General features: G+C 71.0%; 58 protein-coding genes, 2 tRNA genes and 1 pseudogene (1 of these 61 cut by a window edge). 21 read left to right on the top strand and 40 right to left on the bottom strand.

All coding sequences use genetic code 11. The features are described from left to right. Positions 1–98: 98 nt before the first annotated feature. Entirely contained in the window at positions 99–626 is a 528-nt protein-coding gene (locus tag ACFSDF_RS09135) for a Clp protease N-terminal domain-containing protein (RefSeq protein WP_167001686.1), read from the bottom strand. Position 627: 1 nt separating this feature from the next. Beyond that, the gene (locus tag ACFSDF_RS09130) at positions 628–840 is read right to left on the bottom strand and encodes an RNA polymerase subunit sigma-70 (protein WP_167001684.1); all 213 of its coding nucleotides are present in this window, start codon (positions 838–840) and stop codon (positions 628–630) included. Positions 841–954: 114 nt separating this feature from the next. Between ACFSDF_RS09130 and ACFSDF_RS09125 the strand changes: the two genes are divergently transcribed. After that, complete coding sequence (locus tag ACFSDF_RS09125) at positions 955–1,449, top strand: MarR family winged helix-turn-helix transcriptional regulator (RefSeq protein ID WP_167001682.1); 495 nt, start codon at positions 955–957, stop codon at positions 1,447–1,449. Positions 1,450–1,498: 49 nt separating this feature from the next. On the opposite strand, the gene ACFSDF_RS09120 is transcribed toward ACFSDF_RS09125, so the two are convergent. The 11 genes from ACFSDF_RS09120 to rsmI all read right to left on the bottom strand — a co-directional run bounded on the left by ACFSDF_RS09120 (position 1,499) and on the right by rsmI (position 15,345). Next, positions 1,499–3,592 (bottom strand): MMPL family transporter, encoded by a 2,094-nt coding sequence (locus tag ACFSDF_RS09120; RefSeq protein ID WP_167248934.1) that lies wholly within the window; start codon positions 3,590–3,592, stop codon positions 1,499–1,501. 43 nt (positions 3,593–3,635) lie between these two features. After that, positions 3,636–5,393, bottom strand: a complete 1,758-nt coding sequence (locus ACFSDF_RS09115) for an ABC-F family ATP-binding cassette domain-containing protein (protein WP_167001678.1) — start codon at positions 5,391–5,393, stop codon at positions 3,636–3,638. Positions 5,394–5,456: 63 nt separating this feature from the next. After that, a complete protein-coding gene (locus tag ACFSDF_RS09110) occupies positions 5,457–6,374 on the bottom strand; it encodes a 4-(cytidine 5'-diphospho)-2-C-methyl-D-erythritol kinase (protein WP_377157197.1) in 918 nt (305 codons plus the stop codon). A 9-nt stretch (positions 6,375–6,383) separates the two neighbouring features. Continuing rightward, a complete protein-coding gene (gene rsmA, locus ACFSDF_RS09105) occupies positions 6,384–7,241 on the bottom strand; it encodes a 16S rRNA (adenine(1518)-N(6)/adenine(1519)-N(6))-dimethyltransferase RsmA (RefSeq protein ID WP_208322819.1) in 858 nt (285 codons plus the stop codon). Between the two features lie 8 nt (positions 7,242–7,249). After that, on the bottom strand, positions 7,250–8,356 hold the full coding sequence (locus tag ACFSDF_RS09100) for a resuscitation-promoting factor (protein ID WP_167248940.1): 1,107 nt from the start codon (positions 8,354–8,356) through the stop codon (positions 7,250–7,252). Between the two features lie 156 nt (positions 8,357–8,512). Continuing rightward, on the bottom strand, positions 8,513–9,358 hold the full coding sequence (locus tag ACFSDF_RS09095; RefSeq protein ID WP_208322269.1) for a TatD family hydrolase: 846 nt from the start codon (positions 9,356–9,358) through the stop codon (positions 8,513–8,515). Beyond that, the gene (gene metG / locus ACFSDF_RS09090) at positions 9,355–11,205 is read right to left on the bottom strand and encodes a methionine--tRNA ligase (RefSeq protein WP_377157194.1); all 1,851 of its coding nucleotides are present in this window, start codon (positions 11,203–11,205) and stop codon (positions 9,355–9,357) included. Before metG ends, ACFSDF_RS09095 begins: the two co-directional genes overlap by 4 nt. Before the next feature lie 23 nt (positions 11,206–11,228). Beyond that, positions 11,229–12,407 carry a hypothetical protein gene (locus ACFSDF_RS09085; protein ID WP_167001667.1) on the bottom strand — a complete coding sequence of 393 codons (1,179 nt, stop codon included), beginning with the start codon at positions 12,405–12,407 and terminating at the stop codon, positions 11,229–11,231. Then, a complete protein-coding gene (locus ACFSDF_RS09080; protein WP_377157192.1) occupies positions 12,404–13,231 on the bottom strand; it encodes a hypothetical protein in 828 nt (275 codons plus the stop codon). Before ACFSDF_RS09080 ends, ACFSDF_RS09085 begins: the two co-directional genes overlap by 4 nt. After that, positions 13,224–14,408 (bottom strand): hypothetical protein, encoded by a 1,185-nt coding sequence (locus tag ACFSDF_RS09075; protein WP_167001663.1) that lies wholly within the window; start codon positions 14,406–14,408, stop codon positions 13,224–13,226. The genes ACFSDF_RS09080 and ACFSDF_RS09075 overlap by 8 nt, the downstream gene beginning before the upstream one ends. A 112-nt stretch (positions 14,409–14,520) precedes the next feature. Beyond that, positions 14,521–15,345: a 16S rRNA (cytidine(1402)-2'-O)-methyltransferase gene (rsmI, locus tag ACFSDF_RS09070; RefSeq protein ID WP_167001660.1), complete on the bottom strand. Its 825-nt coding sequence runs from the start codon at positions 15,343–15,345 to the stop codon at positions 14,521–14,523. A 76-nt stretch (positions 15,346–15,421) separates the two neighbouring features. Here rsmI and ACFSDF_RS09065 point away from each other — a divergent pair, with 76 nt between their 5' ends. From ACFSDF_RS09065 to ACFSDF_RS09055, 3 genes are read left to right on the top strand one after another with little or no spacing between them, the layout of a single operon-like run. Then, on the top strand, positions 15,422–17,098 hold the full coding sequence (locus tag ACFSDF_RS09065; protein ID WP_377157190.1) for a dolichyl-phosphate-mannose--protein mannosyltransferase: 1,677 nt from the start codon (positions 15,422–15,424) through the stop codon (positions 17,096–17,098). 28 nt (positions 17,099–17,126) lie between these two features. After that, on the top strand, positions 17,127–17,372 hold the full coding sequence (locus ACFSDF_RS09060; protein WP_167001656.1) for a ribbon-helix-helix domain-containing protein: 246 nt from the start codon (positions 17,127–17,129) through the stop codon (positions 17,370–17,372). A gap of 1 nt (position 17,373) precedes the next feature. Further along, a complete protein-coding gene (locus tag ACFSDF_RS09055; RefSeq protein ID WP_377157188.1) occupies positions 17,374–17,715 on the top strand; it encodes a type II toxin-antitoxin system PemK/MazF family toxin in 342 nt (113 codons plus the stop codon). A gap of 2 nt (positions 17,716–17,717) precedes the next feature. On the opposite strand, the gene ACFSDF_RS09050 is transcribed toward ACFSDF_RS09055, so the two are convergent. After that, positions 17,718–18,965: an RNA polymerase sigma factor gene (locus ACFSDF_RS09050; protein WP_377157186.1), complete on the bottom strand. Its 1,248-nt coding sequence runs from the start codon at positions 18,963–18,965 to the stop codon at positions 17,718–17,720. After that, positions 18,950–19,327: a YciI family protein gene (locus ACFSDF_RS09045; RefSeq protein ID WP_377157183.1), complete on the bottom strand. Its 378-nt coding sequence runs from the start codon at positions 19,325–19,327 to the stop codon at positions 18,950–18,952. The genes ACFSDF_RS09050 and ACFSDF_RS09045 overlap by 16 nt, the downstream gene beginning before the upstream one ends. 224 nt (positions 19,328–19,551) lie before the next feature. Here ACFSDF_RS09045 and ACFSDF_RS09040 point away from each other — a divergent pair, with 224 nt between their 5' ends. Further along, positions 19,552–19,683: a hypothetical protein gene (locus ACFSDF_RS09040; RefSeq protein WP_255490693.1), complete on the top strand. Its 132-nt coding sequence runs from the start codon at positions 19,552–19,554 to the stop codon at positions 19,681–19,683. Between the two features lie 317 nt (positions 19,684–20,000). Here ACFSDF_RS09040 and ACFSDF_RS09035 read toward each other — a convergent pair whose 3' ends face one another. Continuing rightward, positions 20,001–20,831 carry an aldo/keto reductase gene (locus tag ACFSDF_RS09035; protein WP_167001650.1) on the bottom strand — a complete coding sequence of 277 codons (831 nt, stop codon included), beginning with the start codon at positions 20,829–20,831 and terminating at the stop codon, positions 20,001–20,003. 149 nt (positions 20,832–20,980) lie between these two features. Here ACFSDF_RS09035 and ACFSDF_RS09030 point away from each other — a divergent pair, with 149 nt between their 5' ends. Both ACFSDF_RS09030 and ACFSDF_RS09025 read left to right on the top strand, forming a co-directional pair. Further along, positions 20,981–21,553 (top strand): RNA polymerase sigma factor, encoded by a 573-nt coding sequence (locus ACFSDF_RS09030; RefSeq protein WP_167001648.1) that lies wholly within the window; start codon positions 20,981–20,983, stop codon positions 21,551–21,553. Then, entirely contained in the window at positions 21,550–22,542 is a 993-nt protein-coding gene (locus ACFSDF_RS09025; RefSeq protein WP_377157180.1) for a DUF4349 domain-containing protein, read from the top strand. The genes ACFSDF_RS09030 and ACFSDF_RS09025 overlap by 4 nt, the downstream gene beginning before the upstream one ends. Before the next feature lie 99 nt (positions 22,543–22,641). On the opposite strand, the gene ACFSDF_RS09020 is transcribed toward ACFSDF_RS09025, so the two are convergent. The 7 genes from ACFSDF_RS09020 to ACFSDF_RS08990 all read right to left on the bottom strand — a co-directional run bounded on the left by ACFSDF_RS09020 (position 22,642) and on the right by ACFSDF_RS08990 (position 27,960). Beyond that, a tRNA-Ala gene (locus ACFSDF_RS09020) sits at positions 22,642–22,714 on the bottom strand. A 63-nt stretch (positions 22,715–22,777) separates the two neighbouring features. Continuing rightward, positions 22,778–23,686 (bottom strand): divisome protein SepX/GlpR, encoded by a 909-nt coding sequence (gene sepX, locus ACFSDF_RS09015; protein ID WP_377157178.1) that lies wholly within the window; start codon positions 23,684–23,686, stop codon positions 22,778–22,780. Between the two features lie 88 nt (positions 23,687–23,774). Next, a complete protein-coding gene (locus ACFSDF_RS09010) occupies positions 23,775–24,344 on the bottom strand; it encodes a GNAT family N-acetyltransferase (RefSeq protein WP_377157176.1) in 570 nt (189 codons plus the stop codon). Between the two features lie 35 nt (positions 24,345–24,379). Continuing rightward, positions 24,380–24,877, bottom strand: coding sequence for a MogA/MoaB family molybdenum cofactor biosynthesis protein (locus tag ACFSDF_RS09005; protein ID WP_377157174.1), 498 nt, complete (start codon positions 24,875–24,877; stop codon positions 24,380–24,382). Next, on the bottom strand, positions 24,874–25,344 hold the full coding sequence (gene moaC / locus ACFSDF_RS09000; RefSeq protein WP_167001641.1) for a cyclic pyranopterin monophosphate synthase MoaC: 471 nt from the start codon (positions 25,342–25,344) through the stop codon (positions 24,874–24,876). The genes ACFSDF_RS09005 and moaC overlap by 4 nt, the downstream gene beginning before the upstream one ends. Beyond that, positions 25,344–26,564: a molybdotransferase-like divisome protein Glp gene (gene glp / locus ACFSDF_RS08995; RefSeq protein ID WP_167001639.1), complete on the bottom strand. Its 1,221-nt coding sequence runs from the start codon at positions 26,562–26,564 to the stop codon at positions 25,344–25,346. Before glp ends, moaC begins: the two co-directional genes overlap by 1 nt. 10 nt (positions 26,565–26,574) lie before the next feature. Beyond that, positions 26,575–27,960, bottom strand: a complete 1,386-nt coding sequence (locus ACFSDF_RS08990) for a UTP--glucose-1-phosphate uridylyltransferase (protein ID WP_167248954.1) — start codon at positions 27,958–27,960, stop codon at positions 26,575–26,577. A 30-nt stretch (positions 27,961–27,990) separates the two neighbouring features. On the opposite strand from ACFSDF_RS08990, the gene ACFSDF_RS08985 reads away from it, so the two are divergent. Next, the gene (locus ACFSDF_RS08985; RefSeq protein WP_167001635.1) at positions 27,991–28,563 is read left to right on the top strand and encodes a 5-formyltetrahydrofolate cyclo-ligase; all 573 of its coding nucleotides are present in this window, start codon (positions 27,991–27,993) and stop codon (positions 28,561–28,563) included. 98 nt (positions 28,564–28,661) lie between these two features. Here ACFSDF_RS08985 and ACFSDF_RS08980 read toward each other — a convergent pair whose 3' ends face one another. Genes ACFSDF_RS08980 through ACFSDF_RS08970 form a run of 3 tightly spaced genes read right to left on the bottom strand, consistent with a single transcriptional unit; the run spans position 28,662 to position 33,677 of the window. Then, positions 28,662–31,235: a penicillin acylase family protein gene (locus ACFSDF_RS08980; RefSeq protein WP_167001633.1), complete on the bottom strand. Its 2,574-nt coding sequence runs from the start codon at positions 31,233–31,235 to the stop codon at positions 28,662–28,664. A gap of 49 nt (positions 31,236–31,284) precedes the next feature. After that, positions 31,285–32,331, bottom strand: coding sequence for a hemolysin family protein (locus ACFSDF_RS08975; protein WP_167001631.1), 1,047 nt, complete (start codon positions 32,329–32,331; stop codon positions 31,285–31,287). Beyond that, complete coding sequence (locus ACFSDF_RS08970) at positions 32,328–33,677, bottom strand: hemolysin family protein (protein WP_167001629.1); 1,350 nt, start codon at positions 33,675–33,677, stop codon at positions 32,328–32,330. Before ACFSDF_RS08970 ends, ACFSDF_RS08975 begins: the two co-directional genes overlap by 4 nt. A 146-nt stretch (positions 33,678–33,823) precedes the next feature. Here ACFSDF_RS08970 and ACFSDF_RS08965 point away from each other — a divergent pair, with 146 nt between their 5' ends. The 3 genes from ACFSDF_RS08965 (at position 33,824) to mscL (ending at position 35,403) form a co-directional block, all read left to right on the top strand. Continuing rightward, on the top strand, positions 33,824–34,129 hold the full coding sequence (locus ACFSDF_RS08965; protein WP_167001627.1) for an FmdB family zinc ribbon protein: 306 nt from the start codon (positions 33,824–33,826) through the stop codon (positions 34,127–34,129). A gap of 140 nt (positions 34,130–34,269) precedes the next feature. Beyond that, positions 34,270–34,893 (top strand): SAF domain-containing protein, encoded by a 624-nt coding sequence (locus ACFSDF_RS08960; RefSeq protein WP_167001625.1) that lies wholly within the window; start codon positions 34,270–34,272, stop codon positions 34,891–34,893. Between the two features lie 90 nt (positions 34,894–34,983). Next, positions 34,984–35,403, top strand: coding sequence for a large conductance mechanosensitive channel protein MscL (gene mscL, locus ACFSDF_RS08955; protein ID WP_243842884.1), 420 nt, complete (start codon positions 34,984–34,986; stop codon positions 35,401–35,403). A 9-nt stretch (positions 35,404–35,412) separates the two neighbouring features. Here the strand turns inward: mscL and ACFSDF_RS08950 are convergent, their stop codons facing one another. The 5 genes from ACFSDF_RS08950 to ACFSDF_RS08930 all read right to left on the bottom strand — a co-directional run bounded on the left by ACFSDF_RS08950 (position 35,413) and on the right by ACFSDF_RS08930 (position 39,060). Then, positions 35,413–35,613, bottom strand: a complete 201-nt coding sequence (locus tag ACFSDF_RS08950; RefSeq protein ID WP_167001623.1) for a hypothetical protein — start codon at positions 35,611–35,613, stop codon at positions 35,413–35,415. Next, on the bottom strand, positions 35,606–36,508 hold the full coding sequence (locus tag ACFSDF_RS08945) for an NAD-dependent epimerase/dehydratase family protein (protein ID WP_377157168.1): 903 nt from the start codon (positions 36,506–36,508) through the stop codon (positions 35,606–35,608). Before ACFSDF_RS08945 ends, ACFSDF_RS08950 begins: the two co-directional genes overlap by 8 nt. Before the next feature lie 117 nt (positions 36,509–36,625). Further along, positions 36,626–37,699, bottom strand: coding sequence for an L-glyceraldehyde 3-phosphate reductase (gene mgrA / locus ACFSDF_RS08940; RefSeq protein WP_377157166.1), 1,074 nt, complete (start codon positions 37,697–37,699; stop codon positions 36,626–36,628). Between the two features lie 14 nt (positions 37,700–37,713). Beyond that, the gene (locus ACFSDF_RS08935; protein WP_167001617.1) at positions 37,714–38,517 is read right to left on the bottom strand and encodes an HAD-IIA family hydrolase; all 804 of its coding nucleotides are present in this window, start codon (positions 38,515–38,517) and stop codon (positions 37,714–37,716) included. An 84-nt stretch (positions 38,518–38,601) separates the two neighbouring features. Continuing rightward, entirely contained in the window at positions 38,602–39,060 is a 459-nt protein-coding gene (locus tag ACFSDF_RS08930) for a DinB family protein (protein WP_377157164.1), read from the bottom strand. Between the two features lie 442 nt (positions 39,061–39,502). Here ACFSDF_RS08930 and ACFSDF_RS08925 point away from each other — a divergent pair, with 442 nt between their 5' ends. Then, a complete protein-coding gene (locus tag ACFSDF_RS08925; RefSeq protein ID WP_167001614.1) occupies positions 39,503–40,537 on the top strand; it encodes an LLM class flavin-dependent oxidoreductase in 1,035 nt (344 codons plus the stop codon). Then, the gene (locus tag ACFSDF_RS08920; protein ID WP_167001613.1) at positions 40,537–41,028 is read left to right on the top strand and encodes a GNAT family N-acetyltransferase; all 492 of its coding nucleotides are present in this window, start codon (positions 40,537–40,539) and stop codon (positions 41,026–41,028) included. Before ACFSDF_RS08925 ends, ACFSDF_RS08920 begins: the two co-directional genes overlap by 1 nt. 5 nt (positions 41,029–41,033) lie before the next feature. On the opposite strand, the gene ACFSDF_RS08915 is transcribed toward ACFSDF_RS08920, so the two are convergent. Next, a complete protein-coding gene (locus ACFSDF_RS08915) occupies positions 41,034–41,621 on the bottom strand; it encodes a TetR/AcrR family transcriptional regulator (RefSeq protein WP_167001612.1) in 588 nt (195 codons plus the stop codon). A gap of 97 nt (positions 41,622–41,718) precedes the next feature. Here ACFSDF_RS08915 and ACFSDF_RS08910 point away from each other — a divergent pair, with 97 nt between their 5' ends. Further along, positions 41,719–42,735 carry a hypothetical protein gene (locus ACFSDF_RS08910; protein ID WP_167001611.1) on the top strand — a complete coding sequence of 339 codons (1,017 nt, stop codon included), beginning with the start codon at positions 41,719–41,721 and terminating at the stop codon, positions 42,733–42,735. Between the two features lie 2 nt (positions 42,736–42,737). Here the strand turns inward: ACFSDF_RS08910 and ACFSDF_RS08905 are convergent. Both ACFSDF_RS08905 and ACFSDF_RS08900 read right to left on the bottom strand, forming a co-directional pair. After that, a tRNA-Arg gene (locus ACFSDF_RS08905) sits at positions 42,738–42,810 on the bottom strand. Between the two features lie 27 nt (positions 42,811–42,837). Continuing rightward, the gene (locus ACFSDF_RS08900; protein WP_167001610.1) at positions 42,838–43,404 is read right to left on the bottom strand and encodes a protein-L-isoaspartate O-methyltransferase family protein; all 567 of its coding nucleotides are present in this window, start codon (positions 43,402–43,404) and stop codon (positions 42,838–42,840) included. A 21-nt stretch (positions 43,405–43,425) separates the two neighbouring features. Between ACFSDF_RS08900 and ACFSDF_RS08895 the strand changes: the two genes are divergently transcribed. Next, a complete protein-coding gene (locus ACFSDF_RS08895) occupies positions 43,426–43,770 on the top strand; it encodes a hypothetical protein (RefSeq protein ID WP_167001609.1) in 345 nt (114 codons plus the stop codon). A gap of 11 nt (positions 43,771–43,781) precedes the next feature. On the opposite strand, the gene ACFSDF_RS08890 is transcribed toward ACFSDF_RS08895, so the two are convergent. From ACFSDF_RS08890 to ACFSDF_RS08880, 3 genes are all read right to left on the bottom strand, one after another. Beyond that, complete coding sequence (locus ACFSDF_RS08890) at positions 43,782–44,318, bottom strand: PGPGW domain-containing protein (RefSeq protein WP_167001608.1); 537 nt, start codon at positions 44,316–44,318, stop codon at positions 43,782–43,784. A 50-nt stretch (positions 44,319–44,368) separates the two neighbouring features. Continuing rightward, on the bottom strand, positions 44,369–46,732 hold the full coding sequence (locus tag ACFSDF_RS08885; protein WP_167248965.1) for a putative bifunctional diguanylate cyclase/phosphodiesterase: 2,364 nt from the start codon (positions 46,730–46,732) through the stop codon (positions 44,369–44,371). Positions 46,733–46,847: 115 nt separating this feature from the next. Further along, the gene (locus ACFSDF_RS08880) at positions 46,848–47,549 is read right to left on the bottom strand and encodes a metal-dependent transcriptional regulator (RefSeq protein WP_167001606.1); all 702 of its coding nucleotides are present in this window, start codon (positions 47,547–47,549) and stop codon (positions 46,848–46,850) included. Here ACFSDF_RS08880 and ACFSDF_RS08875 point away from each other — a divergent pair. The 3 genes and pseudogenes from ACFSDF_RS08875 (at position 47,506) to ACFSDF_RS08865 (ending at position 50,383) form a co-directional block, all read left to right on the top strand. Continuing rightward, a pseudogene (locus ACFSDF_RS08875) lies at positions 47,506–47,897 on the top strand (FAD-binding domain-containing protein). The gene ACFSDF_RS08880 and the pseudogene ACFSDF_RS08875 overlap by 44 nt on opposite strands. Positions 47,898–47,940: 43 nt before the next feature. Next, the gene (locus tag ACFSDF_RS08870; RefSeq protein WP_167248967.1) at positions 47,941–48,666 is read left to right on the top strand and encodes a hypothetical protein; all 726 of its coding nucleotides are present in this window, start codon (positions 47,941–47,943) and stop codon (positions 48,664–48,666) included. A gap of 76 nt (positions 48,667–48,742) precedes the next feature. Continuing rightward, on the top strand, positions 48,743–50,383 hold the full coding sequence (locus ACFSDF_RS08865) for a glycoside hydrolase family 13 protein (protein WP_377157158.1): 1,641 nt from the start codon (positions 48,743–48,745) through the stop codon (positions 50,381–50,383). A 78-nt stretch (positions 50,384–50,461) separates the two neighbouring features. Here the strand turns inward: ACFSDF_RS08865 and ACFSDF_RS08860 are convergent, their stop codons facing one another. Next, positions 50,462–50,911 carry a hypothetical protein gene (locus ACFSDF_RS08860; protein ID WP_377157156.1) on the bottom strand — a complete coding sequence of 150 codons (450 nt, stop codon included), beginning with the start codon at positions 50,909–50,911 and terminating at the stop codon, positions 50,462–50,464. Between the two features lie 280 nt (positions 50,912–51,191). Here ACFSDF_RS08860 and ACFSDF_RS08855 point away from each other — a divergent pair, with 280 nt between their 5' ends. After that, complete coding sequence (locus tag ACFSDF_RS08855; protein ID WP_167001603.1) at positions 51,192–51,776, top strand: PadR family transcriptional regulator; 585 nt, start codon at positions 51,192–51,194, stop codon at positions 51,774–51,776. An 11-nt stretch (positions 51,777–51,787) separates the two neighbouring features. Here the strand turns inward: ACFSDF_RS08855 and ACFSDF_RS08850 are convergent, their stop codons facing one another. After that, positions 51,788–53,053: an MFS transporter gene (locus ACFSDF_RS08850; RefSeq protein WP_377157153.1), complete on the bottom strand. Its 1,266-nt coding sequence runs from the start codon at positions 53,051–53,053 to the stop codon at positions 51,788–51,790. Positions 53,054–53,407: 354 nt separating this feature from the next. On the opposite strand from ACFSDF_RS08850, the gene map reads away from it, so the two are divergent. Continuing rightward, positions 53,408–54,175 carry a type I methionyl aminopeptidase gene (gene map, locus ACFSDF_RS08845; protein WP_167001601.1) on the top strand — a complete coding sequence of 256 codons (768 nt, stop codon included), beginning with the start codon at positions 53,408–53,410 and terminating at the stop codon, positions 54,173–54,175. Between the two features lie 8 nt (positions 54,176–54,183). On the opposite strand, the gene pdxH is transcribed toward map, so the two are convergent. Further along, entirely contained in the window at positions 54,184–54,825 is a 642-nt protein-coding gene (gene pdxH, locus ACFSDF_RS08840) for a pyridoxamine 5'-phosphate oxidase (protein ID WP_167002367.1), read from the bottom strand. A gap of 52 nt (positions 54,826–54,877) precedes the next feature. Between pdxH and ACFSDF_RS08835 the strand changes: the two genes are divergently transcribed. After that, positions 54,878–55,430: the start of a citrate synthase 2 gene (locus ACFSDF_RS08835; protein ID WP_167001600.1), read on the top strand. The gene runs 566 nt beyond the window's last position; only the first 553 of its 1,119 coding nucleotides appear in the window; its start codon is at positions 54,878–54,880; its stop codon lies beyond the right edge, outside the window.

Genomic DNA, 55,430 nt, shown 5'->3' with positions numbered 1-55,430 from the left:
GGCTCAACGTCCACCGACACGCAGCGGATGAACGCCCACGCACCGCCGCACCGCGCCGGGTGGACGCCTAGGCGCCGCCGTACGGAGGCTGTGGACGCTCAGGCGCCGCCGGACACGAGGCGTACGACATCGGCCCGCAGCGCGGCGGGATCGTCACAGACCGCGGCGATCACGGTGGCCGTTCGGACGTCGTCCACCGCGAGCACGCCCGCAAGCAGCTGCGAGGCACCGATCTCCCGCCCGGGACCCGCGGCGGTGACACGGAGTGCCTGCTCCAACACGGCCTTGCTCTGGCGCGTGAAACGCAGATGCCCATGACCGCGCCCCGCCCGCTCGAGGGCACCCGCTCCGAACGTCGTCTCTGCCCGCTCGCGGACCGCGTCGACGTCGACCCCCAGCGCCGCGAGGGCCTCGGCGTCCAGCGCACCGGCGCCGCTGCGCGCGATCTCCGCCCGCAGCGCCTCGTACGTGACGCCGTGCCGCGCCAGCGCGCCGTCAGCCGGCTCCTGCTTCGCGAGTGCGCCCAGCACGTGCACCGGCTCGATGCGCCTGTCCCCCACGTCGTGCGCCTCCACCTGGGCATCGACGACCGCGGAGCGCGCCGTCGACGTGAACTTCTCGAACATGTCAGTCCTTCCCGTGCCGCTCGTGGCCACCGTGCTTCTTGTGCGCCGCCTGCCGGCTGACCCCGAGAGCATCGGCGACCTGCTGCCACGACCAGCCGAGCGAGCGGGCCCGCTCGACCTGGAGGCGCTCGAGCCGCTCGGCGAGGTCGCGCAACGCCCGTACGGCTCGGAGGCCGACCGCCGGGTCGTCATCAGTGGCTTCCTTCAGATCCATGCGTCAACATTAGTTGACACCATCGCGCTCGTCAACCTTTATTGACATCGTGCAGCCTGTGACCCGCGCGACGAAACATCTCGATGTCGAGAATCTCGACGGTACGCTGGCGGCATGCGAGACGAGGTCGATCGACTGGTCGCTGCCTGGCGGCGCGAGCGCCCGGACCTCGACGTCGATCCGATGGAGGTGCTGAGCCGCGTCTCCCGTCTGTCGCGCCACCTCGACCTGGCGCGACGCGAGGCCTTCGCCGACCAGGACCTCGACGGATGGGAGTTCGACGTCCTGTCGGCCCTGCGCCGCGCCGGAGCCCCGTACCAGCTCTCGCCCGGTCAGCTGCTGCGCGAGACGCTCGTGACCAGCGGCACGATGACCAACCGCATCGACCGCCTGACCGCGCGCGGGTTCGTCGAACGGCTGCCGGACCCCGCCGACCGACGCGGCGTCCAGGTGCGCCTCACCGACGAGGGACGTTCGACCGTCGACGCCGCGCTCGAGGCACTGCTCGCACGTGAGCGCGAGCTGCTGGCCTCGCTTGGCGGTGGCGACGCCCAGCGACTCGCGTCGCTCCTCCGCGGCCTGCTGCTGCCGTTCGACGCCCCCAGCTGAGGGCGTCGCCCGGCGGCGCCCCTCACGGCGTACGTGCGCGGCAGCCGGGTCAGCGGCGCTGCTGCAGCCGGCTGGGCCACCAGATCCGTGCGCCGATGTCGTACGACAGCGCAGGGACGAGCAGCGAGCGGACGATGAGCGTGTCGAGCAGCACGCCGAACGCGACGAGGAACGCGATCTGCGCCAGGAACAAGATCGGCAGCACCGCCAGCGCGGAGAACGTCGCCGCGAGCACCACACCTGCGGACGTGATGACCCCGCCCGTGACGACCAGGCCGTGCAGGATGCCCTGACGCGTCCCACGCTCCACGGACTCCTCGCGAACCCGGGTCATGAGGAAGATGTTGTAGTCGATGCCCAGCGCAACGAGGAACACGAACGCATACAAGGGCACCGAGGGGTCTGCCCCAGGCCACCCGAAGACGTGGTCGAAGACCAGCCCCGCGACACCCAGCGTGGCGAAGAAGCTGAGCACCGTGGTCGCCACCAGCAGCACCGGCGCCAGGATCGATCGCAGGAGCACGATCAGCACGAGCAAGATGACGATCAGCACGACCGGGATGATGATCGTACGGTCGCGCTCCGCGACGTCGTCGCCGTCGATCTGCTGCGCGGTCGCCCCACCGACGAGCACGTCGTCGCCAAGATCGTGCAGGGCTGTGCGCAGGTCGCGGACGGTGTCCTCCGCCGCCGCCGAGTCGGCAGCGTCGTCGAGGGTGACCTCGATCATCACCCGTCCGTCGACGACCTTGGGGGTCGCCGCAGCCGCGGGAGCAGCGGCGGCGTCGGCCATCGGCTCGGCCGACGCGACACCGTCGGTGTCCTCGACCGTACGGACGACCTCGTCGAGGTCGGACTCCGGGGCGACCACGACGGCCGGCGACCCCGAGCCGCCCGGGAAGTGACGCGACAGCGCCTCCTGCCCCGCGACCGCCTCGACCTCACCGAGGAAGAAGTCGCTCTGCGAGACGCCCGACGCCTTGAAGGTCGGCGCGAAGGCGGCACCCAGCGCGAGGATCAGCGTCACGACCACCCACACGCGTCGGGGACGGCGGCTCACGAGACGGGCGACCCGTCCCCAGAGCCCGGCCTCCTCGGGCTTGGCGGTGCCGACGTGCGGACGGAACGGCCAGAACGCCGTCCGGCCGAAGAGCAGCAGCACGGCCGGAAGGAAGGTCAGCGCGGAGAGCATCGCGGCGGCGATGCCGAGCGCGGCGACCGGCCCGAGGCTGCGGTTGGACGTGAGGTCGGACAGCAGGAGGCACAGCAGGCCGAGGATGACGGTGCCGCCCGAGGCGAGGATCGGCCGCAGCGCACGACGCCAGGCGATCCACATCGCCTGGACGCGGTCCTCGTGGGCACGCAGCTCCTCGCGATAGCGGGCGACGAGCAGGAGGGCATAGTCGGTGGCGGCACCGACGACGAGGATGAACATGATGCCCTGGCTCTGCCCGTTGAGGGCCAGGATGCCCGCGTCGGCCAGCTGGTACACGACGAAGGCCGCGACACCAAGGCCGAGGACGGACGTCAGCAGGACCGCGAACGGCAGCAGCGGACTTCGGTAGACGATGAGGAGGATCACCAGGACGACGGCGAGCGCGACCCCGAGGAGCAGACCGTCGATGCCGGCGAACGCGGAGCCGAGGTCGGCGGCGAAGCCACCGGCCCCCGTCACGTACGGGGTCATGCCGTCGACGGGCTCGACCGCGTCACGGATGTCCTCGACGACGGTCTCGACCTCACCCTCGTACGACGGCGAGATCTTCAGGTACCCCGCGAGCGCACGGCCGTCCTCCGAGGGAACCGGCGGACTGACGGGCTGCTCGATGCCCTCGACACGAGCGACGGCCTCGAGCTGCTCCGCGACCGCCGCCCGAGCCTCGGCAGTGGCCGGCGCGTCGGACTCCCAGATGATGACAACTGGGACCGTGTCCGGGGCGAAGCCCTCTTGGAGCTTGGCGACCTCCGTCGACTCCGCGCTCTCGGGCAGGAAGGCGGCGTTGTCGTTCTCCGAGACCTCCGCCAGCTTGCCGGCGAACGGGCCCGCAGCCCCGCCGACGACGAGCCAGACGAGCACCAGGACGATCGGGAGGACCCACCGGAGTCGACGGGTCGAACGGTCGTTGGGTCCCTGCTGAGGCACTCTCACTCCACTTAGGTAGAAAATCTATCTTTCTGGGTGATGATCAACCTAACACGTCCGCGATATCGAGCCATGACGCCTCCAGCTCGTCGCGCTCTTCCACTATCCGCGTCAGCCGCTCCTGCTGCTCGGACAGCTTGCCGACGTCTGTCGCGTTCGCCGCCATCTCGGCCTCGATGACCGCGCTCTGCTCGGACAGCCGCGCCAGCCGCCGGTCGATGCGCGCGAGCTCCTTCTGCGCGGCGCGCTCCTCGGCCCCCGAGAGAGTCGAGCCCTTGGTCGCGACGGGCGGCGGCGATGCCGCTGCGGCCGCAGTGCCTGCGCGGGTACGGGACGCGAGGTCCTGCGGCCGGTATGCGTCGATGCCGCCGACGAGCATCCGTACAGACCCGTCCCCGGGCAGCTCGTACACCGTGTCCGTGACCCGTTCGAGGAAGTAGCGGTCGTGCGAGACGACCACCAGTGTCCCCGGCCATCGGTCGAGATAGTCCTCGATCACCGTCAGTGTATCGATGTCGAGGTCGTTGGTCGGCTCGTCGAGGAGCAGCACGTTCGGCTCCGAGAGCAGCAGGCGCATCACCTGGAGGCGCCGCCGCTCACCGCCCGACAGGTCGCCGATCCGGGACGTGAGCAGGTCGCCGGTGAACCCGAAGCCCTCGAGCAGCGAGGTCGCCCGCAGCTCGGACCCGCTGACGGAGTCGAGCACCCGCACGGTCGGGTCGAGCTCGTCGAGCGCCTGCGAGAGGTAGGCGACCGAGATCGTCTTGCCCCGCTTGACCCGGCCCCGGTCGGGATCGAGCGTCCCGGTGAGGAGGCGCATGATCGACGTCTTGCCGGTGCCGTTCGGGCCGACGAGCCCAACCCGGTCGCCGGGACCGAGGCGCCAGGTCGTGTGGTCGAGGATCGTCGCGGTCCCCCGGGTCAGGCTCACATCCTCCAGGTCGAGCACGTCCTTGCCGAGCCGCTGCGTCGCGAAGCGCTCGAGCTCCATGCGATCACGCGGCGGCGGCTCGTCGGCGATGAGCGCGTTGGCGGCGTCGATGCGGAACTTCGGCTTCGACGTGCGCGCCGGAGGACCGCGGCGCAGCCAGGCGAGCTCCTTGCGGACGAGGTTGAGGCGCCTGCTCTCGGTCGCCGCGGCCTGACGGTCACGCTCCGCACGCGCGAGCACGTACGCCGCGTAACCGCCGTCGTACTGGTCGACGACACCGTCGTGCACCTCCCACGTCCGGGTCGCAACCTCGTCGAGGAACCAGCGGTCGTGGGTGACGACGACGATCGCGCACTCGCGGTTGCGCAGGTGGCGCGCGAGCCACGCGATGGCGTCGATGTCGAGGTGGTTGGTGGGCTCGTCGAGGACGAGCAGGTCGTGCTGGCCGAGGAGCAGGCGCGCGAGCGAGGCGCGGCGACGCTCTCCACCCGACATCCCCTCGATGAGCCGGTCGAGCGGCACGCCGGCGAGCAGGACCGTGACGACCTCACGCGTGTCGGGGTCCGACGCCCACTCGTGGTCGGCCTTGCCACCGAGGACGGCCTCGCGGAGCGTGTGTGCCTCGTGGAGCTCGTCGGTCTGGTTGAGGAAGCCGACCTCGAGGCCCCGTACGTGGGTGACGCGTCCGGCGTCGACGGGCTCGATGCGCGAGAGCACCCGCAGGAGGGTGGTCTTGCCGCCGCCGTTGCGGCCGACGACGCCGATGCGGTCCGAGGCGCCGACCCCGAGGCTCACGCCGTCGAGGAGCGTACGGGTCCCGTGGGTCTTGTCCACCCCGTCGAGATTCACGAGGTTCTGGGGCGGGGTCACCCTGCAAGCCTACGAGGCGGCCGTACGCGTTCTCGCGGCGCGCCGGTCCGGGCGGTGAACCGCTCAGATCAGATGTGCGCCGGGCTCGGGTCCTGTGGCCTGGACGGCGTCGACGCACACGCCCTCGGCCAGCAGCATCCGCGCGAGCTGGGCGGAGTGGTCGGCGTCCTCCGCGAGGAGCATCACCGTCGGGCCTGAGCCGGACACCAGCGTCCCGAGGGCGCCGCCCTGCTCGCCGACCGCCAAGACGTCGCGCAGCTCCGGCCGGAGCGCGAGCGCGACCGGTTGCAGATCGTTGGACAAGGACGCCCCGACCCCGACGGCGTCGCCCGCCGCGAGCGCCGTCAGGAGCGTCGGGGGGACCTCGGGCATCGGCGGCGGAGCGTCCACGTGCCGCGCGTCGTAGCCCGCATACACCTCGGCCGTCGACAGACCATGGTCGGCGATCGCGAAAACCCAGTGGAACCGGCCGCGCGCGAGGACGGGGCTGACCTCCTCGCCGCGCCCGCCGCCGAGCGCGGTGCCGCCGTGGAGGAGGAACGGCACGTCCGAGCCGAGGCCCGCCGCGATCTCCTCCAGCTCCGCCCGCGACGCACCCGTCCCCCACAGCGCGTCGCAGGCCACCAGCGCCGCGGCGCCGTCGGCCGACCCTCCGGCCATCCCGCCCATCACCGGGATCACCTTGCGGATCGACAGCGCGGCGCCCGACTTCACGCCGAAGGCGTCCCGGAGCGCGAGCGCCGCCTTGACGGCGAGGTTGTTCTCGTCGGTCGGCACGGGCGCCTGCTCGCGCCACCCGTCGCCGTCGAAGTGGACCTCGACGCTCACGGAGTCGCCGTCGACCTCGGTCGCCCGGACCTCGTCGCACAGGTCGACCGCCTGGTAGACGGTCGCGAGCGGGTGGTAGCCGTCCTCCCTGCGGGGTCCTACCCCGAGCGAGAGGTTGATCTTGGCCGGCACCCGGACGGTCGTCGTACGCACCGCAACAAACTACCGGGAGGGCGTCACGTCGTCGCCGAGCGCACCGGCGATCGCGACGAACGCATCAAGATCGAGCGTCTCGCCGCGTGCCTGCGGCGAGACGCCGGCCGCGACCAGCGCCGCCTCCGCCTGCTCGGCGCCTCCCGCCACGCCCGACAGGGCGGCCCGCAGGGTCTTGCGGCGCTGCGCGAACGCGGCGTCGATGACCGCGAACGTCCGCGCGCGGTCGGCACCGGTCGGCGGCTCGCGCCGCGTCCATGCGACGAGGCCGGAGTCGACGTTGGGCGCGGGCCAGAAGACCGTACGGCCGACGCGTCCCGCGGGGCGCACGTCGGCGTACCAGCCGGCCTTGAGGCTCGGCACCCCGTACGTCTTCGACCCCGGGCCTGCGGTCAGCCGGTCGGCGACCTCGGCCTGGACCATGACGAGGCCGCGCTCGATCGTCGGGACGTGCTCGAAGAGGTGCAGCAGCACCGGCACCGAGACGTTGTAAGGCAGGTTGGCGACGACGGCTGTCGGTACGGGACCGGGAAGCTCCCGCACCTGCATCGCGTCCGCGTGCACGACGTCGATGTCGCCGGTGCGCTCAGGCGCGTACGAGGCGATCGTCGCCGGGAGCGCCGCGGCGAGCCGGCCGTCGACCTCGACGGCCACCACGTGGCGTACCTGCTCCAGCAGCGCCAGCGTCAGCGACCCCAGGCCTGGCCCGACCTCGAGCACGACGTCGTCGGCGTCGACCCCGGCCGCGCGGACGATGCGCCGCACGGTGTTGGCGTCGATGACGAAGTTCTGGCCACGCTTCTTGGTCGGGACCACATCGAGCTCCTCGGCCAGCGCACGGACGTCACCGGGTCCGAGGAGCCTCACTGAGCCGCTCAGCGTGGGAGGCCCAGCTGCGAAGCGCAGTGCGGCCACGAGCCGTAGCCGCCGCCGTTGGCGTCACGCAGCTTGGTGGCGACGGCGATCTGCTGCTCGCGGGTGTTCTCGTGCGGGTAGCCCTGGCCCCCGTACGCACGCCACGTCCCGAGGTTGAACTGCAGGCCGCCGTAGTAGCCGTTGCCGGTGTTGATGCTCCAGTTGCCGCCCGACTCGCACTTCGCGAGGCGGTCCCAGACCGAGCCGTCGCCGGCGTCGAGCGACGGGGTGTCGGGCTTGGTGCCGTGGCGCTCGACCTGCGCGCGCGCCGGGACGAGGACCACGGTCTTGATCGCCTTGCGGGAACGGACCTTGCCGTCGGCGCGGACGATCTCGTACGTGATGCGGGCCGAGCCCTTCTTGCCCTTGCGGACCACCTTGGTCTCGCCGGCCGCCATGTCGTCGTCCTCGCGGACCTTGGTCTTGAAGGCGACGTCCTCGGTCTTGGTGCGGACGACCTTGGCGATGCGCACGACCCGGACGCGCATGCCGGCGGTGAGCGTCGCGGACGGCTTGGGGGTGACCTCGTCGTGCTCGCCGAGGGTGATGCCGAGCCCGTCAAGCGCCTCGCGGACGGTGTCGCCCGCGGCGAAAACCGTACGACGGGTGCCGTCGGCGACGAGGCGGATCTTGTGCGGGCTGGTGATCGACATCGTCAGGCCGTCGCGGGGCACGCTCGCACTGCGGCTCGTCGAGAGCTCGGCGGCGGCGTGCGGACGGATCCCCAGCTGCTCAAGCGCCTCGTCGACGCGCAGGGCGGTCGTCCAGTAGGTCTTGGCCTCACCGTCGACGGTGAGGAGGAGCTGACGGGCATAGCGGACAGCGACCTTCGTGCCGTCCTTGATGCCGGATCCGACCGACGGCGCGACCACGTCACGCTCCCCGAGGTCGATGCCCTCGGCGTCGAGGACGTCGCCGACGGTGCCGCCGAACGTCCGGACCTGGGTCTCCTTGCCGTCGACGCTCAAGGTGACGGTCTTGTTGAACACGGTGAACGCCAGGACGCCGGCGACGATCGCGGCGACGATGACAGCGCTCACGGTGGTGACTGCGAGACGGGTACGCACGAGGCTCCCTCGGGGGTCGGGACACAAACTCTCGGCAGAGTAACCAGATCGTGACCTGAAACCCAACCCCCGTGATCTCGCTCACGCTCCACCGGGAAACTTACCGCGTTGTGGTTCACCGGTCACGCGTGGGCCCTTCAGGCCCCGCCGCGAGGGTCAGCCCCAGGTGCCCCCGAAGGCCGCGTCGGTGTTGGCGTCGATCGCGTCGCAGAGCTCGGCCAGATCGACCTCGAGGACCTGCGCCATCGCCCGTACGGTCGTCGGCACGAGGTAGGAGGCGTTCGGACGGCCGCGGTACGGCGTCGGCGTGAGGAACGGCGCGTCGGTCTCGACGAGCACCTGGTCCAGCGGGGTAACGGCGAGCGCGTCGCGTACGGGCTGGGCGTTCTTGAACGTCAGCGTGCCCGAGTACGACAGCCAGAAGCCGCGCTCGACGCAGGCCTTTGCGAAGTCGGCGTGCCCCGAGAAGCAGTGCATGACCGTACGCTCGGGCGCGCCGACCTCGTCGAGCACGGCCAGGACGTCCGCGTGGGAGTCGCGGTCGTGGATCACGAGCGTCTTGTCGTGCTTCTTGGCCATCGCGATGTGGGCACGGAACGACTCGTGCTGTGCGGCACGCCCCTCCTCGCCCGTACGGAAATAGTCGAGGCCGGTCTCGCCGACCGCCCTCACCCGCGGGCTGGACACGACGAGCGACTCGATCTCGGCGAGGGCGTCGTCGAGCTGCCCGTCGGCGGCCAGGCGCGGAGCCTCGTTGGGGTGCAGCGCGACACCGGCGATGATCGCGTCGTGGGCCTCGGCGACCTGAACCGCCCACTTCGCGCCGGGCAGGTCGCAGCCGATCTGGACGATCCGTGGGACGTTGACCGCGCGGGCGCGGTCGAGGGCGTCGAGCACCGACAGCTGCTCGGCCGAGTCGTCCATGTCGAGGTGGCAGTGGTTGTCCACCACCGGACGCGGCAACGGCTCCGGAAGCGGTGGCCGGTCTCCGGTCGCACTCACGCGGCGCCCTCGGGCTCGGCCGGGGCGGTGACGATCGGTGCCCACTCCGGGCCGGTCTCGCCGAGGGACGGGTCGAGCTTGGTGAACAACGGCGACGGCTTCACGAGAGGCGTGCCGGCGACGATCTCCGTACGACGCCACACGGCCTGCTCGACGGTGTAGTCACCGGTGATCACCAGGTAAGGATGGCCGAGCTCGGGGATGCCGACGCCGATCGGGTCGGCGGGGAGGTCGTCGATCACCTCGTGCACCTCCGGCTGCGCCGCCCACACGCCGGCACCGCCGAGCGTCTCGAAGACGCGCTGCGCGGCGTGCGGCAGGAAGGGCGTGAGCATCGTGTTGGCGTCGGCGACGACCTGGAGCACCGTGTGGAGGACAGTGGCCTGACGCTCCCGGTCGTCCTTGAGCTTCCACGGCTCCATGTCGGAGATATAGCGGTTGGCGGCCGTGACGACGCGCATCGCCTCGCTGATCGCCTGCTTGAAGCGGCTGCGCGCGAGGTGGGCGCCGACCGTGTCGAACCCGGCGGCCGCGACGTCGAGCAGCGCCCGGTCGGCCTCGGTCAGCGGACCCGGCGTCGGGATCTCGCCGAAGTTCTTGTGGGCCATCGACACCGAGCGGTTGACGAGGTTGCCCCACTCGTTCGCGAGCTCGAAGTTGGTGCGCCGCACGAACTCCTCCCACGTGAAGTCGGAGTCCTGGTTCTCAGGGCCGGCGACCGCGATGAAGTAGCGCAGCGCGTCTGGGCCGTACTCGCGCAGGAAGTCACGCACGTAGATGACGGTGCCGCGGCTCGTCGAGAACTTCGACCCGCTCATCGTGAGGTACTCCGAGGAGACGACCTCGGTCGGCAGCTCGAGCTCGCCGAGCGGGCCCGGCTCACCACCCTTGTCGCCCAGACCGCGGTAGCCGAGCAGGAGCGCCGGCCAGATCTGGGAGTGGAAGGTGATGTTGTCCTTGCCCATGAAGTAGGCCGACTCGGTCTCGGGGTCGAGCCACCACTCGCGCCACGCGCCGGGATCACCGGAACGCACCGCCCACTCGACCGAGGCCGACAGGTAGCCGATCACGGCGTCGAACCACACGTACAGCTTCTTGTCGGCGCGGTCGGCCCAGCCCTCGAGGGGAACCGGGACGCCCCAGTCGATGTCACGAGTGACCGCACGGGGACGCAGGTCGTCGATGAGGTTGAGGCTGAATCGCAGGACGTTGGGGCGCCAGTCCTCACGCGACTTGAGCCACTCGGCCAGCGCCGACGCGAGCGCGGGGAGGTCGAGGAAGAAGTGCTCGGTCTCGACGAACTCGGGAGTCTCGCCGTTGACCTTGCTGCGCGGGTTGATCAGGTCGGCCGGATCGAGCTGGTTGCCGCAGTTGTCGCACTGGTCGCCGCGCGCGCCGTCGTACCCGCAGATCGGGCAGGTGCCCTCGATGTAGCGGTCGGGCAGCGTGCGTCCGGTCGACGGCGAGATCGCCCCGGTGGTGACCCGCGGGACGACATAGCCGTTGCGGTGCAGACCGGCGAAGACCTCCTGCGCGATCGCGTAGTGGTTGCGCGTCGTCGTGCGGGTGAAGAGGTCGTACGAGACGCCGAGGCCGGCCAGGTCCTCGACGATGACCCGGTTGTAGCGGTCGGCGAGCTCGCGCGCGGTCGACCCCTCGGCGTCGGCCTGCACGAGGATCGGTGTGCCGTGCTCGTCGGTGCCCGAGACCATCAGCACGCGATCGCCCATCATGCGGTGGTACCGGGAGAAGATGTCAGAGGGAACTCCGAACCCGGACACGTGACCGATGTGGCGCGGGCCGTTGGCGTAGGGCCAGGCGACCGCGGTGAGGACCGTTTTGGACATGGACCCCATCCTACGGAGCGCGCTCAGCGCGCGGCGCCGCGCCCGCGTGGGCGGACGAGCCGCGTGACGATCATGCCGGGCGTCGTCCGCGCAAAGCTGCGCGCAGCGCGCTCGAGGCCAAGGCTGTCCCCCTGCTGCGCGGCGTCGATCGCACCGGCGAGGGCACGCGCCGCGAGGTCCGCCGGGACGTCGACGGTCTTGCGGATCTTCTCCGGCGTGTCCGCGGTGGGCGGCGGGACGATCAGCGTGTCCAGGTCACCAACGACGCCGACACCGCTCGCCCGCAGCGCCGCGACCATCTCCGTGCTCGTCTCGTGGAGCTTCTCCACCGCCCACCGAGGCAGGACGACGCGAGGGGCCGCAGGGTCGGGCGCCACTCCCTTGAGCGCACGGGTGACCCCCATCCGTACGAAGCGGCGGTAGTCGGCCGGCTCCCATCCGCGCCCGCGGAACTCGGCGTTCAGCGCCCGTACGATCTCGACCTCGGGCAGCGTGAGGGAGCGGTTCTCGCGATCAGACTCCGGCTCGAGGATGCCGTCAGGAGCGCCGACCATCGCCTCGAAGGTCCGCAGCAGCGCCGTACGGTCGGAGTCGTCCACCACGACGACGCGAACGCGATCCGGCCCCAGCGCGTCGCTCCAGCGCTGGACGAGGAGATCGTGGCGATGGCGCAGCCAGAAACCTGAAGCGTCCGGGTCGGGGGTGGCGAGAGTCCTGCGCAACCACCGTCGGAACGGTGCAACCGCGCCGTTCTGGACGTACTGCTGCCACTGCGACGGCACGATCCGGTCCAGCCTGCGGAGGGTCACGACGACGTGCAGGCGCTCGGCGTCGAGGTCGCTCAGCGTGCGCGCGACGGCTTCGCCCCTGGCGTCGGCGAAGAACTCGCTGGAGACGACGACGCGTCCGTGCGCTGGCACCGAGGCGACGAACCGCGTCCAGTCCCGGAAGTCGAGCGGCGGCTCGCCGGTCATCGGTCCGTGACCGGTGAGCGCGGTGACTGCCTGGATCGGCGTGCGGGAGCGTCCGGGATAGCTCACGGCGTACGGGGCCAGCGCGTCGCGCGCGACGAAGAACGCGCTTTGCACGGCTGTGGTGCCGGTCTTGTGCGGGCCCACGTGAAGGAGGAGGGCGTCGTCGGGCAGGAGGATCTCGGATCGGTCAGATCCTGCCGCGCCCACCTCGGTTCCTCCCTCGCTCACGCCGGTCGCTCACCTGCCACACTGCCCGTGCGCGACTTGCGCAGGAGAGCGACGAGCTCACGCCAGCTCAGCTCCTCGGCTCGACGCCAGACTGCATGGCCCGCAGCGACCTCAGCCGGGTCGACCGTCGCCTCGATCGTCGCGACGAGGACGTCGGCGCCGGCGGCCGCGGAGACCGCCCGCGGAACCACGCCGTCCCCTGAAGGACCGCGCTTGTCGACGTCCGCGAGATTGCCGGTGACGCTCGCGTCCGCTCCTCCGAGCGCGTCGACGAGGCGATGCGCGGCGACGACCACGTGCTCGGGGACACCGAGCGCAGCGCCCTTGGGCTGGCGTCGGGGCCACACGGTCGCGGCGAAGTACTGGTCGAACACGTCCTGCCCCCAGCCCCGCTTCGCGTACTCGCTCCGAGTGGCCTGCAGGAGCGCGGCGGCGTCCGCGGACGGCGGACGCCCCGCCTCGACGACCACGACGTGCACCTTCTCGGCAGACCCGACGGCGCCGACGAGACGCTCGAGGAGGAGGTCCGGCCGGTTCCAGACGGTTTGTGCGTCGTCGGCGAACATCTGATCCAGCCACGCCGTGTACGGGGTCTCGTCACCCGCCAGCGCGTGCGAGGCCCAGCGATGAGGCACGAGGTCTGCCCAGCTGCCGACGACGAGGGTCACGGCCTGTGGGCGTCGCTCCCCCGCCGCGCTCTCGATCAGCGTGTCGAGGCTCGCCAGCTCGTCGCCGAGCGTCACGTCGGTGCTGGCGGCACCGACCGCTGCGGGGAGCGTGGCGTCCTCGGTGCCAGGAAGGCGGACGATCCACGACTCAGCCACGTCGCACCGCCTTCAGCTTGCGTGCCGCGCGCCGTCCGAGCGTGTGCACGATGTCGCGGCGGGTGAGCGCCGCACCGTGACGGACGTTCTCCGGGAGCGCGCCGACGTGGTCCTCAGGATCGCTGAACAGAGGGATCGGCGGTTTCGCCAGGCCGGCCTTGACCACTCCGCTCGCGGCGAGCGCGACCACCTCGGCGAGCACCGTCCCCGGCTCGAGCTCCGTCGGGTTGGCGGCCTGGTCGGGACGTCTGGGCACATGCAGCACGTCGAGGTCGCCGATGACCCTGAAGCCGGCCTCGCGGATGGCGGCGATCTCACGCTCCGCGCGCTCGGCCAGCGGGGCGAACGCCCACTCCGGAGTGGCGACGTTCGGATCGTCGGGGTTGCGCGGAAGCGTCTTCATCGAACGCGAGGCACCGAACCGGATGTAGCGCTCGTGCACCTCACCGCGCCACTTCGGCGGCGTCACGATCTGGTTGAACCGGCGCAGCATCTCGACCTCGCCGCGTGAGAGCGAGCGGTTCTCGCCGCCGGCAGCAGGCTTGAGCAGCCCAGGGGTCAGGTCGAGGAGCTGCTCGAAGGTCCGGGACAGGAAGTCGCGGTCGGTCTCGTCCACCACGACCAGCGTCATGTTCTCGGGCCCGACCACGTCCGCCCAACGGTCGGTCAGGTCGGCGTTGCCGTGCTGGAACCAGAAGTCGTGCTCGGGGTCGTCGATCACGTTCTTCAGCCAGGGGTCGAAGCCGCTCTTGAGCCCGCCCATCACCGACTGCTGCCACTTCGACGGCAGCATCTTGTCGTAGCGACGGAGCATCCGGACGACGTGCACCCGCTCGGGCCCGAGGTCGGCGTAGAGGCGCTCGATCGCCGGTGCGTGCGCGTTAGCGAGCGACTCGCAGCTCAGCACCACACGCTGGTCTCCGGCGCGGTGGATCTCGGCGACGAGCTCCTCCCACACGCTGATGTCGGCCGGGGTGTGGCCACGACGGCCCTTGGCCCCCGTGAGGGCAATGACCTCGCGGTACGGCTGGATCCCTCGCCCTGCGTAGTGGACTCCCTCGTCGGCGACCTGATCGCGCCGCGTGTGGAAGGCGTGCTGAACGGCTGTGGTCCCCGTCTTGTAGGGGCCGATGTGGACGAGTCGCGTCCCGGGGGCAAGGGGCTGAATATCCTGCATGGCTGCTTTCGTTGGGATACCTTCGCACCTCGGCGGCGAGGGCTTCGCACGTGAAGTCGATTTTGTTCGCGGTGGGCGAAACACGATACTACCGGCCCACGGAGCACCGCCCTCAGTGGTGGACGAGCTCGAAGACCGCGCGCCGCCTGACCCCCGTCTCGCGGGCGACCTCCGCGATCGCGTCCTTGCGCGACAGCCCTGACCGCTCGCGGTCGGCCACCATCGCGCGCAGGGTCTCCTCGTCGTAGGAGCGGGGTGAGGCCCCCTCGACGACGATCGTGATCTCACCCCGGACGCGCTCCTCCTCGCCGGGGCGAGCCCACACGAGGAGCTCCTCGAGGGTGCCGCGCCGCACCTCTTCGTACGTCTTGGTCAGCTCGCGGCAGACCGCACCACGTCTGTCCCGGCCGAGCGCAGCCGCCATCGCCTCGAGCGTCTCGTGGGTGCGGTGCGGCGACTCGAAGAAGACCATGGTGCGCGGCTCGTCGGCCAGCGCGGCGAGCGCGCGGTCGCGTTCGCCCGTCTTGCGCGGGAGGAAGCCTTCGAAGGTGAACCGGTCCACCGGCAACCCCGAGACGGCGAGCGCGGCCAGGGCGGCCGACGGGCCCGGAGCCGTCGTGACGTCCAGCCCGGCCTCGACCGCCGCGGCCACGAGGCGGTAGCCGGGGTCGGAGACGCTCGGCATGCCCGCGTCGGTGACCAGCAGCACCGTACGGCCGGCCTCGAGGTCGGCGACCAGCTCCGGCGTACGGCGAGCCTCGTTGCCCTCGAAGTACGAGACGACGCGTCCGCTGATCCGTACGTCGAGGTCGGTCGCGAGCCGCCGGAGGCGCCGGGTGTCCTCCGCCGCGACGACGTCGGCGGTCGCGAGGAGGTCGCGGAGCCGGGACGAGGCGTCCGCGGGGTTCCCGATGGGCGTGGCGGCGAGGATCAGCACCGGCCCAGCGTACGGGCCCGCAACACGGCTCCCCGATGACGCACGACGGCTCGATCCCGCTCGCTAGGGTTACGGCGTGTCCGTGTCCGTCGACCACCCGCCGGCCGTCGAGCCGTTGGGCCGTACGCGCGAGGGTGCCCGTCTGCCGCTGCTGGCCGAGCGCTTCCGCCCCCGCATCGCGGGCGCGCCGCGACTGGTCGGATGGCTCGCGCCCCTCGCGATCGCCCTGCTCGCCTTCGCCGCCCGCGTGTGGCGCCTGGAGTACCCGTCGCGTCTGCTGTTCGACGAGACCTACTACGCCAAGGACGCGTGGTCGCTGCTCAACTTCGGCTACGCCCAGGACTGGCTCGAGGACGCGAACGCCCAAGTCGAGGCCGGCCAGACGACCGGGCTGTGGACCGGGGAGCCGACACAGGTCGTCCACCCCGAGGTGGGCAAGTGGATGATCGCGATCGGCGAGCACCTCTTCGGGATGACCTCGTTCGGCTGGCGCATCTCCGCCGCGGTGGTCGGCGCGCTGACGGTTCTCGTGCTCGCCCGCATGGTGCGCCGCATGACGGGCTCGACCACGCTGGGCTGCCTGGCCGGGCTTCTGCTGGCCGTCGACGGAGTCCACTTCGTGATGTCGCGGCTCGCCCTGCTCGACGTCTTCCTCGCGTTCTGGCTGGTGTGCGCGCTCGCGTGCGTAGTGGCCGACCGCGACTGGGGCCGCGCACGCCTCGCCCGACGCGTCTCTCATTCGGCCAGCGCACACACCGAGGACATCGCCGGGTTCGGCCCCGTACGCATGCTCCTCCTGCGGCCGTGGCGCCTCGCGGCCGGCGTGTGCTTCGGGCTGGCGATCGGCACGAAGTGGAGCGCGCTGTACGTCCTCGCCGTCGTGGGCGTCGCGGTCTGGGTGCTCGACGCGCTCGACCGCAACGCCCTCGGCGTGCGAGGGGCGTGGTGGCGCTCGATGATCGTCGACGGGCTGCCGGCGTTCGTGTCGCTGGTCCTGGTCGCGCTCGTCGTCTACGTGCTGACGTGGATGGGCTTCCTCATCAACCACGAGGTCTTCGAGGCGCGGTTCGGCCACGGGTACGGGGACGCGCCACCATGGGGCAGCTATCTCGACGGCGGCGACAAGGGCCTTCTCGGTGAGGCGTGGCAGGCGCTGCGGTCCCTGTGGCACTACCACCAGATGGTCTACTCGTTCCACACCGGCGACTACCTCGCCGGCAAGTCGCACCCCTACCAGTCCGACCCGTGGGGATGGCTCGTCCTCAACCGGCCGGTCGGGGTCGACGCCCAGACCGACCTGCCCGCCTCGACCGCGGGGTGCGACGCGACCGGCGGCTCCACATGTCTGCGGCAGATCCTCATCCTCGGCAACCCCGTGATCTGGTGGGGCGGGCTGCTCGCGCTCGGAGCGTCGCTCTGGCTGTGGATCCGTGAGCGTGACTGGCGCTTCGGGCTTCTCGTGCTCGTGGTCGCTTCCGCCTGGCTGCCGTGGTTCGCCTACGACGACCGTCCGATCTTCCTGTTCTACGCGACGGCGTTCATCCCGTTCACCTGCGCGGCGATCGCCCTCGTGGCCGGACGCCTCCTGCGGGCGTCGCGGCGCAGCCGGCGGAGCTGGTGGGGTCCGGTGGCGCTCGGCGCGTACGTCGCGGTCGCCCTGGTGTGCTTCGCGTTCTTCTTCCCGATCTGGACCGACATGCTCGTCACGCACGAGGAGTGGCTGCACCGCATGTGGTTCGCACGCTGGATCTGAGCAGTATTACCTAGTTATACTCGACCTCGTGAAGACCGCCATCTCTATTCCTGACCCGCTCTTCGCGCGCATCGACGCCAAGGCCGCCGAGCAGGGTCTCTCGCGCTCGGCGTTCTTCGCCACAGCGGCCGAGCGCTACCTGGACGAGCTCAGCCATGACGACCTGACCCGCAGGATCGACGTGTTCTTCGCGACCGAAGGCACCGACCCGCGCGATGCGGTCGTGGTCGAGTACGGCAGGGCACGTCTCGCCGCCGACGCCGAAGGCTGGTGACGTGATCCGTCGCGGCGACGTGCACTGGGTCGATCTCGGTCCGCCGCACTCCAGCGCGCCCGCCCTCCGACGCCCTGTCCTGATCGTCTCGTCGGACGGCTTCAACGCGAGCCGCATCGCCACGGTCGTCGTCGCGGCACTGACCTCCCACCTCCGGCTCGCCTCGATGCCGGGCAACGTCGTCGTCAGCAGAGCCGCGACCGGGCTCCCCAAGGACTCCGTCGTCAACGTCTCCCAGCTCGCCACTCTCGACAAGAGCGATGTCGGCGAGCGTGCAGGCGCCCTGACCCCCATCCTGCTCGCGGAGGTCGACGACGGGATCCGCCTGCTGCTAGGCGTCTGAGCTCACGAGCCTTCGGCGCGGCGGACCGCGAGATGCTCGCGGGTGGGGTGGTCGGTGGTGAGCGAGATCGCCTTTGCGTACGCGGCATCCGCCTCCTCCCTGCGCCCGGCCTGCGCGAGCAGGTGCGCCCGCGTCGCCCACGCCGGCTGGAACCGGCGCGCGCCCTCGTCGTCGATCGCGTCCAGCAGCGTGAGCCCCGCCTCGGGTCCGTCGACGCGACCGGTCACCGCGGCCAGCGCGACGCGGGCGCCGAGCGTCGGTACGAGGCGCACGAGCGCGCGGTGGAGCTTGAGCAGCGCCTGCCAGTCGGTCCGCCCCGTGCGCGCTCGCGCGCAGTGGACGGACTGGATCGCGGCCTCCAGCTGGAACCGCCCGGGCACGGCGCCACCTCGTACGGACGCCCGGCCGAGGAGGTCCTCCCCCTGCGCGATCAGTGCGGCGTCCCACCGGTCGACGTCCTGCTCGTCGAGCGGCACGAAGCGGCCCTCGTCGCTCGTGCGCGCGTCGGCCCGCGCGAGCGACAGGGCGACCAGCGAGGCGAGCCCGAGCACCTCCGGCTCGTCGGGCATCAGGGCGGCAAGGAGCACGGCGAGGTAGTGCGCCTCCCCCGCCGTGGAGGCCCGCAGCGTCGTGCTCGGGACGGCTGCCCAGTCGATCGCGTACGCGCCGTACACCGCCTCGAGCACGGCGGGAAGCCGCGCCGGCATGGCATCCGTGCCGGGGACGACGAAGGGGATCCGGGCGTCGCGGATGCGCCGCTTGGCCCGTACGAGCCGCTGCGCCATCGTGCTCGTGGGGACGACGTACGCCTCGGCGATCCGCCGGGCGTCGAGGCCGAGGACCGTCTGGAGCATCAGCGGCGTACGTACCGCGGGGTCGATCGCCGGGTGCGCGCACACGAACATCAGCGCCAGCCGCCCGTCTGGGATCTCGCTGGCGTCAGCGGTCGAGTGACCGGAGCCCGAGCCGGCCTCCTCCGGCCCCTCCTCCAGCGGCGCCGACGTCCGGTACGCCGCCGTCCGATAGAGGTCGCGCAGCCGGTTGCGTCCGGCCGTGAGCAGCCACGCCTCCGGGTTCGCGGGCACTCCCCGCTCCGGCCAGGTCGCCAGCGCCCGCTCGAACGCGTCGGCGAGCGCGTCCTCCGCCGCGGCGAGGTCACCGGTCGGCGCGGCAAGGAGGGCGAGCAGGCGACCGTACGAGGTACGCGCCGCCCGCTCGGCCTCCTCGTACGCGCTCAGGGCTGGTACCACTGCCGCTCACGGCTCCAGGTGAGCGTCGTCGGGCGGACCTCGACGGACCCGTACATCACCCCGGGGCACTTCTGCGCCCACGCGAGCGCGGCGTCGAGGTCGGGGACGTCGATGACGACGACCCCGCCGACGTACTCCTTGGTGTCGGCGAACGGCCCGTCCTGGATCTTCGGCTCGCCGTCGACCGAGGTCACCGTCGTGGCGGCCTCGGGGAAGCCGAGGATCTGCGTGGTGACGAAGACACCCGCGTCGTCGAGCGCCTTGGCGTACGCGTCGAACGCCGCCTCCACAGGCGCCATGTCCTCCTGGCTGATGCCCGCCTCGCGCGGGTCGGTGTTGTGGATGAAGAGTGTGTAGAGCATCGGTACGTCCTTCCGTCGGTGTGATCGTGACACCGTGATGACGGTTCGGGCGACCCTCGATCGACACCCGCTCTCGCAGAGCCCGGCCGGTGAGCCACCTGTGCCGTACGTGAGCGGCCCCGACAAGGTGCGCTCACTCCCAGCTAACGTGGCTCACCGGGGTTGTCCACAGGGTGGCGACGCCGTGGCGGCACCGAACGGCCCCGCCACGGCACAGTTCGGCCATGCATCGGCTCGAACGGCAGGCACATCTCAACAGCGTCCACGTGACACGGCGTGAGGCGATCGACGCGGGCTACGGCGACGCCGAGCTCGCACGCTTCCTCGTGCTGTGCTGGGAGTTCGGGATCTCCTGACCTGAGCCGCAGGTCGGGATGACGCTTGCAGACGGCGGTAGCGCCGAGGTCGACTTCTTCTGGCCGCTCGAGGGTCTGGTCGTCGAGATCGACGGCATGCTCACATACGTCGACCAGCCGGGTGGAACGACCGCGCAGGCGAGGATACGGGCGGAAAAGCGACGCGAGCCGCGAACCGCGCACGGACCGCGGCGTACGTCCGGCGCGAGCTCGCGCGGGCCGCGCGCATGCGTCGGTGAGCCACCTCCACCACAGGTGAGCGCACCATGTCGGGGTGGCTCACCCCCAGCAGACGTGGCTCACCGTCCCTCAGTCCGTCAGAACTCCTCGTGCGTCATCGGGTCGCCGCCGCTGCGGTCCTGCGGGCGGTCGCCGATCAGCGTCATCTCCTCGTCGCTCAGCGCGAACCCGAAGACCTCGAGGTTCTCGCGCTGGCGTGCCTCGCTCCCCGACTTCGGGATCGGGACCACTCCGCGCTGGACGTGCCATCGCAGCACGACCTGCGCGGGGGTGACGCCGTGCCGGTCGGCGATCTCACCCAGCGCCACCTCGGTGAGCAGGTCGGTCTTGCGCGCGAGCGGCTGCCACGCCTCGGTCACGATGTCGTGCGCGGCGTCGTACGCGCGCAGCTCCTCCTGCACGAAGTACGGGTGGAGCTCGACCTGGTTCACCGCGGGGGCCACGCCGGTCTCGTCGACGAGGCGGTCGATCTGCTCGGGCGTGAAGTTGGAGACGCCGAGGCTGTTGAGGAGCCCGTCGTCGCGCAGGCGGATCATCGCCCTCCACGAGTCGACGTACCGGTCGAGGCGCGGAAGCGGCCAGTGGATGAGGTACAGGTCGACGTACTCGACACCGAGCCGTTCACGTGACTCCCCGAACGCGCGCAGCGTCGACTCGTACCCCTGGTCCTCGCCGCGGAGCTTGGTCGTCACCACGATCTCGTCGCGAGGGACGTCGGTCCTCGCGATGGCCTGACCGACCCCGGCCTCGTTGCCGTACGAGGTCGCCGTGTCGACAAGTCGGTAGCCGACCTCGAAGGCGACGCGTACGGCCTCGGCGGCCTCGAGGTCGTCCATCGGGTACGTGCCGAGCCCGATCAGCGGGAGCTCGAGACCGTCGTTGAGCGTGCGGGTCGGTGCGATGGCCATGACTTGACCTTCGCACCGCCGCGCCGCCCGCGCAGCGTGGATGGCAGCCCTCGATCCGAGCATGCACACGGTAGTCGTCGGTGACTCAATCATGAGACGGTCGTCCTCCTCGCGACATGGACCAGGTGAGGCCACGCGAACGGAGCGCCATGACGACCGACCTGCCGACGGAGCACGCCGCCGACGACCGGCTGCTGCTCGCCCGTACGCGCCGGGGTGACCGCGACGCGTTCAGCGACCTGTACGCACGCCACGTCACGCCCGTCTACTGGCAGGCGTACCGGTTCGTTGGCACCGCCCACGATGCCGAAGAGGTCACGCAGGACGTCTTCGTGACCGCGTGGCGCCGGCGTGCTGACATCCACCTCGTCGACACATCGGTGCTCCCCTGGCTGCTCGCGACCGCGAAGTACGTCGCGCTCAACCTGCGCCGCAAGCGCAGCCGCAGGCTGTGGGCGGAGCTCGACGACTCGCTGCCCAGCGCGGACCAGGATCCGGTCGACGAGATCGTCTCCGCGATGCTGCTCGCCCGGGTGCGTGCGAGCGTCGCCGGCCTCTCGCCGCTCGACCAGCAGCTGTTCGAGCGCTGCGTCGTCGGCGACCGCACCTACGCCGAGGCGGCCGACGAACTCGGCGTGAGCCACGGCGCCGTACGCAACCGTGTCGCGCGCATCCGTAGCCGGGTCCGCGCCGCCACCCACGACCTGAGGGGGCCCGCATGAGCATCCAGCCCGAGATCCCCGAGCTGACCGACGAGCAGGTCGACCGGATGTATCGCCGCGTCACCGGTCGGATCGACCTCGACGCGTCGCTCGCCCGTACGAGGAGCCGCAAGATCGCGCTCACGGCGGCGTCCGTCGTCGCCGTCCTCGGACTCGGCGGCGCGGTGGTCGGCGGTGCCGTCACGTTCCTGCCGCAGGGCGGCTCGGACCAGGCGGGTGACTCGGCTTCGATCGAGGCGCCGCCTGCGGCGGAGGACGCCGGGGGTGTCGCCGACGGGCCGAACGAAGGCATGTCGGATCTCAGCAAGTCGGGAGACGGGACGAGCACCGAGGCCGGTGTCCGCGAGATCGTGACGACGGCGTCCGCTTTCGTCACCGTCGACGATCCCGCGGCCGCTGCCGACGCGCTCTCCCGTTGGGCAGAGGACGAGCGCGGCCGGGTCGAGTCGCGCTCCGAGTCGTCGGACGACGAGCGCTCGAGCGTCTCGCTCCGGCTGCGCATCCCTGCAGGCAGCACCGGTGACACGACGCAACAGCTCCGCGAGCTGGGCGAGGTCGCCGGCCTGTCGATCGACTCCGAGGATGTCTCCGCGCAGGGTCGCGACCTCGACGCGCGGATCAAGGCGCTCGAGATCTCCGTCGTCCGACTCCAGGATCTGATGGCGAAGGCGTCCACGACGGCCGACCTGCTCGCCGCCGAGCAGACCCTGTCGCAGCGCCAGTCCGACCTCGAGGCCCTCCAGGCCCAGCGCCGCGGGCTGTCCGACCAGGTCGCGATGGCCACGTACGACGTGGAGATCTCCTCCGAGGACAAGCCTGACGCACCGAGCAGCTCCGGATTCGTCGGCGCGCTCGAGGCGGGGTGGGACGTGCTGGTCGGGACGCTCGGGGTGGCCCTCCGCGTCGTCGGGTTCCTGCTGCCCTGGGCCGCACTCCTCGCCCTGCTCACGGCCGCGTACGTCGCCGGTCGCCGGCTGCTGCGGCACTGACCCGGCGGGCGTGCCCGGCTGGTCACCGCCGGGACGTCGGGACGCCGCAGACGCAACGACGAAGGCCGGATCCGCGGTGCGGATCCGGCCTTCGGAGGGTGGAGCTACGGGGATTCGAACCCCGGACCTTCTCATTGCGAACGAGACGCGCTACCAACTGCGCCATAGCCCCAAAGCGAGATTGAGATTACCACGCGACCCACCCGGATCCGAATCCGGGGGGCCGTCCCGGGCGTCAGTCGCCGACGGCCCGGCGGGACTCGGCGCGACCCTCGTCGGAGGTCACCGCCGTCTCGCCGAAGTCGACCGTCCGGACGGTCCGCGGAGCGGCCGGCTTCGTGACGTACGTGGGGAGGGTGACCGGCACCGGATCCCACAGCGTGACGCCCGACGTGGTCGTCATCGCCGTGGCGTCGACGATCTGCTGGTCGAGTGCTCCCTGCGGCAGCGGGGTCTTCTCCATGACGTTGCGGCGTTGCGGGTCGTGGTCCTCGAACTGGCCCGAGAGCACCACGGTCGTCTCGAGATCGGGATCCACCACGACCGCCTTCTTCTCCTCGCGCTCGGAGGCGGCACGACGCTCCGTGCGCCGGGCCGCGCGTGCCGCACTGCGCTCGGCGCGTGCCTCGGCGCGCACCTCGCCACCCCCTCGTCGCAGGATCTGCACGGGGCGTCCGATCTCGCTGCGCACCATCACACGGCACAGGACCAGCCAGGCGACGACGATCCCGGCCGGGATCGCGGGCGCCCACGGAAGCAGGAGTCCGGCGACAGCGAGCCCACCGACGATCGCGCAGGCCGCGAGTAGGACGAGCAGCACCCGGCGACGACGGCGGGCGGCGATGCGGGCCGCGCGCCGGTTGTACGGACGCCGCGGCGCTTCGGGCTTCGTCTCGACCGGCATCGCCGGCTCGGTCTCACCGGTGGAGTCCGACGCGGAGTCCGCCGATGGCGAGTCCGGCGCGGTCGCCGTGGCCTCGACCGGAGCGGTCTCGTCCTTGCGCTGGGTGAGCACGCGAAGCGCCCCGGAGAACGACGTCACGCCCCCTCCGCGGGTGGCTTCCTCGTGTCGGCGCAGGAGCAGGGGTACGCCGTACGCCACCCAGATGGCGATCACGGCTGCGAAGATCAGGCCCGTACCCACAGACGAACCGTACGCGGTGCGAACGCCTCCGTTCGGGGACCTCGGTCGGTGTGTCGCAAAGCGATCACGGCAATGCGAGGCAATGCGCTCAGCGATCGACGCTGCGGGAGTCGACACGTGCGAGCAGCCCGCCCGGCACGACCTGCTCGGCGGTGATGGCGAACAGCACGTGGTCGCGCCACGCGCCGTCGATGTGCAGGTAGCGCGGCGCGACGCCGATGCGGTCGAAGCCCAGCTTCTCGACGATGCGCAGGCTGGAGCGGTTCTCGGGACGGATCGCGATCTCGACGCGGTGCAGGCCGAGCGCCTCGAAGCAGTGGTCGGCCGCCATCGCCACCGCGGTCGTCGTGATGCCACGACCCGCGTACGGGCGCGCGATCCAGTAGCCGATCTGCGCCCACCGTGCCGAGCCCCACGTGATCCCCGAGACGGTCACCTGGCCGATCATCTGGTCGCTGTCGTACGTCGTGACGAACGGCAGCGCACGCCCCTGCGACGCCTGCTGACGCAACGAGCGCACGGCGGCCCCGTACGAGCGTCCGGCCGAGGGCACCGTGCTGGGCAGGGTCGCCTCCCAGCGTCCGAGCCAGTCGGCGGAGTCCTGGCGCAGCCGAGCCCACGCACGGGCATCGCTTCGCCTGATCGGCCGCAGTCCCACCGGCCCGTGGTGCAAGGTGGCGGGCCAGCCCGTGCTCAGGACGCACCGCCGTCGTCGGTGCGTTCGTGGTCCACGCCCGCGACCTGCTCCACGGCGTGCAGCAGCACGTCGGACAGGACCGTGAGCCCGTCCTTCACGCCACCGCGCGAGCCCGGCAGGTTCACGATGACCGTCTGGTCGGCGACACCGGCCATGCCGCGCGAGAGCATCGCCGACGGGACCCCGGCGGCGACCCCGTACGCCCGGATCGCCTCGGCGACACCGGGCAGCGTCCGTTCGAGGACGGCTTCGGTCGCCTCTGGCGTCGCGTCGGTGGGGCTGATACCCGTGCCGCCGGTGGTGACGACGGCCTCGTAGCGCAGCTCGACCGCCTCACGCAGCGCCTCCTCGACCGGGAGCCCGTCGGGCACGACGAGCGGCTCGGCGACCTCAAAGCCCCACGACCTCAGCGCCTCGACGATCAGCGGACCAGTCGTGTCCTCGTACACGCCCGCGGCGGCACGGTTGGAGCAGGTGACGACCAGGGCCTTCACGCCGACCAGTCCCCGCTCTTGCCGCCGGACTTCGCCCGTACGCGGACATCGGCGATGACGGCGTGCTTGTCGACCGCCTTGATCATGTCGACCACCGTCAGCGCGGCCACGCTCACCGAGGTCAGCGCCTCCATCTCGACCCCGGTACGGCCGGTGGTGCGGACGGTCGCGGCGATCTCCACACCCTCGTCGGTCACGTCCAGGTCGACCTCGACCCCGGTGATCGCGAGCGGGTGGCACAGCGGGACGAGGTCGGGCGTGCGCTTGGCGGCCATGATCCCGGCGACGCGCGCGACCCCGAGCGCATCCCCCTTGGGCACGTCGCCCGCACGCAGCAGCGCCACCACCTCGGGCGTCGTCCGGACGATGCCGGTGGCGGTCGCCTGCCGGCGGGTCTCGTCCTTGCCGGAGACGTCGACCATCCGGGCGGCACCCTGCTCGTCGAGGTGCGTGAGCCTGTCGCCCATCAGAACTCCCGGTCCAGGAACATCACCTTGGCGGTGTCACCGACGTGCAGAGCGGTCTCGTCCTCCTCGACGACGATGAGGCAGTTGGCCCGAGCCAGCCCCGCGACGAGGTGCGACCCCGGCCCGCTGACCCGGGTGACGCGCACGCCACGACCGTTCACCTCGAGCCAGCCGCGCAGGAACTGCCGACGGCCGGAGGGCGAGCGGATCTCCTCGGTCATCGTGGCCTGGACGAGCGGGCGTCGGTAGGGGAGTTTGCCCATCATCCGCCGCAGCATCGGCAGCACGAACACCTCGAACGAGACGTACGAGGACACCGGGTTGCCCGGCAGCGTGACGATCGGGGTCTTCTCCTCGCCGACCGTGCCGAAGCCCTGCGGCTTGCCCGGCTGCATCGCGACCTCGGCGAACTCGACGGTGCCCAGCTCGGACAGCGCCGCCTTCACCACGTCGTACGCGCCCTTGCTGATGCCGCCGCTGGTGACGACGAGGTCGGCGCGCACCAGCTGGTCGTTGAGCTTGTCGGCGAACTCGCGCGGGTCGTCCGAGGTGATCCCGACCCGGTACGCGATGGCGCCGGCGGCACGCGCGCAGGCGGCGAGCATGTAGGAGTTGCCGTCGTAGATCGAGTCGTAGTCCAACCGCGCCCCGGGCTCGCGCAGCTCGGCGCCGGTGGACAGCACGACCACCCGGGGGCGGGGGCGGGCGCGCAACCGGGCGAACCCGAGCGACGCCAGCAGGCCGACCTCTCGCGGCCCGAGGATCGTCCCGGCCTCGGCGACGATCTCCCCGGCGGCCACGTCCTCGCCGGCCGGCCGTACGTTCTCGCCGGCGCGGCGGGCCTGGTAGATCCGCACGTCGGCGTCGCCACCGTCGGTCAGCTCGATCGGGACGACCGTGTCGGCACCCGACGGGATCGGCGCCCCGGTCATGATCTTGACGGCGGTCTTGGCCGTGAGGGCGGTGGGGGTGCTCGAGCCGGCGGCCTGCTCCCCCACGACGGGCAGGACGACGGGGAACTCACGGTTGGCACCGACCACGTCTGCAGCCCGCACCGCATACCCGTCCATCGCCGAGTTCGTGAAGCGTGGCAGGTCGATCGGACTCACCACGTCGTCGACCAGCGGCAGCCCCAGCGACTCCAGCAACGGCTGGTCGTACGGCTGCAGCGGGCCGATCAGGTCGAGCAGCTTCTCGAGGTGCTCGTCGACGGTACGCATGGGCGACAGCCTATGACCCCTCGAGCGTCGTGCCGTCGGGGATCGTCCCTGTGGACCCCGCCGCCCCCACGCTGACGTCGCCCACGGCACGCACGTCCGCTCCGAAGGTCCAGTCGCCCTCGACGGCGAACGAGGCGGCGTCGACGAGGCTCACAGGCCCCTTCGGGAACCGCGTGTCGAAGTCCTGGACGAGCTTGTAGTAGCTCTTGTCCAGCCGCACGAGGGGCGACTCGTCGTGCGCGGCGACCAGGTGGAAGTCGTCGTCGAGCGTGTAGAAGTCCGACCGTACGAGCAGCAGGTCGTCGGTGGTCTTCACCGGCAGGAACCGGCTGCGCTCGACCTCGATCGCGGTCGCGCCGTCGAAGACCTGCACGATCGCACCCATCGCGGACTCGACCTGGATCACCGCCGGCGACTGCGGATCGGTCGGGTCGACGGTCTTCTCGTTGCGGATCAGCGGGAGCTCGAGGACGCCGCCGCGCTCCTCGATCACCGCGGCGAGGGCGTCGAGGTCGAACCACAGGTTGTTGGTGTGGAACCAGCGGTGGCGGGTGATGTCGTCGGCGACCGCCAGGTCCTCCTTCGGCGTCTGCGCGGTCTCGCGCAGCACGAGCCTGCCGTCCGACTTGCGGCGTACGAGGTAGCCGCCCTTCACGTCGGCGGGCGTACGCCGGCACACCTCGGCCGCGTACGGGGCTCCGGACTGCGCGAACCAGCCGGCGATCTTGGGGTCCGGGAAGCCGCCGAGGTTGTCGGAGTTCGACACCGACGCATAGCGGTAGCCCTGGTCGCGCAGCGCCTGCAGCGTGCCCGACGCGTCGAGCGCGGTGAACAGGTCCCCGTGGCCCGGCGGCGTCCACTCGAGGCTGGGGTCCTTCGGCCACGACACCGGCGTCAGGTCGTCGGCGCGGAGCTTGGGCTCCTTGTTCTGGAGGAAGTCCCGCGGGAGCCCGTCGACGGGGATGTCGGGGTACGCCGAGAGTGCCGCGAGCGTGTCCTCGCGGGTACGGAAGCTGTCCATGAGGATCAGCGGCAGCGTCACCCCGTACGCAGACCGGACGCGCCGCACCTGCTCGACGAGCACGTCAAGGAACGTCCGGTCGCCGCGCACGGGCAGGAGCGACTTGGCCTTGTCCATGCCCATCGACGTGCCGAGCCCGCCGTTGAGCTTGATGATCGCGGTCCGGCTCAGCGCTTCGCGCTGCGTCTCCTCGTCGACCTCGGCGTCAGCGAGCCGGGCCGGCGGGTCCAGCGGGTCGATGTCGGACTCGGGGATCTTGCCGGTCGCCCCGGCCTCGAGCTCGCCGTAGTAGTGGGCGAAGACGTCGATCGCGCGCGGGGGGACCCTTGCTGCCTCCATCACCTCACGTGCTGCTGCCAGTCCCTCATCGCTCATGCGCCTCATCGTAGGCACTACCGTCGAAGCGTGAGCGCGAAGCCGCGACTGCGGGAGGCCCTGCTCGAGCGTCGGACGCACCTCAGCGCCGACGCGATGGTCGCTGCCGAGCGACGGCTCTGCGCGGGGGCGCTCGCGGTCGTGCGCGAGGTCGGCACGCCTCGTCGTGTCGCCGCGTACCTGTCGGTCGGGCGCGAGCCGCCGACATGGGAGCTGGTCGACGCGCTGCGCGCCGAGGGCATGGAGGTGCTCGTCCCGCGCTCGCTGCCGCGCCGTCAGATCGCCTGGGCCCCGTACGAGGGGCGCGACCGGCTGGTCCTCGGCCGCTTCGACATCCCGGAGTCGTCGGCACCGGTCGCCCCGGACGGGCTGGGCACCGTCGCGGTCGTGCTCGTCCCTGCGCTCGCGGTGGACGTGGCCGGCTTCCGCCTTGGTCGCGGCGGCGGCTACTACGACACCACGCTCGCGAAGCACCCGGAGCCGCTGCGGGTCGCGCTGACGTACGACCACGAGCTCGTCGACGACGTCCATCCCGAGGCGCACGACGAGCGGGTCGACGTCGTCGTCACTCCCGAGCGGACGCTGAGCCTGCCGCCACGCTGACCCCGCCTGTCGAGACCCCCCCTCCGCCGGTCGAGCCGGTCGAGACCCCCCGCCGCCGGTCGAGCCTGTCGAGACCCTGGGTCTCGACAGGCGGGCCCCTACTGCTCCAGCTCGGCGGTCAGCCGCAGCTCGTCGCGTGCCGCCTTCTCGACGGCGTCCTCCGTGTAGCGCCACGGCAGCGTCTTGCCGTCCGCCCACAGCTCGGTCTGGTCGGTGTAGTTCCGGTGGAAGGCGTGGCCGGAGACACCAGTGAGGTTGATCCAGCGCGACTTGTCGAGGTCGCTGAGGTCCACCACCATCCGCATCGACGGCACGGCGATCACCTCGTACCCCTCGGCCGCGTCCCACCCCGTCGCGTTGACGATGCCCGAGCCGCCGCCGACCTCGTATGGGCCGCGGTTGAACAGCTTCTCGACCAGGGCGATGCCCGACGTGCCGAGCGTCTGGTTCTCCAGGGTCAGCGTGTGCACGTTGCCCCACGACCAGCGGTCAGGGTCCAGCGACTGCCGCCGCGTCATCTCGTCGCGGGCGTCGCGCATGGCGGTCCGGAGGATGTCGTCGCGGGTCTCGCGGACCGACTTGGTCGTCCGGTCGTCCCACCAGTCGCTGTCGGGGCTGTTGAGCAACCGGCGTACGACCTCGAACCACCGCTCCCCGCCGGCCGGCCACACGTCCTGCGGGAGGTCGTCGTGGAACGTCCGCGCAAGGAGGTTGCGCCACACGGCAGAGAAGTAGGCCGCTGCGGCCGAGTCACGATCCTGCTTCTGGTCGCTCCAGCCGCGCAGCAGCTCCTGACCGTCGGCGTAGTAGCCGGAGCCGAGGTCGATCTCGAGCAAGTGCGGCAGGAGCGTCGTGGCCTGCCCGTTGGTGGTGTCGTTCTGGATCGTCGTCATGTCGTCGACCGACAGCTTGGACGAGGACTGGAGAAGATCGATGATGCGCTGGCTGCGGTAGCCCGCGGCCTGGCCGGTCCCGAGCAGGTTCGGGTACTGCCGGCCGATCACCTGCTGGTTGGCGGTCACGACGTAGCCCTCGGCGGGATTGAGCACCGTCGGCAGCTCCTCGTACGGGATGAAGCCTTCCCAGCCGTACGACGCGTCCCAGCCCGGCACCGGCCACGTCCCGTCGCCACGCTTGCGGATCGGCACCTGCCCGGGTGCCTGATAGCCGATGTTGCCCTTCGTGTCGGCATACACGAGGTTCTGGGACGGCACCGCGAACAGCCGCGCGGCCTTGCGGAAGCTCGCCCAGTCGCTGGCCTTGTCGATCCCGAACAGGGCGTCCATCGTGCGCCCCGGCGTCAGTGCGGTCCACTGCAACGAGACCCCGTACGTGCTCCCGCCGCCGGCCCGTTCCCCGACCTCGGCGAGCGTGTCGTCGACGTCGGAGAGGATCGGGCCGCGTTGTGTCTCGCGGACGGTGATCGTCTCCGGCTCTCCCCCTGCGACCTCGAAGGTCTCCTCGCGCGTCGCCAGGGCGTGCCAGCGGCCGTCGTACAGGTAGCGGTCGCCCTGGATCTGCTCGATGTAGAGGTCCGTGACATCGGGATACATCGTGGTGATGCCCCAGGCGATGTCGGCGTTGTGCCCGACGACGACCCCGGGCATACCCGAGAACGTGAAGCCCGCGACGTCGAACGGGCACGCGTCGGTCACCTCGCGGCAGTGCAGGCCCATCTGGTGCCAGATACCGGGCATGCTCGGAGCGAGGTGTGGGTCGTTCGCGAGGATCGGCTCGCCGGTGGCGCTGCGCTCCCCCGAGACGGCCCATGCATTGGAGCCGATGCCGTCGCCGAACCCGAGCAGCGTCGGGAGTCCCTTCGCGACCTCCGCGACGCCCTGCATCGAGCCGAGCAGGCCACGCAACGCGACCTCGTCCGTCTCGTCGTCACCCGCGGGAGTGGTCTCGGGGACGTCCTCGGCGCGGTCGGTGTCGGCGTTGCGGCGCTGGCCGGAGGACTGGTCGAACGCGCCCTCGACCACATTGCCCTGCGTGACGATCGGGTCGTGGCGCCGGAACGGGAAGCCCGGATAGAGGGTGTCGACCTGCGCACGCGACAGCTTCTCCGTCGCGAGCACCCTGTCGATCTCGTCGCTCATGTTGCTGCGCAGGTCCCACGCCATCGCCTTGAGCCAGGCGAGCGAGTCGGCAGGCGTCCACGGCTCCGGCTCGTACTCCGGACCGCTGAGGGCCAGGACGGAGTACTCCAGGGAGAGCGCCGAGGCCTCCCGGTCGCCGATGTAAGCGTTGACGCCACGGGCGTAGGCCTCGAGATAGCGGCGCGTCGCCGGTGCCAGCTTCGGCAGCTCCTGCTCCGCGACTTGGCGCCACCCCATCGTCCGGACGAACTTGTCGGTCTCGAGCGCCGCCTCGCCGACGAGCTCGGCCAGGCGACCGGCGGTCACGTGGCGTCGGAAGTCCATCTCGAAGAAGCGGTCCTGCGCGTGGACGTAGCCCTGTGCCATGAACAGGTCCTCGGCCGAGTCGGCATAGACCTGCGGGATGCCGTGGTCGTCGCGCAGGACCGTCACATCCGCGCCCAACCCGGTCAGCTGTGCCGTCCCCTCCCGGTCGGGGAAAGGCTTGCGGACAGTGACGATGCCGAGCGCAGCGACCGCCACGAGCACCACCGCCAGGACGATCGCGAGGATCGCGAAGAGTCGGCGGGTCAAGACGGGTCGCAGTCGTAGGGCCAGGTCTCGCACTCGTGCATTGTGCCGCTCACCCGCCGTCGGTGGCACGGCGGGCAGGGTCGCGGACCTCGCCGACGAGCTCCTCCAGGACGTCCTCCAGCATCACGACGCCCAGCGCTTCACCGTCGTCACCGACGACGCGGGCCATGTGCGCACCGCGCTGCTGCATGTGCCGGAGCGCGTCGTACAGGCGTGTGCTGCGGCGTACGGAGCCGAGCGGCCGGATCCACTTCGCGGGGATCGGTCGGATCTCCTCGGACACCTCAAGCGCGTCCTTGATGTGCAGGTAGCCGACCAGCGCGTCGTGCGAGTCGGTCACCGGGAACCGCGAGAAGCCGGTACGGGCGCAGGCGGCCTCGACGTCGGCTCGCGTCGCCCCGACCGGGATCGTGTCGAGCGACGCACGGGGCAGGAGCACCCGCTCGACCGTGCCGGCCTCGAACCCGAGCGCCCCTGACACGAGCTCGTACTCCTCGGAGTCGAGCAGGCCCTCGCGGTGCGACTCGTCGAGGAGCCCCGCGACCTCGTCCGAGGTGAAGGTGGCCCCCACCTCGTCCTTGGGCTCGAGCCGCATCAGCCGGATCGCGCCGTTGGCGATCGCGTTGAGCGCGACCACGAACGGCTTGAGCAGCATGATGACGCCGAGCATGAACGGGCCGAGCCACAGCACGGCGCGGTCCGGCCCGGCGAGGGCGATGTTCTTGGGGACCATCTCGCCCAGCACGACGTGCAGGTAGGTGACGATGCCCATCGCGATCACGAACGAGATCGGGTGCACGAACGAGTGCGGGACGCCGAGCGCGTCGAAGACCGGCTCGAACAGGTGCGCGATCGCGGGCTCGCCCACAGCACCGAGGCCGAGCGAGCACAACGTGATGCCGAGCTGCGCGGCGGCCATCGCCAGGCTGACGCGCTCCATCGCGCGGATCGCGAGCCGGGCCGGACGCGACCCGGACTGCGCCTTCGGCTCGAGCTGCGTGCGTCGAGCGGAGATCAAGGCGAACTCCGCCGCGACGAACAGCGCGTTGAGGGCGAGGAGGACGACGACAAGACCGATCGCGAGCGCGGGGTTCATCGGCCCTCCTCCTCGTCCAGGTGGACATCGAGGATGACGCGGTCGATACGGCGGCCGTCCAGGCGGTCGACCCGCAGGCTGACGCCGATCGTCGCGACCTGATCGCCGGCGACGACGGGCACGACGAGGGCGACCTCGTCGCCGACCTCGGCCAGGCGTCCCAGGTGCTGGGTGAGGAGCCCGGCGACGGTCTCGTAGTCGTCGCCTTCGGGCAGCGGGACGCCGGTCTGGCTGCGGACCTCGTCGGGTCGCAGCATCCCCGAGAGCACCCATGTGCCGTCCGGCCGCGACCGCAGCTGCGCCGAGGACCGGTCGTGCTCGTCGGCGATGTCGCCCACGATCTCCTCGACGAGGTCCTCCAGGGTGACGACGCCGTCGGTGCCGCCGTACTCGTCGAGCACGACCGCCATCTGGAGCCGCTGCTCACGCAAGAGGACCAGCAGGGGGTCGAGCTCGATGGAGTCCGGGACGGTGAGGGCCGGCACGGCGAGCTCAGAGACCCGGACGGTCCGGCGCCGGTCGGGCGCGAGGGCGACGGCGTCCTTGACGTGGACGACGCCCACGAGGTCGTCGAGGTCGTTGCCGATCACGGGGAACCGCGAGTGGCCAGTCGCCCGGACGGCGTCGACGAGGTCCTGCGCGGTGTCGCGCCGGTCGAGGAAGTGGACGCGGACCCGCGGCGTACGGACGTCGGCGGCGGTCCGGTTGCCGAACGCGATCGAGCGCGCGACGAGGTCCGCGGTAGGGCGGCCCAGCGCTCCCTCGTCGGCCGAGCGCTGCACGAGCGAGCTCAGCTCGTACGGGGAGCGCGCCGAGCGCAGCTCCTCCTGCGGCTCGATGCCGAGGGTGCGCAGGAGCGCGTTGGCCGAGCCGTTGAGGCCTCTGATCGGCCACGCCATCGCCGTCGTGAAGCCGCGCTGGAGTCCCTGGACGGCACGCGCGGTGGCCATCGGGACCGAGAGCGCGATGTTCTTAGGGATCAGCTCGCCGACGAGCATCGTCACGAAGGTGCTCAGCAGCAGGGCGACCACGTACGACGTCGCCGACAGCGAGGCGCCGCTGACACCGAGGGACGAGAGGGGGTCGCGCAGCAGCTGGCCGATCGCGGGCTCGGCGAGGAAGCCGATCGCGAGGTTCGTGATGGTGATGCCCAGCTGGGCGCTGCTGAGCTGCGTCGACAGCGTGCGCAGGCCCTTGAGGAGCCCGGCCGCCTGGCGGTCGCCGCCCTGCACGGCGCGCTCGACGGACGGCCGGTCGACGGTGACGAAGGCGAACTCGGCGGCCACGAAGACACCGCAGGCGAGCATGAGGAGGAAGGAGGTGAGGAGCAGTAACCACTCGGTCATCAGGAGGTGATCGTACCGGGCGCTCGGGGAATCTCCCGCGCCCCGACTTGGTTGTGAGGAGTGGCGCCACGCACAATGGGCGCTGGAGATCGGTGCGGCCGCTGCGACGGGCGGCCGTTTCGTGCGAGTGCTGAGAAGGAACGACCGTGCCCACTTACCAGTACCAGTGCAACGACTGCGGCCAGCCGCTCGAGGTGCAGCAGAGCTTCAGCGACGACGCCCTGACGGTGTGCCCGTCCTGCGACGGACGCCTGCGCAAGGTGTTCAACGCGGTCGGCGTCGTGTTCAAGGGGAGCGGGTTCTACCGCAACGACAGCCGCTCGGGCTCGTCGTCAAGCACCAGCGCCAGCTCGCCGTCCACGTCGTCGTCGACGTCCGAGTCGAGCAGCACCAAGAGCTCCGACAGCAGCTCGACGTCGTCCACGACCACGGCGACGACGTCGTCCAGCTGACCCCTCCGCTGGTTCGAGGAGGGCGAAGAATGAGCCCGAATCGAGACCCCGGCCCCGCCTCCCCCTGTGGATGCGGGGCTGGCGCCTTTCCTGCTGTGGACGACGCGGCGCGGCACCCGCACCACCGTCCACAGTGAGTCATGGCCGATCTCCGAGCACCCGCCGCGCTCGCCTCCGTCCGCCGCCGGGTCCGGACCCACCGCCGTCCGCTCGCTGCCGCGTGCGCCGCGGCATCCGTCCTCGTCGCGATCCAGGCGGCTCGCCCCGACCCCGGCCCGACCACTCCCGTCCTGGTGGCTACCACCGCCGTCACGTCCGGCTCTCTCGTCCAGCCCGGTGACGTCGAGGTGGTCGCGATGCCGGCCGATCTCGTCCCGGAGGGCGCTCTGCGGTCCCACGACGAGATGCACGGCCGCGTGGTCGCCGCCCCGGTCCCCCGTGGCGGCGTGCTCACCGACCTCTCGCTCGTCGGGCCCGGGCTGCTCGAGGGCTACCGTCGCGGCACCGCGCTCGTGAGCGTCCGAGTGGCCGATGCGGCGACCGTCGACCCCGTACGGGTCGGCGACGCCGTCGACGTCGTCGGCACCGACCCTCGCGGCACGGCTGCACCGCGGTTGCTGGCGCGACGCGCTCGGGTTGCGGCGCTCCCCGGCGACGACGGGGACGACCGCGCCGTCCTCGTCCTCGCCGTCGACGCCGAGATCGCGCGGACGCTCTCGGGCGCGGCCGTGGCCTGGCATCTCGCCGTGACCGTCGTGCTGTGAGTCCGGTCGCCTGTGGTCGGAGGTCGCAGATCTCGGCGCTCTGTGGTGGGGTGGGTGGGTCCACCACCCTCCTCACGAACGGACACAGGCATGGCTGGGATGGTCGCAGGATTCAAAGAGTTCGTCATGCGCGGCAACGTCATCGACCTTGCGGTCGCGGTCGTCATGGGCACCGCGGTCACCGGGCTGGTCACGTCGTTCACCGAGGCGGTCATCGAGCCGTTGCTCGCTGCGATCGGCGGCGACGACACCCTCGGCTTCGGCTTCACGATCGTGAGCGGCAACCCCGCCACGTTCGTCAACATCGGCGCCGTCATCACCGCGCTGATCAACTTCCTCATCATCGCGGCGGTGCTCTACTTCCTGCTCGTCCTGCCCATGAACAAGTTCCGCGAGCGCTACCAGAAGCCGACCGACGACGCACCGCCGCCGGAGGACATCGCGCTGCTGCGCGAGATCCGCGACGAGCTGCGCGCCAGCCGCGGTGGCGGCACCACGCCAGAGAGCTGACCGCGCCCGTCAGCCGCCGTGGTGCGGGGGCACGTCCCGACGCAGCTCGTCGTCGCGGCTGCGGCTGCTGTCGCGCTCACCCCAGCCCTCGGCGGTCTCGTCGCGCGTGGTCTCGGGCACGACGTCGCCGAGCAGGCGCGCAGCGCGGAGCCGCCGACGCCGCTCCTCGGCGGCCGTACGCTCGCCCGGCGGGCGCTGCTCGTCAGGCACTGGCGGCCTCGACGACCATCGGGAGCAACCATCCTGCGTCGAACTGCGTATGCGACGCCGTCCAGCCGGTCGCCCGCGCGAACCGGTCGGAACTGACCCGCTGCGACCGGGTGAGCCACTCCAGACGGTCACCCCCGAGACGCAGCACCAGCCGCCGGTAGAAGCTGGCCTCGTCCTGACCGACGGCTTCCGCGAACGCGGCGACGAGCTCGCCGCGGCGTACAGGATCGGCCCCGACGTTGTAAGTGCCCGGAGGCGCGGTCAACGCGGCGAGGACCGCTCCGCCGATGTCGTCGGCGTGCACGACGTGCGTCCACGACTGCGGCTTGCCGAGCCCGACGGCCTGACCCGCGCGTGCCCGTGCGAGGCGCCACCGCGTGACGGCGTCGTCGCCGACGATCGTGCCGAAGCGCAGCACGACGGCCTCGCGCGTCGCGGAGGCATAGTGCTGGGCGTGGGTCTCCGCGAGCACGACCGGCTCGGCCGCGCACGAGACGGCGATCGGGCTGTCCTCGTCGATCCACCCCTCGCCGTGGTCGGCGTACAGGAAGGAGACGCTCTCCTGGACGAGCCGCCCGATACCGGCCTCGGCCGCCGCGTGCGACACGGTGCGGGAGCCCTCGACGTGGATGCGGTCGTTGGACTTCCACGCGCCAGGGCGCATCCCGCTGGTGCCGACGGGCATGTGGGTGGCGAGGTTGGCGACCGCGTCGCACCCCTCCATCGCCTGGACGAGGCTGGCACGGTCGAAGAGGCTCGCGCGTACGGACGCAACTCCGCGGTCGGCGAGGGTCGTTGCGCTCTCGTCGCTGCGGGCGAGGGCGCGGACCTCGTGCCCCGCGCCTTGCAACGCGTGGATCACGGACCGTCCCATGACGCCGGTGGCACCTGTCACGAAGACCTTCACCGTGATGCCGCTCCAGAGGTTTGTCGACGCAGGGCGCGCCAGGATCGGGGGGATTCCATCACAAAAGGATAACGGATAGGTCGCAGAACGGACCAGGGTGCTTGCTCAGGCCTCGCTGGACCCCGCCCAGATGTTGAGATGCCCGTCGACCGCGTGGGAGTCGATCCGCTCCAGCTCATCGGCACTGAAGGACAGGTTCTGCAACGCCCCGAGGCTGTCCTCGAGCTGCGCGACGCTCGAAGCACCGACGAGCGCCGAGGTCACCCGAGGGTCGCGCAGGACCCATGCGACGGCCATCTGGGCGAGGGTCTGCCCACGCTCTTGCGCGAGGTCGTTCAGCGCCCGCACGTGCGCGAGGTTGTCCTCGATCATCTGCGGGTCCAACGACTTGTCGGCCGCGGCGCGAGAACCTTCAGGGACGCCGTTGAGGTAGCGGCCCGTCAGCACGCCCTGGGCGAGCGGCGAGAACGCGATGCACCCTGCGCCCACGTCCTCCAGCACGTCCAGGAGCCCGTCCTCGACCCACCGGTTGAGCATCGAGTACGACGGCTGGTGCAGCAGCAACGGCGTGCCGAGGTCGGCGAGGATCGCCGCCGCCTCGCGGGTGCGCTCGGGACCGTACGAGCTGATCCCCGCGTAGCGCGCCTTTCCGGACCGTACGGCCGCGTCGAGCGCGCCCATCGTCTCCTCCAGCGGCGTGTGCGGGTCGAAGCGGTGGCTGTAGAAGATGTCGACGTAGTCCAGCCCCATCCGCTGGAGCGAGTCATCGAGGCTGCTCAGCAGATACTTGCGCGAGCCGAGGAACCCGTACGGGCCAGGCCACATGTCCCAGCCGGCCTTGGTCGAGATGACGAGCTCGTTGCGGTACGGGGCGAAGTCCTCGGCGAGGATGCGGCCGACGTTCTTCTCCGCCGCGCCGTACGGAGGCCCGTAGTTGTTGGCGAGGTCGAAGTGCGTGACCCCGAGGTCGAACGCGCGGCGGAGGATCGCCCGCTGCGTGGCCAGCGGGGTGTCGTCGCCGAAGTTGTGCCACAGCCCCAGCGAGATCGCGGGCAGCTGGAGTCCGGAGCGCCCGCACCGACGGAACAGCGCGGGCCCGCCGTCCGCGACGCTGTCATAGCGGTCGTCGGCCGCTCGGTTGAGGTCGTGGGGATCGAGGATCGTCCGAGGCACACTCATGTCGCCAGTATCGGTCACTCCGCGTCGACCGGCGGCGCGACGACGTCGTCGACGAGGTCCGCGATCGAGTCGACGATGCGGGTGGGGCGGTACGGGAACCGCTCGACGTGCTCGCGGCGCGTCGAGCCGGTGAGGACCAGGATGGTCCGCAGGCCGGCCTCCATCCCCGAGACGATGTCGGTGTCCATCCGGTCGCCGATCATCACCGTGGTCTCGGAGTGCGCGTCGATGCGGTTGAGCGCGTTGCGCATCATGAGCGGGTTGGGCTTGCCGACGAAGTACGGCTCGACGCCGGTCGCGCGGGTGATCAGCGCCGCGACCGACCCCGTGGCCGGCAGCGGGCCCGCCGGCGACGGGCCGGTCGGGTCGGGGTTGGTGGCGATGAAGCGCGCGCCGTTGACGATGAGCTGGATCGCGGTCGTGATCGCCTCGAAGGAGTACGTGCGGGTCTCTCCGAGCACGACGTAGTCCGGACGCGAGCGCGTCAGCACGTACCCGACCGCGTGCAGCGCCGTGGTCATCCCCGCCTCGCCGACCACGTACGCGCTGCCGTTCGGCCGCTGGTCGGACAGGAACTGCGCGGTCGCGAGCGCCGAGGTCCAGATCCGGTCCTCGGGGACGTCGAGCCCCGACTCGGCGAGCCGGGCCCGCAGGTCGCGCGGCGTGTAGATCGAGTTGTTGGTGAGGACGAGGAACTTGCACCCGGACTCGGTGAGGCGCTGGAGGAACTCGGCCGCCCCCGGGATGGCGTCCTCCTCGTGCACAAGGACGCCATCCATGTCGGTGAGCCAGGTCGCGACGGGCAACTTCTCGGTCATGCCGGAAGTATCCCGTGCCGCCGGAGGGCGGGCCATCGCGCCCGCAGGTCGCGCGCGATCCGCGCGCGTGGTTCCCACGTGACATCACATTCGGCGCGGTACGGCTCCGTCCTGCCAGTGGTAGAGGTCGCGCAGCAGGGAGATCTCGGCGCCGTGATGGATCAGCTCTCTGTTGACGTGCAGGACGATGCCCTCCATGGGAAACCGCTCGGGACCCACGTAAGCGAATGTCTGGGAGTCGACGTCCTGGCCGCCGAAGTGCCATGCGACCCGATAGCCCAGGCAGGAGACGATGATGTGCGCCAGCCGCCAGGCAATCGTGGTCACCGGCGCCGGTACCGGGGCAGGGGAGGCGGAGTCCATCGTCCACTCCCCCGAACCTTCCGACATCGGTGCGACCGACGTGCCACGTGGGCGGATGCTCCAGCAGTCGCGCACCGGCTCCCAGAAGTACTCCTCGTCGGTAAGACCCTCCAGCCGTGGCCGCAAGTTCTTGCGCCAGTACCAGTCCAACTGCTCCGCGAGCCGTTCGCCCCGTGCCATTTCCGCACACTACATACACGATGTCCCCCTGTGCCGACAGCTCGTCGAACCCGCCGAGGGGATCTGCACGGCAGATGGGCACTGGAGGACGGGATCGGCGCGCGATCAAGCACGAGGCTGCCTGCTGGGCGACGCGCCGGTCGCCGGCGTCAGCGACCGGTGTTCGCGCTGGCCGCGACGACACCGCTGTCGGAAGCGCTGGGGGCGCGCGTGCACGACGGAGTGCAGGCCGCTGCTGTCTCCGACCAGGATCCGCAGGTGACCCGAGCGCCGGCTGGCGGCCTGCACCTCGGCGACCGTCCCACCCCTCACCTCCCCCCCGAAGCGCTTGCCGGAGGGAGGTTGGTACTGCCTGGGATCATGACTCTCATTCGGGTCGGGGGCCGGCTCGAACGAGAGGAACGCCCGTCGCGCCATTCGTTCCCCACGCTACGGTCGTACGGTGAGTGAACCGCTCGAGCTCGGTCTCGACACCTTCGGCGACATCACCTCCGACGCCGACGGCGCCCTGGTCCCGGCGCCGGAGGTCCTGCGGCAGGTGGTCGAGCAGGCCGTCCTCGCCGACGAGGTCGGCCTGGCCTTCATCGGCCTCGGCGAGCACCACCGCGCCGACTTCTCGATTACGTCTCCCGACGTCGTGCTCGCCGCGATCGCCGGCCGTACGGAGCGGATCCGCCTGGGCTCCGCAGTCACCGTGCTCAGCTCCGACGACCCGATCCGGGTCTACGAGCGCTTCGCGACGCTCGACGCCCTGTCGCACGGACGCGCCGAGGTGATCTTGGGGCGCGGGTCCTTTACGGAGTCGTTCGGGCTGTTCGGCTTCGACCTCGGCGACTACGAGGTGCTGTTCAACGAGAAGCTCGACCTCTTCGCGGCGCTCCTGGACGAGCAGCCGGTGACCTGGTCCGGCACGACGCGACCGCCGCTGAAGGACCAGCGGGTCTACCCGCCCACCGAGTCGGGCCGGCTGACGACGTGGATCGGCGTCGGCGGCACCCCTCAGTCGGTGGTCAGGGCGGTGCACTACCGGCTCCCGATGATGCTCGCGATCATCGGCGGACCACCGCTGCAGTTCGTCCCGTACGCCGACTTCTACCGCGAGACGCTGGAGAAGGACGGCGCCGAGGTGCTGCCGGTCGGGATGCACTCCCCCGGCTACATCGCCGAGACCGACGAGCAGGCACGCGAGGAGCTGTACGACCACTGGATCGCCCAGCGCAACCAGATCGGCAGCGAGCGCGGTTGGCCGCCCGCGACGCGCAACGAGTTCGCGCAGGCAGCCGGGCCGGACGGCGCCCTCTACGTCGGCTCGCCGGAGACCGTGGCCCGCAAGATCGCCCGCAACGCCGCAGCGCTCGGCGTGAGCCGCTTCGACATGAAGTACGCCAACGGGGCGATGCGCCACGAGCAGCTGCTGCGGTGCATCGAGCTGTACGGGGTGCAGGTCGCCCCGCTGGTGCACGACATGATGGCCTGATGCAGATCAGGGATGCCACGCGTTCCGACTGGGAGCGGATCTGGCCTTTCTTCGACACCATCGTCAAGGCCGGCGACTCGTACGCCTACCCGGCCGATCTCGACTCCGACTCTGCGCGCGGACTGTGGATGGAGGCGCCGCCGGGCCGTACGACCGTCGCGGTCGACGACGACGGCACCGTGCTCGGCTCGGCGAAGATGGGCCCGAACCGCCCGGGCCGTGGCGCGCACGTCGCGACGGCGAGCTTCATGGTCGACCCGACGGGGCGGCGCAGCGGTGTCGGCCGCACGCTGGGCGAGGACATGATCGCCTGGGCACGGGATCAGGGGTTCCACGGCATCCAGTTCAACGCGGTGGTCGAGGTCAACACCCCCGCCGTGCGGCTGTGGCGCAGCCTCGGCTTCGAGGTCATCGGCACGGTGCCGGACGCGTACGACCATGCGACGCTCGGTCTGGTCGGGCTGCACGTGATGTACAAGCCGCTGGGCTGAAGCCCTCAGGGCAGGACGCGCGTCACTGCGTCGAAGTATGCGGCCCGGTCGAAGTCGCGCACGGTCGCCGCATGGACGAGATAGCCCTGGCACACCGCGACGTACACCGGATACTCCGCCTGGGCGCGCGTCTGCGCCTCGCTCGTGGCCATGCCGCCGGCGACGTACCAGGCCTCGAGGTAGTCGCGGAACAGGCGCCCGATCTCGCCGACGGCGCCCTGCACCGTCTCCTCGAGCGCGGGATCGAGCTGCGCGTTCGCCCAGACCTGGACGATCAGGCCGGGCCTGACCACAGCCTCGGTGACGCCCTGGAGAAACTCCACCACCAGCTCGCTCGGGCGCAGTGTCGCCTTGCCCTCGCGCGCCCGCTCGAGCTCGGTGAACCGTCCGACGACGACGCTGCGCATCGCCTCACGGACCAGCTCGCTCTTGTTCGTGTAGTAGCCGTAGATGGCGCCGGCAGAGAGCCCGGACTCGCGGATGATGTCGGCCATCGACGTCGCGGCGTACCCCTTCTCCCCAAAGCAGCGCAGCGCCGCGCGGGCGATCTCCTCGCGTCGGGCGCGCTTGTGCTCCTCGGAGACCTTCGGCATGCCGCCACCGTAAAGCGAACGAACGTTCTTGACAAAGGTGGGCCGTCGTTCGACTCTTAAAGAACGATCATTCGTTTTTCTTCCTACGGAGGGACCCATGTCCACCGAGACCACCGCACCCCAGAGCTGGGGCCGCGTCCTCGGCGCCGCCACCCTTGCGGCGCTCGTCGTCACCCTCGTGGTGGCCGCCTTCACCTGGCCGGCCGCGACCACGACGCCGCAGAACCTCCCCGTCGCTATCACCGGCCCCGCTCCCGCGATCCAGACCGTCGAGCAGCAGCTCGAGACCTCTGCTCCGGGGCGCTTCGACCTCGTCGAGGTCGCCGACCGCGACGCCGCCGTAGCGGCGGTCGAACAGCGCGAGGTCTATGGCGGGCTCGTGCTTGGCGAGGAGCCCGAGGTGCTGACCGCCTCGGCGGCCGGTGGCGCCTCGCACCAGGCCATGACCCGGCTGGCCGACGAGCTCGGCCAGGTGTCGGCCGACATGCCGGTGACGATCAGCGACGTCGTCGGACTCGACGCCGACGACGCGCAAGGGGTCGGCATCACCGCCGCCGCCTTCCCCCTGGTCCTCGGCGGGATGATCGGCGGCATCGTCGTCGCACTCCTCGTCGGAGGCCGCAGCCGGCGCCTGGTCGCCGTCGGGGTGTACGCGGTCGTCGCCGCGACCCTGACGACGACGGTGCTGCACGGATGGTTCGGCATCCTCCCCGGTGACCCGCTCGCCCTGACCGCAGGGATCGGACTCTCCCTGCTGGCGACGAGTGCCCTGATTGCCGGTCTCGCGAGCGTCCTGGGCCCGCCCGGGATCGGCGTCGGCGCGGCGATCACGCTGCTCATCGGCAACCCGATCTCCGCGGCCAGCCAGCCGACAGAGTTCCTGCCGTGGATCTGGGGTGACCTCGGCCAGCTCTTCGTCCCCGGCGCCGCCGTCACGCTCGTCCGGAGCCTCGCGTACTTCCCCGACGCGGATCTCACCCAGTCGCTGATCGTGCTCGGCGCATGGACCCTGGTCGGGCTCGCACTGATCGTGGTGGGCCGGCGCGGTGATCGGCCGGTCAGCGCGGGTGCGACGTCCGGGACCGAGCCGGCGCGGGAACTCGCGGACGCCTGACGTGCCCCCGGCTGGATTCGAACCAGCGACACCCGCTTTAGGAGAGCGGTGCTCTATCCCCTGAGCTACGGGGGCGACACGGCCCAAGACTAGCGGGCACGCTCACCAGCCGATCAACGGCACGAAGCGGTACGCGCCGTGCTCGCTCACGTGCGCACCGCCGCCGTCCGCGAGCACCACGCGCGTCATCCGTCCGCGGACGGGGACGACCATCACGCCGCCGGGAGCGAGCTGGTCGACGAGCGGCGTCGGGAGCGATCGCGCCTGCGCAGACACGAGCACGCGGTCGTACGGAGCCGCCTCGGGCCACCCGAGCACCTCGATCGCGAGCTCGATCCGCACCCACGTCAGGCCGAGCCTCGAGAGCACCCCACCCGCACGCTCGCGCAGCTCGGGGACCACCTCGACACCGACCACCTCGCCACCGCCTCCGACGAGGTGCGCGAGCAGTGCCGTCGTCCACCCCGAGCCCGCCCCGACGTCGAGCACGCGCATGCCGGGCTCGACGTCGAGGAGGCGCAGCATCGCTGCGACCGTACGGGGCTGGGAGTTGGTCTGACCCCAACCGATCGGCACCGGTCCGTCAAGGTCGGCCATCGCCTTCTGATCGTCGGGAAGGAAGTCCTCGCGCCGCACCTGCGCCATCACCTCGGTGACCTTGTCACCCATACCCACCAGTATCGTCGAGCCATGGAAACGCTGCGTCTGATCCTGCTGGTGCTCCACATGCTCTGCTGGGCATTCGTGATCGGCGCATGGGCGTCGCGCCTGCGGACCCCGGTCCCGATCGCGAAGGGCGTCGCGCACGCGGCCGCGGGCGCGCTCGTCACCGGCCTGCTCCTGGTCGGTCTCCGCGAGATGGACGACCTCCCCGTCGACAACGCCAAGATCGGCGTCAAGCTCGTCATCGCCCTGGCCGTGACCGTGCTCGCCTTCGTCGCCGACCGCAAGAGCGACCGTACGCCGGTGTGGATGGCTCACGCCGTCGGCGGACTCGCAGTCGTCAACGTGTTCATCGCCGTCCTCTGGCGCTGACCCGCGGACGGTCAGACGCGGTCGGTGGTGTCGGACTCCGGCTCGCCGTCCGCCTCTGAGAGCGCCTCGACCAGCTCGTCCTCGTCGAGGATCTCGAACGACTCGTCGTCATCGCCGTAGCGGAACCGCTTCATGCTGTAGACCACGAGCCCGAGCGCGATCAGCGACGAGAGCATCATGCTGAGCCCGGTCGCCCAGCCGTTGAAGGGCAACTCGTCACCGAACGGACCGATCTCGGGCACCGTCGGTCCGATCCACCAGATGACACCGACCCCCATCACGCAGAGTGCGCCGAGCACACTGAGCGCGATGCGCGGCCACGTCGCCACCCCGTAGCGCGCGGCGTCGAACGCCTTCGCCTTGATCGGCTCGACGCGACGCCTCGCCCACTCATAGCGGTTGGAAAGGATCGCCAGCCCCGCGACCATCATGAGGAGTCCGGGTCCGGGCAGCACGAGAGCGGCGATGCCTGCGATCACAAGAAGCCAGCCGGCCAGCTCGAGGCCGGTCAGGCGAAGCCAAGACGCAAACCCGCGAATCGCACTCATCAACCCTGACCATCCCATTCCCCCAGCATGCCAAACCCCCCGAAATCATTTCAGCGACGACGTAGCGACGCCGTCCGCGAGCGTTGAGCTTCCCATCGTACGAGGGTCGCGGGGCTCATCGGCCCGCCGAAGTAGTAGCCCTGGAACGCCAGCTCACCACCGTCGCCCGGGGCAATCGCACGGATGGCCTCGACCTGGGACTGGCGCTCGATGCCCTCGATGACCGTCCGCAGATTGAGCGCTGCCGCCATCTCCAGCATCGAGGCGAGCACCGCGGCGCTCTGCGGGTCGGTGTCGATCTCCTGGGAGAAGAAGCGGTCGAGCTTGAGGAGCTGCACCGGCAGTCGCCGGAGGCGCTCGAGCGAGGAGAACCCGACTCCGAAGTCGTCGACTGCGAAGGTGACACCGCGCTCGAGCAACCGCTCCATCACGCCCGAGGCGATGAGCTCCTCGCTGATCCAGCCGGTCTCGGTGATCTCCAGGGTGAGCCGGTGGGGCGCCAGCGCCTCGACGGCGCGCTCGACGGACGCGACGAACTCCGCAGACCCGAGCTGCGGCGCGGAGAGGTTCACGGCGATCGCGGTCTCGGGCGCCAGAGCGTGGTCGAGCTGCTGGCGGTCGTCGCACACCTGCTCCAGGACGAGGGCCCCGATCGACTCGATCAGATTGGCATCCTCGGCCAGCGGGATGAACTCCGCAGGCGAGATGACCTCCCCGTCCTCGGTCCACCGCGCGAGCGCCTCGATCGCGAGCAGGTGCTGGTCGACGGCAGAGACGATCGGCTGGTAGACGACCCGCAGTCGGCGCTCGTCGATCGCGCGACGGAGCCTGTCCACCAGCTCGAGGGAGCGCACCCGCTCGACGCCCATCGCCGCACTGTAGACGACAACCCTGTCCCGTCCGGCTCGCTTTGCCGCGTACATCGCGATGTCGGCGTTGCGCAGCAGGTCGGCGGCCGTGTCGACCGTCGGGTGCCCGGCCACCGCGGCCGCCGTCGCGACCCCGATGCTGACCGTGATGTCGATCGAACGGGCGTCGACGCGAAGCGGCCGCGAGACGACCTCGCGGACGGTCTCGGCGACATCGCGCGCGCTGGCCTCGAGCATCTGCTCCCCGCCCTCGCTGGACACGAGGATCGCGAACTCGTCGCCCCCGAGCCGCGCCAGGTGGACATCGGCCGGCAGCTCCGCCGACAGCCGCCGCGCCACCTCGATCAACGCACCGTCGCCGCTGGCGTGGCCGAACTGGTCGTTGACCTTCTTGAAGCCGTCGAGGTCGCAGAACAGGATCGCGCACGTCCGCGAGCCGGTGTCCACCGCGCGACCTCCCGCCATCTCCGCGGCGACGGTCTCGAGGAAGACCGAGCGGTTGCGCAGCTTCGTCAACGGGTCACGCTGCGCATTGGCCACAAGGTCCCTGTTCATCCGCATCCGCGACAATGCCTCCTCTGCCTGCTGGGCGATCGACTCGAGCGCCTCCGCCCACCTTAATGTGCTCGCTGGCGGTCCATCCTTGGTCTGGATCACCAACCAGAAGACCTCGTCACCCGAGATGAACAGGCGCCGAAGGTCCGGCGAGTCCGGGAGCTCCGTCCGCAGGCCCGACCCGGGTGTCTTGCCGAGCTGCCGGACGCCGAGGTCGAGCGCGGCGAGCACCTGTGCCTCGTTCGATGCCGAGTGCAGCGCGCTCGCCGTCTCGAACAGCACGTTGAGACGGCGCGCCGTCTCCCGCTCGCGCGTGAGCCCCTTGACGGCGACGAGCACGATGCCGAGCGCCGGCACGACGGCGAGCAACGCCCACGGCGACTCGGTGCGATACAGGAGCACGCACACATAGCCCATCGCGTTCACACCGACGTACACCCCGTACAGCGTGAGGACTTCGTACGCCCGCGCCGCGAGCGCACCGCCGGCAGGCATGGCGACGTCGTGGACCCAGACCACCGACGCCCCGATGTCGACGACGAACGCCAGCGTGAACGCGAGCAGGACGGTGAGGACCTCGGCGTAGCCGAACGTCCCGACATCCAGCGCCGCGACGACGGCGACCGCGAGTCCGCCGCACACGATCGACAGCGCCGGGTCGAACACCCGGCGGCTGCGGGGCAGACCGAGCACCTGCGCAAGGACGACACCGGCGATCCACAGCACGAGCGCCTGCGGCCAGGCGACGGTCAGCGACAGGAAGACGAGCACGCACAACTCGGTGCCGACGACAAGCCAGTCGTCGTACCGGTCGAGGTAGAGCGGCGCTGCACTCGCCAGCACGATCGCCGGGAGGCTGAGGAGCCACCACGGTCCGATGTCCCACCCGCGCTGGACGACCGCGACCACGGCGACGACGGCGATCGCACCCGCCGCCAGCACGACGACGAGGGTGAGGAGCGTGCGCGCGAGACGCGGCGCTCCAGTCATCGACGTTCCCCCCGTAGTCCGACGGCCGGCGTTTCACCGCCGGGGCATCATCACCATCCAATCAGCCGGCGCACGTCGCGACCGAGAGTTGTCGCGTTCGGCGCGCCGACGGCGGTCACGGCCTCTCGACGAAGATGTGGGACGCGGCTTCGGGGTCGATCTCCGCCGTCTCCCCACCGCGCGCGACGACGACCCCGCCGTCGGGTGCGGGCGACACGAGAACGTCGTTGCCAGGCAGGACGCCGACACGACGGAGCACCGACATCGCGGTGGTGTCCTTCTGGAGCTCCTCGCCGATGCGGCGCACGACCAGGCGCGACGCGTCGCCGTTGCCGGACAGCGCCGCCGTCAGGTGCATCACGCCGTCGCCCAGGAACGCCTCAGCGACCTCGTCGGTCTCACCGAGCTCACCGAGACCCGGGATCGGCGTGCCGTACGGGGACTCGGTCGGGTGCTCCAGAAGGGCGACGAGCTTGCGCTCGACCTGCTCGGAGATGACGTGCTCCCACCGGCACGCCTCCTCGTGGACGTACTCGATCTCGAGCCCGATGACGTCGGTGAGAAGCCGCTCGGCCAGCCGGTGCTTGCGCATGACGCGGGTGGCGAGGGCGCGCCCCTGCTCGGAGAGCTCGAGGTGACGGTCGCCCTCGACGGTGAGCAGGCCGTCGCGCTCCATCCGGGCGACCGTCTGGCTCACCGTGGGTCCGCTCTGGTGAAGGCGCTCGGCGATCCGGGCGCGGAGGGGCACGATCCCCTCTTCTTCGAGCTCGTAGATGGTCCGGAGGTACATCTCGGTGGTGTCGATCAGGTCGCTCACGGCGTCTATTGTTCCAGATCAGACAGACTCGCCGCGCACCCACGAAGATGGGCGGATGCCGCAGGGCCGTACGGGCTTCCCGTTCATCGACGCGGGGATGCGTCAGCTGCTCGCGCAGGGCTGGATGTACAACCGCGTCCGGATGGTCGTCGCGAGCTTCCTCGTCAAGGACCTCCACCTGGAGTGGCAGCACGGCGCGCGGCACTCCCGGTCACGCAGGGCAAGATGTTCGACCCTGACGGCACCTACGTCCGGCGCTGGGTCCCCGAGCTCGCCGACGTCCCGCCCCGCTGGTCGACCACGCCGAGGAGCGGCGCGAGCACTGCGCCGGTACGAGAGCTGCGTTGAAGGCCCACGACGCCCGGGCCCGCGGACGTGAGAGCGTGGGGTGATGACGAGCACGACGATCGACCCCCGTTACAACGGCCCCGACCGCTCCGGCAACGGCGGCTACGTGGCAGGCCTCGTCGCACGGCCGATCGCGTCCCCGGGCGCGGTCGTGACATCGACGCTGCGGGTGCCGCCGCCGCTCGGCGTCCCGCTCGCGCTCACGGTCGACGACGGCCGTGCGGTGCTGTCCGACGGTGCCACCGTCGTCGGAGAGGCGGAGGCGGGAGCCTTCGACGTCGACCCGGCACCTTTCGTCGGAGCGACCCTCGCCCGCAAGGGGTACGAGGCGTACGAAGGACGCGTGGAGCACCCCTTCCCGCACTGCTTCACCTGTGGCACGGCACGAGCGCCGGGCGACGGTCTGCTCGTCTTCCCCGGACCGGTCGACGACGCCGCGTACCCCGACACCGTGGCCGCGACGTGGACGCCTCATCCGGCGTTCGGCGACACCGACGGGCACCTGCAGCCCGAGGTGACCTGGGCCGCGATCGACTGCCCCGGCGGCTGGTCCGCGCACATCGACGCGACACCGATGGTGCTCGGGCGGATGACCGGACAGGTGGTCAGCACCCCCGTCGCCGACCGCGAGTACGTGGTCGTCGGCGCGTTCCGCGGCGCGGACGGACGCAAGCACCGTACGGGCACTGCCCTATACGAGGCGGACGGCACGCTGGTCGCGCGTGCCGAGCAGACGTGGATCGCGATCGACATCGGCACCTTTCGCTGAGGCGTCCCTAGACTGACAGGGCTCGCAGCGCGGCGGGCCAGACGACCGAACCCTGCGCACCTCTGGAGGACTTCTCGTGGCCTCAGCCCCGTCCCGTTCGACCCCGTGGTGGCGTGACGCGGTCTGCTACCAGATCTACGTCCGCTCGTTCGCCGACGCGGACGGAGACGGCGTGGGCGACCTGCGCGGCATCACTGCTCACCTCGACTACCTCGAGCGCCTCAACGTCGACGCCCTGTGGCTGACCCCGTTCTACACGTCGCCGCAGGCCGACCACGGTTACGACGTAGCCGACTACCGCGACGTCGACCCGCTGTTCGGGACGCTGGCGGACTTCGACGAGATGCTCGCCGGCGCGCACGCGCGTGACCTGCGGGTGATCGTGGACCTCGTCCCCAACCACACGTCGTCGGCGCACCCGTGGTTCGTCGCGGCGCTCGCCGACGGGCCCGACAGCACGGCGCGCAAGCGCTACCTCTTCCGCGACGGGCGCGGGCCCGACGGTGCCGAGCCGCCGAACAACTGGCAGTCGGTGTTCGGCGGCCCCGCGTGGACGCGCGTGCCCGACCCTTCGACGGGCTCAGGACATCGCGGCCAGTGGTATCTCCACCTCTTCGACCCCGAGCAGCCCGACCTCAACTGGGACGACCCCGACGTCGGCGACGAGTTCGAGTCGGTGCTCCGCTTCTGGCTCGACCGGGGCGTCGACGGCTTCCGCGTGGACGTGGCCCACGGGCTGTTCAAGGAGACCGGGATGCCCGACGTCCGCGGCGGCGCGGGGACGGGCCCGACCCTCGACGACACGATGTCGCAGTGGGACCGCCCGTATTGGGACCAGCCGGGGGTCCACGACGTCTACCGGCGCTGGCGCCAGGTGCTCGACTCGTACCCGGGCGACCGCATGATGATCGGCGAGGCCTGGGTCGGCTCGCCCGAGTCGATGGCGCAGTACGTCCGAGCGGACGAGATGAATCAGGTCTTCAACTTCCACTGGCTCTCGACGCCGTTCTCGGCCCCGGCTCTGCGTGACGTGATCGCGGAGACGTACGCGGCCGTCGGGCCCGTGGGCGCGACCCCGACGTGGGTGCTCTCGAACCACGACGTCGTCCGTACCGTGACCCACTACGGCGGTGGCGACCTCGGACTGGCGCGTGCCAAGGCGTCGATGCTCGCGATGCTCGCCCTGCCCGGGTCTGCGTACGTCTACCAGGGCGAAGAGCTCGGACTCCCGCAGGTCGACGTGGCCCCGGCGGACCGCCAGGACCCGACGTGGCTGCGCGGTGGCGGGGTCGGGCGCGACGGGTGCCGCGTACCGCTTCCATGGTCCGGGCAGGCGCCCCCATTCGGGTTCTCCCCGGACTCTCCACAGCCCGTACGGACGTGGCTTCCCCAGCCCGGGTGGTTCCGCGACTACACGGTCGAGCACGAGAGCCACGACCCGTTCTCGACGCTGTCGTTCATGCGGTACGCGATCGCTCGGCGGCGCGGGCTCGTGGACCGGCTGTCGCACGAGCTGGAGATGCTCGATCGCGGCGACGACGTCGTGGCGTTCCGCCGCGCGGGCGTCGACGGTGCCCCCGGGCTCGTCTGCGTCGTCAACTGCGGGACGGTCGACGTGCCTGTGGACGACCTCGGCACGGCGGTCGTGCTGTCGTCGGCGCTCGCCGAGGGGACGGGTCAGCTGCTCCCGGACTCCGCCGCCTGGTTCTTGTCCTGACGCTCGACCTCGATCATCTCCTCGAGCCGTGCGAGATCGCCGACGAAGTGCTCCGCAAGGCCTTGCGGCACCCCGCCCTCATGAGCCGTGCGTCGCCGTAGGCGTGCGGCGTCGATGACCATCACAGCGTCGGCGGGGGTGGAGCGCAGGACGGTGTGCTCGATGCGCAGCGGCCCGGCGACGTCCGCTGCGGGTGAGGTCGCGGTGGGTCAGCCCGGGCGGCATCCCGCCCATCCCGGTGACGACCAGGTCGGCATCGGGGCCCCGTACGCCGGGCCGCACCCGCTCCTCGCCCTCCCCTACGACGACCAGCTTGGTGAGGCTCGCCCCGTTGATGAGGGCGGCCAGCGTCGCCATGAGCAGCATCGCGCCGGAGGACTGGCCGTGGCTGGCGACGGCGAGCACGCGTCGGACGGTCCGGGGTGGCTTGCTGCGCAGGACCTGGACCGCCACGGCGGGCCACTCCGGGGTCGCGAGCCGCGCGATCGCGTCGATGGCCGACAGCAGCACCCCATCGGCCGAGAACAACGACGACGGGATCGTCCTCCGGCGGCGACGCGACGCGGAAGACGAGGACGGTCACCTCGGTCAGGGCGCTCACCCGTTCGAACGCCTTGGGCGGGCACCGCCCCGTCGTGCGCCACGACGTGGACGACGGGAAGTCGCGACCCTAGTTCCACCATCACGCCCCCCACCTGTGCGCCGCTTCCATCGTAGGCAGAGCGAGACGATCCGACTGAGTTGCATCACGATATATCGCGATGTACTGTTGAAGCATCGTGAGATTCGGACAACGAAAGGACATCTCATGCGAACCCCAGAATTCGACCCCCGTACGGGCTTCGACCCGACCTCCGCCCGACGCCGACCTGGCCCCGGGCGACGCGACCCCCGTGGTCACGGCCGAGGCTTCGGCCCCGGTTTCGGTCCCGGCTTCGGCGAAGGCCGCCGAGGCGGGCGGGCACGGCGAGGCGCCGTGCGGCTCGCCGCACTGTCGGTGATCGCGGACGCCCCCACCAACGGCTACGGCCTCATCAGCGCGTTCGCCGAGCGGACCGACGGCCGGTGGCGCCCGAGCCCCGGCTCGATCTATCCCGTGCTGCGACGCCTGACAGAGGACGGGCTCATCGAGCCCACCGACGAGGAGGCCACGCAGTTCCGCATCACCGAGGCAGGCACGGCCTACCTCGCCGACCGCGCCGACGAGGTCGCCCAGGCGTGGGAGAGCACGCACCCACGCTCGCAGACCCAGGAGGACCTGCACACCAGCGCACGCAAGCTCGTCCGCGCCGCACGTCAGCTCGACGAGGACGGCACCGACGACCAGCGTGAGCGCGCGGTCGCGATCCTCGACGAGGCGCGGCGCAGCATGTACGGCCTGCTGGCCGAGTGAGCCGGTGAGCGCTAAGGCGTGGGGCGGCGCGCGTCGTACCGCAGGAAGCCACGCTGCCACGTGACGACGAGCAGCGTGGCGACCACGCACGCGACCCCGCCATAGAGCATCGCCTCCGCCTCCGTGGTGAGCTCGGCGACCGACCCCGCCACGAACTCCCCCAGCCGCGGCCCGCCCGCAACCACCACCGTGAAGACCCCCTGGAGCCTCCCCCGCAGCTCGTCGGGCGCCGCCTGCTGGAGCATCGTGCTGCGATAGGCCGAGCTCACCATGTCGGCCGAGCCGGAGAACGCCAGCATCACGACGACGAGCCACAGGACTCCCGGCACCCCGATGGCGGCCACGCCGGCGAGCGCGACGGACATCCCGTAGGCGACGATCGCGAGCACGACCGCGATCCCCTGCCGATGCACCCGGCTGATCCACCCCGAGAAGGCGAACGCGACGAGCGACCCGATCGCCGGCGCCGCCTGGAGCAGCCCGAGTGCCGACGGCCCTCCCGCGTACACCGTCAGCGCGAGCGCCGAGAAGAGCGCGCGGGGCTGCGCGAGCACCATCGCGCAGAGGTCGACGACGAACGTCATCCGCAGGTTCGGGGCACGGCGCAGCCACCGGATCCCCTCGACCACGGACCGCAGGCCCGGCACGCGGCCCGGCTCCTTCGCCGGCAGGATCGGCGGGAGGCGTACCAGCGCGTACAGCGCCGCCGTGAACGTCAGCAGGTCCACCGCGTAGGTCGACGCGACGCCCCACCACGCGATGAGCACGCCGCCGAGCAGCGGACCGACCGTGAAGCCGAGATTGAACGCGGCCATCCCCAGCGCGTTGGCGGCGGGCAGCAGGTGAACGGGGATCAGCCGCGGGATGATCGCCGAACGGGCGGGGCTGTTGACCGCGAACAACCCGCTCTGCACCGCGACCACCCCGTACAGGAGGCCGACGGACTCGCTGTCGAGCAGCGCCTGCGCCAGGAGGGCTGCGGTGCACAACCAGAGCCCGGCCGCGGTCCAGAGCGCGACCTTGCGGCGGTCGTAGTGGTCGACGAGAGCGCCGCCGTACAGGCCGAGCGCGATCAAGGGGACCAGGGCGACGATCCCCAGGGTGCCGACGGCGAACGGCGACTCGGTCAGGACCCAGACCTGGTAGGCGACCGTGACGGTCGCCATCTGCTGGCCGAGCTGCGACACGGTCTGGCCGACCCACAGCCTCCGGAAGTCGGCCGACTCGCGAAGCGGACGGACGTCGGTCAGCAGCCGACCCCACCCGCGTCTCGCCACGAACCGATTGTCCTCGGCAACCAGCTCGGGCCCGGAGCAGGTCCAGATAATGGGTTGGCTGCCTCCTACCCGAGGCGTACGGTCGGTCGTACACAGGAAGGAGGTGGTCCGGAGAATGATTGACTTCAGGACAAGTGAGGTGGCTGTCCGCTAGCCACGGTGCAGGGACCACCCGCATCGCGCGGCGAATCCCAGCAGCCACCCGACCCGCGGGGGCCGAGATGTTGTCCACTCGGTATCCAACCCCCGCGGGTCGTCCTTTTCCCGCCGACCCTCCGCCGGTCGAGCCTGTCGAGACCCCCCTCCGCCGATCGAGTACGGGCCGGGAACGAGACCCCGACGTACGCTGATCCGGTGATCGAGATCAAGACGCCCGCGCAGATCGCGCAGATGCGTGAGGCGGGACGCATCGTCGCCCGTGCCCTCGCTGCGATGAAGGCGGGCGCCGCCGTCGGGGTCGCTCCCAAGGAGCTCGATGCCGTCGCGGCAGGTGTGCTCGCCGATGCTGGCGCGACGTCGCCGTTCCTCGACTACTACCCGGGCTGGGCCCCCGTCCCGTTCCCCGCGACGCTGTGCTTCAGCGCGAACGACGCGGTCGTGCACGGGATCCCCGGCTCCACACCGCTGGCCGACGGCGACCTGGTCAGTCTCGACTTCGGCGCGATCCTCGACGGCTGGGCAGGAGACGCCGCGATCAGCTTCGTCGTCGGCGAGGCCGACCCCGCCGACCTGGACCTCATCGCGGCAACCGAGAGCGCCCTCCACGCCGGCATCGCGCAGGCGGTCCCGGGCAACAAGCTCGGCGACGTCGCCCACGCGATCGGTACGGTCGCACGCGGGGCGGGCTACGGGCTCCTCGCCGACCACGGCGGCCACGGCATCGGACGCACGATGCACGAGGACCCGCACGTGCCGAACGAGGGTCGCGCCGGACGCGGGCTCACCCTGCGACCCGGACTCGTGCTCGCGATCGAGCCGATGCTCATCGCTGGCGGGATCGACGACTACGTCACGGACCCCGACGGCTGGACCCTCCGTACGGTCGACGGCAGCCGCGCCGCACACGTGGAGCACACGGTCGCGATCACCGAGGACGGGCCGCAGATCCTCACGTTGGAGTGACTCGCGGGTCAGGGGGCGAGGCGTTCGCGCACCCAGCTGTCGCCGTCGCGGCGAAAGCGGATGCGGTCGTGCATGCGCCCCGAACGCCCCTGCCAGAACTCGATCGCGTCGAGCGCGACGCGGTAGCCGCCCCACCACGGGGGCCGCGCGACGGCGTCCGGGTACGTCGCCTCCGCCGCGTCGTACGCCCGCTCGAGCGCGACGCGGTCGGCGACGACCCGCGACTGGTTCGATGCGACCGCGCCCAACTGCGACCCGCGCGGACGCGAGGCGAAGTAGGCGTCGGACACGGCCTCGCTCACCCGTGTCACCGCGCCCTCGATCCGGACCTGCCGCTGGAGCGGATGCCAGAGCAGCGTCAGCGCGGCGTGCGGATTGATCTCGAGCTCGTCACCCTTGCGGGACTCGCGGTTGGTGTAGAAAACGGCGCCATCGGCGTCGAACCCCTTGAGCAGCACGATCCGCAGCGAGGGGCGGCCCGCGGGCGTGGCCGTGGCGAGCGCCATCGCGTTGGGATCGTGGATGCCCGAGGCGACCGCCTCGTCGAACCACCTCCCGAACAGCGGGACGGGGTCGTGCCCTGCCTCTGCCTCGGTGAGGCCCGCAGCCTCGTACTCCTCGCGCAGTGCCGCGATCGCCTCCGACTCCATGAACAGCACCCTACGAGACTCCGCTGGTGCAAAAGAGAGCACAATGACCGGCATGACTGACGTACCCGAGACGGCGACGGTCCACGAGGGCCTCGAAGGCGTCATCGCCTTCGCCACCGAGATCGCCGAACCCGACAAAGAGGGCTCGTCGCTGCGCTACCGCGGCGTCGACATCGAGGAGCTCGTCGGCCGCGTGCCGTTCGAGAAGATCTGGGGCCTGCTGGTCGACGGCGCGTACGAGCCGGGCCTCCCGCCGGCCGAACCGTTCCCGATCCCGGTGCACTCCGGCGACATCCGCGTCGATGTCCAGAGCGCGATCGCGCTGACGGCTCCGGCCTGGGGCCTCGGCCAGCTGTACGACATCGAGCCCGAGCAGGCACGCGACGACCTCGCGCGTACGGCCGTGATGGTGCTGTCGTACGTCGCGCAGGCGGCTCGCGGGATCGGCCAGCCGATGGTCCCGCAGTCCGAGATCGACAAGGCGACGACGATCACCGAGCGGTTCCTGACCCGCTGGCGCGGCGAGGCCAACCCCGACCACGTCAAGGCGATCGACGCCTACTGGGCCTCCGCGGCCGAGCACGGCATGAACGCCTCCACCTTCA

The organism is Mumia zhuanghuii (genome assembly GCF_042681565.1).
Taxonomy (GTDB): domain Bacteria; phylum Actinomycetota; class Actinomycetes; order Propionibacteriales; family Nocardioidaceae; genus Mumia.
Note: the sequence above shows the minus strand (reverse complement) of the source record. Positions and strands in the feature narration are given on the sequence as shown.

Coding starts and splice junctions, on each gene's coding strand:
- ACFSDF_RS08920 (WP_167001613.1), top strand. CDS start 40,537: ATGCAGATCAGGGATGCCACGCGTTCCGACTGGGAGCGGATCTGGCCT.
- ACFSDF_RS08990 (WP_167248954.1), bottom strand. CDS start 27,960: ATGAGCGATGAGGGACTGGCAGCAGCACGTGAGGTGATGGAGGCAGCA.
- ACFSDF_RS09030 (WP_167001648.1), top strand. CDS start 20,981: ATGACGACCGACCTGCCGACGGAGCACGCCGCCGACGACCGGCTGCTG.
- moaC (WP_167001641.1), bottom strand. CDS start 25,344: ATGGGCGACAGGCTCACGCACCTCGACGAGCAGGGTGCCGCCCGGATG.
- ACFSDF_RS09040 (WP_255490693.1), top strand. CDS start 19,552: ATGCATCGGCTCGAACGGCAGGCACATCTCAACAGCGTCCACGTGACA.
- ACFSDF_RS08895 (WP_167001609.1), top strand. CDS start 43,426: ATGGAAACGCTGCGTCTGATCCTGCTGGTGCTCCACATGCTCTGCTGG.
- ACFSDF_RS08885 (WP_167248965.1), bottom strand. CDS start 46,732: ATGACTGGAGCGCCGCGTCTCGCGCGCACGCTCCTCACCCTCGTCGTC.
- ACFSDF_RS09075 (WP_167001663.1), bottom strand. CDS start 14,408: ATGCAGGATATTCAGCCCCTTGCCCCCGGGACGCGACTCGTCCACATC.
- ACFSDF_RS08975 (WP_167001631.1), bottom strand. CDS start 32,331: ATGAACCCCGCGCTCGCGATCGGTCTTGTCGTCGTCCTCCTCGCCCTC.
- ACFSDF_RS09130 (WP_167001684.1), bottom strand. CDS start 840: ATGGATCTGAAGGAAGCCACTGATGACGACCCGGCGGTCGGCCTCCGA.
- metG (WP_377157194.1), bottom strand. CDS start 11,205: ATGTCCAAAACGGTCCTCACCGCGGTCGCCTGGCCCTACGCCAACGGC.
- ACFSDF_RS09025 (WP_377157180.1), top strand. CDS start 21,550: ATGAGCATCCAGCCCGAGATCCCCGAGCTGACCGACGAGCAGGTCGAC.
- ACFSDF_RS08900 (WP_167001610.1), bottom strand. CDS start 43,404: ATGGGTGACAAGGTCACCGAGGTGATGGCGCAGGTGCGGCGCGAGGAC.
- ACFSDF_RS09035 (WP_167001650.1), bottom strand. CDS start 20,831: ATGGCCATCGCACCGACCCGCACGCTCAACGACGGTCTCGAGCTCCCG.
- ACFSDF_RS09125 (WP_167001682.1), top strand. CDS start 955: ATGCGAGACGAGGTCGATCGACTGGTCGCTGCCTGGCGGCGCGAGCGC.
- mgrA (WP_377157166.1), bottom strand. CDS start 37,699: ATGAGTGTGCCTCGGACGATCCTCGATCCCCACGACCTCAACCGAGCG.
- glp (WP_167001639.1), bottom strand. CDS start 26,564: ATGCGTACCGTCGACGAGCACCTCGAGAAGCTGCTCGACCTGATCGGC.
- ACFSDF_RS09045 (WP_377157183.1), bottom strand. CDS start 19,327: ATGCTCTACACACTCTTCATCCACAACACCGACCCGCGCGAGGCGGGC.
- pdxH (WP_167002367.1), bottom strand. CDS start 54,825: ATGGAGTCGGAGGCGATCGCGGCACTGCGCGAGGAGTACGAGGCTGCG.
- ACFSDF_RS08930 (WP_377157164.1), bottom strand. CDS start 39,060: ATGGCACGGGGCGAACGGCTCGCGGAGCAGTTGGACTGGTACTGGCGC.
- ACFSDF_RS08935 (WP_167001617.1), bottom strand. CDS start 38,517: ATGACCGAGAAGTTGCCCGTCGCGACCTGGCTCACCGACATGGATGGC.
- ACFSDF_RS08970 (WP_167001629.1), bottom strand. CDS start 33,677: ATGACCGAGTGGTTACTGCTCCTCACCTCCTTCCTCCTCATGCTCGCC.
- ACFSDF_RS08960 (WP_167001625.1), top strand. CDS start 34,270: ATGGCCGATCTCCGAGCACCCGCCGCGCTCGCCTCCGTCCGCCGCCGG.
- mscL (WP_243842884.1), top strand. CDS start 34,984: ATGGCTGGGATGGTCGCAGGATTCAAAGAGTTCGTCATGCGCGGCAAC.
- ACFSDF_RS09135 (WP_167001686.1), bottom strand. CDS start 626: ATGTTCGAGAAGTTCACGTCGACGGCGCGCTCCGCGGTCGTCGATGCC.
- ACFSDF_RS08870 (WP_167248967.1), top strand. CDS start 47,941: ATGACGAGCACGACGATCGACCCCCGTTACAACGGCCCCGACCGCTCC.
- ACFSDF_RS08910 (WP_167001611.1), top strand. CDS start 41,719: ATGTCCACCGAGACCACCGCACCCCAGAGCTGGGGCCGCGTCCTCGGC.
- ACFSDF_RS08915 (WP_167001612.1), bottom strand. CDS start 41,621: ATGCCGAAGGTCTCCGAGGAGCACAAGCGCGCCCGACGCGAGGAGATC.
- ACFSDF_RS08855 (WP_167001603.1), top strand. CDS start 51,192: ATGCGAACCCCAGAATTCGACCCCCGTACGGGCTTCGACCCGACCTCC.
- ACFSDF_RS08890 (WP_167001608.1), bottom strand. CDS start 44,318: ATGAGTGCGATTCGCGGGTTTGCGTCTTGGCTTCGCCTGACCGGCCTC.